This is a genomic window from Sphingomonas oligoaromativorans, assembly GCF_011762195.1.
In the GTDB taxonomy this organism is placed as follows: Bacteria; Pseudomonadota; Alphaproteobacteria; order Sphingomonadales; family Sphingomonadaceae; genus Solisphingomonas; species Solisphingomonas oligoaromativorans.
Genome location: NZ_JAASQK010000001.1, coordinates 788,214 through 845,210, shown reverse-complemented (window position 1 = coordinate 845,210; position 56,997 = coordinate 788,214). Strand labels below are relative to the sequence as shown.

52 protein-coding genes (2 of these 52 running past the window's edge) are annotated in these 56,997 nt (G+C 65.9%); 19 read left to right on the top strand and 33 right to left on the bottom strand.

Translation table 11 applies throughout. From position 1 onward, the window contains the following. The 4 genes from FHS98_RS04015 to FHS98_RS04000 form a co-directional block, all read left to right on the top strand. Positions 1-180 carry the 3' portion of a low affinity iron permease family protein gene (locus tag FHS98_RS04015; protein WP_167100117.1) on the top strand. The gene continues 12 nt to the left of window position 1, outside the view, so only the last 180 of its 192 coding nucleotides appear in the window; its start codon lies beyond the left edge, outside the window; the stop codon is at positions 178-180. 90 nt (positions 181-270) lie between these two features. Continuing rightward, positions 271-1,092 (top strand): alpha/beta fold hydrolase, encoded by an 822-nt coding sequence (locus tag FHS98_RS04010; protein WP_243847826.1) that lies wholly within the window; start codon positions 271-273, stop codon positions 1,090-1,092. Between the two features lie 40 nt (positions 1,093-1,132). Then, positions 1,133-2,215: a PAS domain-containing sensor histidine kinase gene (locus tag FHS98_RS04005; RefSeq protein WP_208401932.1), complete on the top strand. Its 1,083-nt coding sequence runs from the start codon at positions 1,133-1,135 to the stop codon at positions 2,213-2,215. Positions 2,216-2,239: 24 nt separating this feature from the next. Then, positions 2,240-2,677, top strand: a complete 438-nt coding sequence (locus FHS98_RS04000) for a response regulator (protein ID WP_243847824.1) — start codon at positions 2,240-2,242, stop codon at positions 2,675-2,677. A 363-nt stretch (positions 2,678-3,040) separates the two neighbouring features. Here FHS98_RS04000 and FHS98_RS03995 read toward each other — a convergent pair whose 3' ends face one another. Further along, the gene (locus tag FHS98_RS03995) at positions 3,041-3,571 is read right to left on the bottom strand and encodes a hypothetical protein (protein WP_167100111.1); all 531 of its coding nucleotides are present in this window, start codon (positions 3,569-3,571) and stop codon (positions 3,041-3,043) included. A 173-nt stretch (positions 3,572-3,744) separates the two neighbouring features. Here FHS98_RS03995 and FHS98_RS03990 point away from each other — a divergent pair, with 173 nt between their 5' ends. Further along, positions 3,745-5,703, top strand: coding sequence for a CocE/NonD family hydrolase (locus FHS98_RS03990; RefSeq protein ID WP_167100108.1), 1,959 nt, complete (start codon positions 3,745-3,747; stop codon positions 5,701-5,703). Between the two features lie 25 nt (positions 5,704-5,728). Here the strand turns inward: FHS98_RS03990 and FHS98_RS03985 are convergent, their stop codons facing one another. The 3 genes from FHS98_RS03985 to FHS98_RS03975 form a co-directional block, all read right to left on the bottom strand. After that, complete coding sequence (locus FHS98_RS03985; RefSeq protein WP_167100106.1) at positions 5,729-6,232, bottom strand: hypothetical protein; 504 nt, start codon at positions 6,230-6,232, stop codon at positions 5,729-5,731. Continuing rightward, entirely contained in the window at positions 6,213-7,007 is a 795-nt protein-coding gene (locus FHS98_RS03980) for an archaeosortase/exosortase family protein (RefSeq protein WP_167100103.1), read from the bottom strand. The genes FHS98_RS03985 and FHS98_RS03980 overlap by 20 nt, the downstream gene beginning before the upstream one ends. Before the next feature lie 61 nt (positions 7,008-7,068). Further along, positions 7,069-7,389, bottom strand: coding sequence for a hypothetical protein (locus tag FHS98_RS03975; protein ID WP_167100100.1), 321 nt, complete (start codon positions 7,387-7,389; stop codon positions 7,069-7,071). 329 nt (positions 7,390-7,718) lie between these two features. Between FHS98_RS03975 and FHS98_RS03970 the strand changes: the two genes are divergently transcribed. From FHS98_RS03970 to FHS98_RS03950, 5 genes are all read left to right on the top strand, one after another. After that, positions 7,719-9,434 carry a sensor histidine kinase gene (locus FHS98_RS03970; RefSeq protein ID WP_167100097.1) on the top strand — a complete coding sequence of 572 codons (1,716 nt, stop codon included), beginning with the start codon at positions 7,719-7,721 and terminating at the stop codon, positions 9,432-9,434. Further along, entirely contained in the window at positions 9,431-10,090 is a 660-nt protein-coding gene (locus FHS98_RS03965; RefSeq protein ID WP_167100095.1) for a response regulator, read from the top strand. The genes FHS98_RS03970 and FHS98_RS03965 overlap by 4 nt, the downstream gene beginning before the upstream one ends. A gap of 253 nt (positions 10,091-10,343) precedes the next feature. After that, a complete protein-coding gene (locus tag FHS98_RS03960) occupies positions 10,344-11,654 on the top strand; it encodes a methyltransferase domain-containing protein (protein ID WP_341786019.1) in 1,311 nt (436 codons plus the stop codon). 6 nt (positions 11,655-11,660) lie between these two features. After that, positions 11,661-12,587 (top strand): NAD-dependent epimerase/dehydratase family protein, encoded by a 927-nt coding sequence (locus FHS98_RS03955; protein ID WP_167100092.1) that lies wholly within the window; start codon positions 11,661-11,663, stop codon positions 12,585-12,587. Between the two features lie 61 nt (positions 12,588-12,648). Then, positions 12,649-13,671, top strand: coding sequence for a glycosyltransferase family 2 protein (locus FHS98_RS03950; protein WP_167100089.1), 1,023 nt, complete (start codon positions 12,649-12,651; stop codon positions 13,669-13,671). Positions 13,672-13,698: 27 nt separating this feature from the next. Here the strand turns inward: FHS98_RS03950 and FHS98_RS03945 are convergent, their stop codons facing one another. Then, complete coding sequence (locus tag FHS98_RS03945; protein ID WP_167100086.1) at positions 13,699-14,340, bottom strand: HD domain-containing protein; 642 nt, start codon at positions 14,338-14,340, stop codon at positions 13,699-13,701. A gap of 107 nt (positions 14,341-14,447) precedes the next feature. Here FHS98_RS03945 and FHS98_RS03940 point away from each other — a divergent pair, with 107 nt between their 5' ends. Beyond that, positions 14,448-15,425: a GlxA family transcriptional regulator gene (locus FHS98_RS03940; RefSeq protein ID WP_167100081.1), complete on the top strand. Its 978-nt coding sequence runs from the start codon at positions 14,448-14,450 to the stop codon at positions 15,423-15,425. Between the two features lie 14 nt (positions 15,426-15,439). Here FHS98_RS03940 and FHS98_RS03935 read toward each other — a convergent pair whose 3' ends face one another. From FHS98_RS03935 to FHS98_RS03925, 3 genes are read right to left on the bottom strand one after another with little or no spacing between them, the layout of a single operon-like run. Beyond that, entirely contained in the window at positions 15,440-16,294 is an 855-nt protein-coding gene (locus FHS98_RS03935) for an energy transducer TonB (RefSeq protein WP_167100078.1), read from the bottom strand. Continuing rightward, complete coding sequence (locus tag FHS98_RS03930) at positions 16,245-17,000, bottom strand: tetratricopeptide repeat protein (protein ID WP_167100075.1); 756 nt, start codon at positions 16,998-17,000, stop codon at positions 16,245-16,247. Before FHS98_RS03930 ends, FHS98_RS03935 begins: the two co-directional genes overlap by 50 nt. Positions 17,001-17,051: 51 nt before the next feature. Continuing rightward, entirely contained in the window at positions 17,052-19,421 is a 2,370-nt protein-coding gene (locus FHS98_RS03925; protein ID WP_208401931.1) for a TonB-dependent receptor, read from the bottom strand. 250 nt (positions 19,422-19,671) lie between these two features. On the opposite strand from FHS98_RS03925, the gene FHS98_RS03920 reads away from it, so the two are divergent. Beyond that, positions 19,672-20,862, top strand: a complete 1,191-nt coding sequence (locus FHS98_RS03920; protein ID WP_167100069.1) for an acyl-CoA dehydrogenase — start codon at positions 19,672-19,674, stop codon at positions 20,860-20,862. A 1-nt stretch (position 20,863) separates the two neighbouring features. Then, a complete protein-coding gene (locus FHS98_RS03915) occupies positions 20,864-22,048 on the top strand; it encodes a CaiB/BaiF CoA transferase family protein (RefSeq protein ID WP_341786017.1) in 1,185 nt (394 codons plus the stop codon). A gap of 14 nt (positions 22,049-22,062) precedes the next feature. On the opposite strand, the gene rpmE is transcribed toward FHS98_RS03915, so the two are convergent. Then, positions 22,063-22,293 carry a 50S ribosomal protein L31 gene (rpmE, locus tag FHS98_RS03910; RefSeq protein ID WP_167100066.1) on the bottom strand — a complete coding sequence of 77 codons (231 nt, stop codon included), beginning with the start codon at positions 22,291-22,293 and terminating at the stop codon, positions 22,063-22,065. Between the two features lie 98 nt (positions 22,294-22,391). On the opposite strand from rpmE, the gene mobA reads away from it, so the two are divergent. After that, on the top strand, positions 22,392-22,916 hold the full coding sequence (gene mobA, locus FHS98_RS03905; protein WP_167100063.1) for a molybdenum cofactor guanylyltransferase: 525 nt from the start codon (positions 22,392-22,394) through the stop codon (positions 22,914-22,916). 36 nt (positions 22,917-22,952) lie between these two features. On the opposite strand, the gene fabZ is transcribed toward mobA, so the two are convergent. The 11 genes from fabZ to rpsB all read right to left on the bottom strand — a co-directional run bounded on the left by fabZ (position 22,953) and on the right by rpsB (position 33,972). Then, positions 22,953-23,435, bottom strand: coding sequence for a 3-hydroxyacyl-ACP dehydratase FabZ (gene fabZ / locus FHS98_RS03900; protein ID WP_167100060.1), 483 nt, complete (start codon positions 23,433-23,435; stop codon positions 22,953-22,955). Beyond that, positions 23,432-24,052: an OmpH/Skp family outer membrane protein gene (locus FHS98_RS03895; protein WP_167100057.1), complete on the bottom strand. Its 621-nt coding sequence runs from the start codon at positions 24,050-24,052 to the stop codon at positions 23,432-23,434. The genes fabZ and FHS98_RS03895 overlap by 4 nt, the downstream gene beginning before the upstream one ends. Continuing rightward, positions 24,052-26,760, bottom strand: a complete 2,709-nt coding sequence (bamA, locus tag FHS98_RS03890) for an outer membrane protein assembly factor BamA (protein ID WP_167100054.1) — start codon at positions 26,758-26,760, stop codon at positions 24,052-24,054. The genes FHS98_RS03895 and bamA overlap by 1 nt, the downstream gene beginning before the upstream one ends. A gap of 141 nt (positions 26,761-26,901) precedes the next feature. After that, positions 26,902-28,035 carry a M50 family metallopeptidase gene (locus tag FHS98_RS03885; protein ID WP_167100051.1) on the bottom strand — a complete coding sequence of 378 codons (1,134 nt, stop codon included), beginning with the start codon at positions 28,033-28,035 and terminating at the stop codon, positions 26,902-26,904. Further along, positions 28,032-29,186: a 1-deoxy-D-xylulose-5-phosphate reductoisomerase gene (locus FHS98_RS03880; protein ID WP_167100048.1), complete on the bottom strand. Its 1,155-nt coding sequence runs from the start codon at positions 29,184-29,186 to the stop codon at positions 28,032-28,034. Before FHS98_RS03880 ends, FHS98_RS03885 begins: the two co-directional genes overlap by 4 nt. A gap of 4 nt (positions 29,187-29,190) precedes the next feature. Beyond that, positions 29,191-29,979 carry a phosphatidate cytidylyltransferase gene (locus FHS98_RS03875; RefSeq protein WP_167100045.1) on the bottom strand — a complete coding sequence of 263 codons (789 nt, stop codon included), beginning with the start codon at positions 29,977-29,979 and terminating at the stop codon, positions 29,191-29,193. After that, a complete protein-coding gene (locus FHS98_RS03870) occupies positions 29,976-30,728 on the bottom strand; it encodes an isoprenyl transferase (RefSeq protein WP_167100042.1) in 753 nt (250 codons plus the stop codon). The genes FHS98_RS03875 and FHS98_RS03870 overlap by 4 nt, the downstream gene beginning before the upstream one ends. Continuing rightward, a complete protein-coding gene (gene frr, locus FHS98_RS03865) occupies positions 30,725-31,288 on the bottom strand; it encodes a ribosome recycling factor (RefSeq protein ID WP_167100039.1) in 564 nt (187 codons plus the stop codon). Before frr ends, FHS98_RS03870 begins: the two co-directional genes overlap by 4 nt. A gap of 2 nt (positions 31,289-31,290) precedes the next feature. Further along, positions 31,291-32,013, bottom strand: a complete 723-nt coding sequence (pyrH, locus tag FHS98_RS03860; RefSeq protein WP_167100036.1) for a UMP kinase — start codon at positions 32,011-32,013, stop codon at positions 31,291-31,293. A 166-nt stretch (positions 32,014-32,179) separates the two neighbouring features. Next, entirely contained in the window at positions 32,180-33,109 is a 930-nt protein-coding gene (gene tsf / locus FHS98_RS03855) for a translation elongation factor Ts (RefSeq protein WP_167100033.1), read from the bottom strand. A 110-nt stretch (positions 33,110-33,219) separates the two neighbouring features. Continuing rightward, a complete protein-coding gene (gene rpsB, locus FHS98_RS03850; RefSeq protein WP_167100030.1) occupies positions 33,220-33,972 on the bottom strand; it encodes a 30S ribosomal protein S2 in 753 nt (250 codons plus the stop codon). 261 nt (positions 33,973-34,233) lie between these two features. Here rpsB and FHS98_RS03845 point away from each other — a divergent pair, with 261 nt between their 5' ends. Beyond that, positions 34,234-34,449 (top strand): hypothetical protein, encoded by a 216-nt coding sequence (locus tag FHS98_RS03845; protein ID WP_167100027.1) that lies wholly within the window; start codon positions 34,234-34,236, stop codon positions 34,447-34,449. Here the strand turns inward: FHS98_RS03845 and FHS98_RS03840 are convergent. Next, positions 34,391-35,200 (bottom strand): CDP-alcohol phosphatidyltransferase family protein, encoded by an 810-nt coding sequence (locus FHS98_RS03840; RefSeq protein ID WP_167100024.1) that lies wholly within the window; start codon positions 35,198-35,200, stop codon positions 34,391-34,393. The genes FHS98_RS03845 and FHS98_RS03840 overlap by 59 nt on opposite strands. Positions 35,201-35,235: 35 nt before the next feature. After that, complete coding sequence (locus tag FHS98_RS03835; protein ID WP_167100021.1) at positions 35,236-35,970, bottom strand: phosphatidylserine decarboxylase; 735 nt, start codon at positions 35,968-35,970, stop codon at positions 35,236-35,238. Between the two features lie 116 nt (positions 35,971-36,086). Here FHS98_RS03835 and FHS98_RS03830 point away from each other — a divergent pair, with 116 nt between their 5' ends. Both FHS98_RS03830 and FHS98_RS03825 read left to right on the top strand, forming a co-directional pair. Continuing rightward, the gene (locus tag FHS98_RS03830) at positions 36,087-37,307 is read left to right on the top strand and encodes an NADP-dependent isocitrate dehydrogenase (RefSeq protein WP_167100018.1); all 1,221 of its coding nucleotides are present in this window, start codon (positions 36,087-36,089) and stop codon (positions 37,305-37,307) included. Positions 37,308-37,379: 72 nt separating this feature from the next. Then, positions 37,380-39,149 carry a cation:proton antiporter domain-containing protein gene (locus tag FHS98_RS03825; protein WP_167100015.1) on the top strand — a complete coding sequence of 590 codons (1,770 nt, stop codon included), beginning with the start codon at positions 37,380-37,382 and terminating at the stop codon, positions 39,147-39,149. Between the two features lie 267 nt (positions 39,150-39,416). Here the strand turns inward: FHS98_RS03825 and alaS are convergent, their stop codons facing one another. From alaS to dapA, 9 genes are all read right to left on the bottom strand, one after another. Further along, entirely contained in the window at positions 39,417-42,077 is a 2,661-nt protein-coding gene (gene alaS, locus FHS98_RS03820; RefSeq protein ID WP_167100012.1) for an alanine--tRNA ligase, read from the bottom strand. A 52-nt stretch (positions 42,078-42,129) separates the two neighbouring features. Beyond that, positions 42,130-43,392 carry a M24 family metallopeptidase gene (locus FHS98_RS03815; protein ID WP_167100393.1) on the bottom strand — a complete coding sequence of 421 codons (1,263 nt, stop codon included), beginning with the start codon at positions 43,390-43,392 and terminating at the stop codon, positions 42,130-42,132. After that, positions 43,385-44,008 (bottom strand): glutathione S-transferase family protein, encoded by a 624-nt coding sequence (locus FHS98_RS03810; RefSeq protein WP_167100009.1) that lies wholly within the window; start codon positions 44,006-44,008, stop codon positions 43,385-43,387. The genes FHS98_RS03815 and FHS98_RS03810 overlap by 8 nt, the downstream gene beginning before the upstream one ends. A gap of 137 nt (positions 44,009-44,145) precedes the next feature. Further along, positions 44,146-45,231, bottom strand: a complete 1,086-nt coding sequence (recA, locus tag FHS98_RS03805) for a recombinase RecA (protein ID WP_019833330.1) — start codon at positions 45,229-45,231, stop codon at positions 44,146-44,148. Between the two features lie 105 nt (positions 45,232-45,336). Then, positions 45,337-45,696, bottom strand: a complete 360-nt coding sequence (locus FHS98_RS03800) for a response regulator (RefSeq protein ID WP_167100006.1) — start codon at positions 45,694-45,696, stop codon at positions 45,337-45,339. Between the two features lie 38 nt (positions 45,697-45,734). Continuing rightward, on the bottom strand, positions 45,735-48,215 hold the full coding sequence (locus FHS98_RS03795) for a hybrid sensor histidine kinase/response regulator (RefSeq protein ID WP_208401930.1): 2,481 nt from the start codon (positions 48,213-48,215) through the stop codon (positions 45,735-45,737). 42 nt (positions 48,216-48,257) lie between these two features. Next, positions 48,258-50,318 carry a M13 family metallopeptidase gene (locus FHS98_RS03790; protein ID WP_167100003.1) on the bottom strand — a complete coding sequence of 687 codons (2,061 nt, stop codon included), beginning with the start codon at positions 50,316-50,318 and terminating at the stop codon, positions 48,258-48,260. Positions 50,319-50,403: 85 nt separating this feature from the next. Continuing rightward, positions 50,404-50,886 (bottom strand): SsrA-binding protein SmpB, encoded by a 483-nt coding sequence (gene smpB / locus FHS98_RS03785; RefSeq protein WP_167100000.1) that lies wholly within the window; start codon positions 50,884-50,886, stop codon positions 50,404-50,406. Continuing rightward, positions 50,886-51,761 (bottom strand): 4-hydroxy-tetrahydrodipicolinate synthase, encoded by an 876-nt coding sequence (gene dapA / locus FHS98_RS03780; RefSeq protein ID WP_167099997.1) that lies wholly within the window; start codon positions 51,759-51,761, stop codon positions 50,886-50,888. The genes smpB and dapA overlap by 1 nt, the downstream gene beginning before the upstream one ends. 124 nt (positions 51,762-51,885) lie before the next feature. Here dapA and FHS98_RS03775 point away from each other — a divergent pair, with 124 nt between their 5' ends. Further along, positions 51,886-53,934, top strand: coding sequence for a lytic transglycosylase domain-containing protein (locus FHS98_RS03775; RefSeq protein WP_243847823.1), 2,049 nt, complete (start codon positions 51,886-51,888; stop codon positions 53,932-53,934). A gap of 5 nt (positions 53,935-53,939) precedes the next feature. Continuing rightward, entirely contained in the window at positions 53,940-54,422 is a 483-nt protein-coding gene (greB, locus tag FHS98_RS03770) for a transcription elongation factor GreB (protein WP_167100386.1), read from the top strand. Here greB and FHS98_RS03765 read toward each other — a convergent pair whose 3' ends face one another. Together FHS98_RS03765 and aspS are read right to left on the bottom strand one after the other, a co-directional pair. Next, entirely contained in the window at positions 54,423-55,310 is an 888-nt protein-coding gene (locus FHS98_RS03765; RefSeq protein ID WP_167099991.1) for a polyphosphate kinase 2 family protein, read from the bottom strand. It lies immediately after the preceding gene. Between the two features lie 82 nt (positions 55,311-55,392). Further along, positions 55,393-56,997, bottom strand: partial view of an aspartate--tRNA ligase gene (gene aspS, locus FHS98_RS03760; RefSeq protein WP_167099988.1) — the 3' portion only. It continues 177 nt past the right edge of the window; 1,605 of the gene's 1,782 nt are visible here — the last part of the coding sequence; the start codon falls outside the window, past its right edge; it ends in the stop codon at positions 55,393-55,395.

Here is a 56,997-nt window from a genome sequence, read left to right as displayed (position 1 = left end):
AGCTTCCTCCTCACCCAGATGGTGCTCAACCAGCAGCGCCGCCGCGAGCTCGCGCTGCAGATTAAGATCGACGAATTGATCCTCGCCAAGAGTGGCGCTCGCGACGAGTTGGCGGGGATCGAGCGCAAAACCGAGGACGAGATCGAGCAGCTTCGCGCAGGACGCGACATTGACGATTGATCGCCACGGCCTCGATGCGGATGGGCAGAGGCACAAGCCTGTGTTAACGCTGGCTTTGATGCGTGCTCACGACGCTCGGAATGCTCACCGATGATCGATTCGCCCGTCATCACCGAAGGCCGTCGGGACATATTGCCGCGGCTCAACGTCCGGGTCCACGGGACCGGGTCGCGCTCCATGATGTTCGCCCACGGCTTCGGCTGCGACCAGAACATGTGGCGACATGTTGCGCCGGCCTTCGAGGCGGACTTCCGCACGGTCCTGTTCGACTATGTAGGAGCCGGCGGTTCCGACCTCTCGGCCTATGATCCCCAAACCTATGACTCGCTTGACGGATATGCCGACGACATCGTCGCGCTCGCTCGCGCCCTCGACATCGTCGACGGCGTCTTCGTCGGTCATTCCGTCAGCGCGATGATCGGCATTATCGCCGCGCGGCGGGCACCCGGCCTGTTCTCCAAGCTCGTGCTGATCGGACCGTCGCCCTGCTACATCGACGACGGAGACTATGTGGGCGGGTTCAGCCGCGACCAGATCGACGAACTGTTGGACTTTCTCGACAGTAACCACCTTGGCTGGTCGCAGGCCATGGCGCCTGTCATCATGGGCAATGCCGACCGACCAGAACTCGGCGACGAGCTGGCCGGCAGCTTCTGCCGCACCGATCCCGAAATCGCCAAGCGCTTCGCCCGCACCACCTTCTTGTCCGACAACCGGGCTGATCTCGGTCCGCTCTCCGCGCAGGTGCTGATCCTGCAATGCCGAGAGGACGTTATCGCTCCCGTCAGCGTCGGAGAATATGTCCAGCGCGCGATCCCGGGGAGCGAGCTCGTCCTCCTCGATGCGACCGGCCACTGCCCCAATCTGAGCGCGCCCGTCGAGACGACTGCGGCGATCAAAGCCTTTGTCTGACGCGTCTCGACAGACGACGGCCACCGGACCCGAGGTGGCAGTGGACTTCGAAGATGTCTTCGAGACGGCGCCGTGCGGTTATGTCCTGGCCGACAAGGACGGCCGCATCACACACGCCAACCGGACTTTCGCCGCCTGGAGCGGCCGCTCCTCGGAGGAGCTCGTCGGAAGGCGCTTCTCGGATTTGCTCACGGTCTCCGGAAAGATTTTCTACGAGACCCATGTCGCCCCGACATTGCACATGCAGGGCAGCTTGAGCGAGGTCGCCTTCGAACTCGTTGGGGCGGACGGCACTCGAAAGCCCATGCTCGTCAACGTGGCCGAGACCCGACCTGATGGCGCGCCCGCCCAGATGCGGTTCGCTGCGTTCCTGGCGGTGGAGCGCAGGACATACGAGCGCGGGCTGCTCGACGCCCGCGATAAAGCGGAAGCGACGGTCGTCACCGAAAGGGCCGACTCTGAGCTGCGCGAGCAGTTCATAGCGGTGTTGGGCCATGATCTGCGCAACCCCCTCGCCTCGATCTCAAGCGGCATCCACATGCTCGAGAAGGAGAGCCTGAGCGACCGGGGGTCGAAGGTTGTCGGGCTGATGGGCGGTAGCATCGTTCGCGCCGCCGCCCTCATCGACAATGTGCTCGATTTCGCCCGCGGGCGGCTGGGCGGCGGGATGACGCTCCAGCGCGACGCCTCCGAGCCTCTCGAGCCCGTGCTGCGCCAGGTGGTCTCCGAGCTTCGATCAATCGCGCCAGGGCGGGCGATCAATGCGCACTATGATCTGGAGGAGCCCATCAACTGCGATCGCATGCGGATCGCGCAGCTGCTGTCCAACCTCCTCGGCAACGCGCTAACCCATGGCGCCAAGGACATGCCGGTATGGATCAAGGCGACGACGGCGGACGGCGAACTGGCGATCGCCGTCTCCAACGGTGGCCAGCCCATCCCTCCGGCCACGCTCCAACGTCTGTTCCAGCCCTTCTTCCGCGGCAATGACCGGCTCAAGCACGGGCTCGGTCTGGGACTGCACATTGCCTCCGAGATCGCGCGCGCGCATGGCGGCACGCTCGTTGCCCGTTCGGACCCTACGGCCACCACCTTCGTCTTCACGATGCCTCTTTCGCACTGAGGCGTCAGCTTCCTCCCTTTAATTATGAACCTCTGGCGCGCTGGGGCATTCACAGTGTCCGGGCACCTTCCCGGAAGAAAGCCCGAAATGCTTGAAAGAAAACCGCTTTCGACCGTCCTGATCGTGGAAGACGAGACACTCGTGCGCATGCACGGCTCCGACGTCCTCGGGGAGGCAGGCTTCGAGGTGATCGAGGCGGCCGACGCCGACGAGGCACTGGCGATCCTCGGCCAGCATGACGGCGTCCATCTGCTCTTCTCGGACATCGACATGCCCGGAAGCATGGACGGGCTGAAGCTTGCGCAATTGGTCCACGAGCGCTGGCCCCATATCCGACTGCTGCTGACATCGGGGCACTACCGCTTGGGCGATGGGGAGCTGCCAGCGGAAGGCCGGTTCCTGCGCAAACCTTGGAGACAGGACGCTTTGGTCGGGAGTATCCGGGATCTTCTGCAGGCCTGATCCCGACGATGAAACGGGCTGGCGTCCGAGCCACTCGGCCAACGTTTCCGCAGACGCTGGCAAACCGATGATGAAGATGTTCGCTAGCATCGCGGGATACTTCCAATCCGCCCATAGCACGTGCGCCGGCTAACATCCGCCTGCGTCTCGAGCATCATGAGCGCGAACTGGTCCGCTGAGCGCTCGAGGACGACACGGAAGGGCTATATCGCGGTGGGGCCTGCGCCCACCAAGCCGATGGACGGTTGCATGGCCGCAGAATGCATCGGCGCATGATCGTGCCGTCCTTCTCCAGCCAGTCGGGGAATATCGCCACGGAGCTAACCCATGCTATGATTTTTATTGAAAAAGCCACTTCGTAATCTAAGCCGAGAACGTCATCAAACAGGTGGGTAGTAGAAGACGCAAAGGTCCTACCGCATAATCATGCAGCATAACCTTCAAAAATGGCCGCCCGTTTCCATCCAGCTTTTCGCCGGATACTGGTCGATCCGCCGACATTTTCGAGAGATTAGCTCGTGCTATGGCTCGCCAATCGATGCCAGCTTCACCCCAGAACTGCGCTTCGCGCTCAGTCACATCGAAGAAGCTGTTCATTCCGCCGCGTGTTGCCCATGCGACACAGAAAGGCAGATTGCCTATTTGAGCGATATCAGCCATGCCGGTTCGGCAACAATCCTCAGGTTGCTCGCTAGAAGCAGACAGTCGCAACAGCTCCCAAAGCCTCATCGCGATATCAACATCGGTCGCAGAAACTTGATTGCCTGCCGCAGGCTCGTTATCCTGCGCGCAGTCGAGATGAGATGTTAACCGTCGGGTCTCGGCCGAAATGTCACTGAGGCTTATTTCGAGGTATTTCGGGAATATCGAAAGCGCAAAATCGTCGTAAATCAAACACTTGTCGACTGCATTCGAATCCCACCTCTTCCGCCACGCTGTCCGGCAGATTCTCGGGCTTATGCTTCCCGTGAAGCTCATCCGGCTGGCGGGAGACCAATGCAGCGTGCCACTTTGCCGCTGTGATCGATCCGATTGTCCCGGCCGGCAGTACCCGTTACGCATTCGGCATGACGAAGAGCCTCCATTCCACCGCCCTCGCCCTCTCGATTCTGCTCGCCGCATCCGCGACGGCGAAGGCACCGTCTTCCGCGGCCGTCACGCCGATGACGCCCGATGTGGTGGCGAGTTATGACGAGGTTCGCCCGGATGCGGACTATATCAAGCGTGTCGTGATGGTGCCGATGCGCGATGGGGTGAAGCTCTACACCGTCATCGTCATGAAGAAGGGGACGTCGAACGCCCCGATCCTGCTCTCGCGCACGCCTTACGACGCCAAGGGCTCCACGGCGCGGACGGCGAGCCAGAAGATCACCGAGATTCTGCCCGCGATGGATGCCGAGTTCGTCGAGGATAATTATATTCGCGTCTATCAGGACATTCGCGGCCTGCATCATTCCGAAGGCGAGTTCGTCATGACGCGGCCGATCATCGGCCCGCTCAATCACAGCAAGGTGGACGAATCCACCGACGCCTATGACACGATCGACTGGCTGGTGAAGCATGTGCCGGAAAGCAACGGCAAGGTGGGCGTGATCGGCAGCTCCTATCTCGGCTTCACCACCCTGATGGCGGAGATCAATCCGCATCCCGCGCTCAAGGCCGCCGTGCCGCAGAGCCCGATGGTCGACACCTGGATCGGCGACGACGATTTCCACAACGGCGCCTTCCGCGTCGGCAGCCTCGACTATTTCCTCGAGCAGAGCGTCGACAAGGGCGAGAGCGGTGCGAAGATTCCACGCGGCGCGGGCGACGACTACACCACCTATATCGAAGCCGGATCGATCGGCGACTTCGCGAGGAAATGGGGCATTCAGGACGTGCCCTCCGTCCGCAAGGTGATGGAGAACCCGGCCTATACCGATTTCTGGTCGCTCCAGGCGGTCGACAAGTGGATGGCCGCGCGTCCCCTCACCGTGCCGACCATGCTGGTCGTCGGCCAGTGGGATCAGGAGGACAGCTATGGCGCCCCGGCCGTCTATCGGGCGCTGGAGCCCAAGGACAGGAACAACGACATGGTGTCGCTGGTCATCGGGCCGTGGCGCCATTCGGGCGTCAACCATTACGGCTATGGCCTCGGCGCGTTGACCTTCACCGGCGACACGGCGCGGGAGTTCCGTGTCAAATATCTCAAACCCTTCTTCGATCATTATCTGAAGGGGGCGCCCGACCCGCATACGCCGCCGGTGCTCACCTATGCGACCGGCGAGAATCATTGGGACGTCTCACCCAAATGGCCGATGGGCACGTCGACGCCGCTCTATCTGGATGCGGATTTCCACGCCGGCTTTGCGACGCCCGGTGCGGAGGGGCATGACGATTACGTCTCCGATCCGTCCAGGCCGGTTCCCTTCCTGCCGCGCCCGGTGGACATGGCGGCGGGCGACCAGTGGAAGACATGGCTGGTGCATGACCAGCGCTTCGCCGATGGCCGGCCGGACGTGCTTTCCTACCAGACCGAGCCGCTCGCCAGGCCGGTTCACATCATGGGCGCACCGCAGGTCAATCTGTTCGCGGCGACCTCGGGCACGGACAGCGACTGGGTGGTGAAGCTGATCGACGTCGCGCCGAACACCACGCCCGAAGGCGAGGATCAGGGATCGAAGCCTGCCAATCCCGGCTATGAACTGCCGGTCGGCATCGAGATCTTCCGTGGACGCTATGTCCACAGCCTGTCGCAGCCCGCCGCGCTGACGCCGGGACAGGCGGAGAATTATCGTTTCAACCTGCCCAATGTGGATCATGTGTTCTTGTCGGGCCACCGCATCATGGTGCAGGTCCAGTCGAGCCTGTTCCCGCTCTATGATCGCAATCCGCAGACCTATGTGGACAATATCTTCAACGCCAAGCCGCAGGATTATCGGGCCGCCACGCAGAGCATCTACCATGGCGGCACACATGCCAGCTCCATCCTGCTGCCCATCGTGAGCGACGAGGAAGGCAAGACGGTGGCTGCCGCCGCGCGTTGATACGACCTCCCTTTCGGTGCCTCGATCAGTCAGCGGCGGAGGGCCTGCGATAGGCATGGGCACGCAGTTCCGCCAATGCCTCGCGCGTCCCCACGCATGGGCCGGTGGTGGCGAGCGCGATCACGGCGGGACGCGTCTCATCGATGCCGGCCCGCGCCAGCCCGTTCTGGCCGAAACGCTCCAGCACGGCGCGTATGCCGGCCGGATGCGGAGCCCATTTGCCGCGATAGCCGAAATAGACGGGGCCGTGGTCTCCTTGTTCGAGGTTGAAAAGGTCGTGCAGTTCACGCCCCCGATCTCCATTTCGCGCGATGAGGCGGCAATCGGCGCGCTCGGCCCGTACCGCGGGCACCGACAGGTCGCGATCCAGCGTGACGCGGAAACCTGTCGCCATCAATCGCCCGGCGATGTCGTCGTCCAGCCGCGCGTCGTCCACCTGCGCGGAATGGCGCTGCAACCAGATCTTGGGCGAGACGGACAGCCCCGTGAGCGCAGTCGCCAGCAACGCGCTACCGAGCCAGTTCGGCACGAATCCCTCCGAAGATGATAGCGCCTGCGGCGACGAAACTCAGCACGCCGAACAAGGCCCCTCCCCAGCCTGTATGAAGCAGGTCGAAATATTGAGGGAAGCGCGCCAGTGCCGCGAGACGCAGCACGTTCACCATCGCCATGGCCAGCGCGGCCAGCGCCCCGATCATCATCATGCGGCGCGTGTAATGGAGCCGCAGCATCTGCGTCAGCGTGACGAACAGCAGCACGGCCAGCGACATATTATGTACCGAAGAACAGCCGAGCGCGACATAGAGGCGGCCTCCGCCATGCAGCCCCACGACATTGCCCCGCACCGGCTCGCCGGCGATCAGCCCGGCCAGCCATGCGTCCAGTCCGAGCAGTTGCGGCCCCATCAGCGCGAGCAGAAAACGCCCCCAGATGAGAGGCCCGGTCAGCGCCAGCATCACGATCGCCATGCGGCGCGACGCGCTTTGGCCGGGTGACGTGACGGCGAGATAGGCACCGCCGAGCAGAAGCCCGATCGCGGCGGCGAAGTTGAAGGGAGCAAAGCTTAGCACCAGCACGAACGCGCAGATTGCCCGATCCATGCGCTTCGGCTCCGCCCGTTCGTCTTCCTGTGCGATGGCGAACAGGCTGTAGACGGCAAACCACACGATCGCGCTGACGCCGCCCAGATCGAGCAAGGCCGTGGCCACCGGCTTGGTGCTGAACGCGGTCGCGATCTTGCCCGCAAAGCCGTTGACCGAGGCCACGCCGCCGCTGATCGCGAAGAGGGCCGGCCTCGATAGCATCCCCATCCGTTGAGATGGAGCCCGCGCCAGGCCGATCGCGGACGGCGGGTTCATTTCCGCCTTACTTGCGGAGCTTGCGCAAGCCGTATCCGATCGCTCCGAACGCCAGCAGCCCGAGCCCGGCGATCGGCGCAGGCGTGCCGCGGGAGCCGCCTCCCCCGCCACTATGCCCCCCTCCCTCATGGCCTCCGCTACCGCCCTCGTCGTGACTTCCCCCGCCCTCATGACCACGATCGCCCCCGCGATCACCTGCGTGTTCGGCGCCGCGATCGCGCCCGCCGAAATAATCGCTGCCAGAACCCTTGTCGGCCAGCGCCGGAGTGGAGGCAAACGTCACCGTCAGGATCGACAGCGCGAATGCACGGCTCAAACCTCTGTTCATGGCCACCTCACCCATTGGCGGAGTGCGGACTGGGGAGGTGCCCCCGCCGAAGAGCCCTCTCATCCGGGACTGTAGGATGGAGGAGCGTCCGGGTGATCTATCGGGCGATATACGCCAGAGGGATAGCCGCCGTTCCCGGCTCCCGCCATGCTTGCGAATCCGCACTTTCCGGCCCCGGAACGATCGGAACCCGGCGATGCTGTGGCCGGGCAACGCGTTGGTATTAGCTCCGACGGAGCGATTACGCGTGGATGCGCCGCCCTTAAGATCGGCGCCCGACATAGCGAGGCGGGGTCATCACGGAACGCACGCTCCCATCTACGGGCGACATGCGCGCAGCGCCCTCCTTCCGTGCGCCGGGCGGCCCGATGGGGCAGGCTCCGCATATTGCGATCTGGCGCCCGCTCCAGCGGCTCAGGGCGGCACTCGCGGATATCTGTTATGACGCCCAGCCCGAAGACCTGATTAACGTCTCCCGTCTTCTCACCTCGTCCTTCGCGCTGATCGCGGTGTATCTCGATCCCACGACCCCGACGATGGATGTCGAGGAGAGCTACACGATCCTGATCGCCTATGTGCTTTTCTCGATCGGAGCCGCTCTCTTCCTGAACCGGCGGCCGAGACAGCACCTGCTCCATATCGCCACCACCTCGGTGGACGTTATCATGCTGGGGCTGCTGGCGCATTATTCCGAAGAGCTGGAAAGCCCCTATTTCGCCTTCTTCACCTTCACGCTGGTGACGACTGCGATCCGATGGGGATGGCGGGGCGTGCTGGCCACGGCGTGCGCGCTGCAATGCCTGCTGCTCATCGTCGGCATTCCCGATCTTCACGACGGCGGCCCGTCGGCGCTCAATGTCCTCATCATGCGCTCGGTGTTCTGCTGGGTCACGATGCTGATGCTCGGCTATTTCGGGAGCTATCGCGCCCGCAGCGAATATCGGCTGAGCAAGCTCGCCGCCTGGCCGCACGACATCATCACCGAGGACAACCGGCCCTGGCTGTCCGCTTCCCTGCAACATGCTTCCAATGTGCTCGGCACGCACCGGATCGTCGTCATCTGGCAGGATCATGACCAGCAGACAGCCGAACTGGCGTGGTGGACGGGAGAGGAATGCCGCTTCGCAGAGGGGATCACGCTTCCGGCAGGCATTCTCCGTCCGTCCGAGGACGAACTGCCGACCGCCATCAAGGATCGCGAATATCGCGATCGGCTGGAACTGCTCAATGCGGCGTTGCCCCGGATATCGGACAATCTGCGCGATCTGCTGCACGTCGACCGCGATCAGGCCATCCACTTCGCGACATTCAGAAGCATCCGATACAGCGGCAGCGTGATCGTCATCAACCCGGCGTTCCGGGACGAGAATATCGGCGCGCTCACCAAGATCATCGCCTCTCGTATCGCGCTGATGCTGGAGCAGTTTTCGCTGATCGGTGAACTCGCGTCCGCAGCCGGCCTGCGCGAGCGGATGCGTCTGGCGCGCGATCTGCATGACAGCGTGCTCCAGGATCTGACGGCAGCCGTCCTCCAGCTCGAAGCGGCGGTGAAGATTCCGCCGGCGGAAGCAAGCGACACGCTCACGAGGATACAGGGACTGCTCCAGGCCCAGCAGCGGCGCCTGCGGCACTTCGTGAACGACAGCCGCCGCCAGCGCCCACCGAGCCACGGCCTCGCCGAGCAACTCCAGGCCTTCGTCGAACCCCTTGGCAGCCAGTGGAACTGCAACATGAGGATCGACGTGAGCCCGCCCGATCTGAACGTCACCGACGACATCGCGACCGAGCTATGCCTCGCGCTATCGGAGGCGACAGCCAACGCCGCGAAGCATGGCGCCGCCGATACGGTGGTCATCGCGGTCATGCGGCAGGAGCAGGAACTGCTCGTCGAGATTTCCAACGACGGCGCGCCCTGCACCTCCTATCCGAAGTCGACCTCGCTCGGCCGCCGGGTCGAGGAGATGGGCGGCGTTATCGCGATCGCGGATCGGGCGAGCGGCTTCTCGCTACGGATGACGATCCCTATGGACAGGCCGCGGCGATGACGTCGCTGCTCCTCTGCGACGATCATCCGCTGATCGTCGGCGGCCTGCGCGCGCTGATCGGAGGCCATCCGAACTATGAGATCGTGGGCACCACCTGTTCGGGCGAGGAGGCGCAGCGTCTCCTCGCCCGGCAGCCGCCCGATATCGCTCTCCTCGACATATTGATGCCGGAGATCACGGGCATCGATCTGCTGAAATGGATCAACCGCGAGCGCTTGCCCGTGAAGGTCGTCCTGTTGACGGCGAGCATATCGGATGCGGAGATCATCGATGTCATCGCCGCCAACGTGGCCGGCATCCTGCTCAAGGAAAGCGCGTTCGAGACGCTGATCCATTGCCTCGACACGGTGGCCAGGGGGCGGCGCTGGCTTCCGCCGGATCTCGTCCAGCCCGCGATCGCGCGGAGCCGTTCGGTCAGCCGGGACATATCGCCCTATGACCAGCTCACCCGGCGGGAAGCCGATGTCGCCCGGCATATCGTGGAAGGCCGCTCCAATCGCGATATCGCCGCGGCTCTGGGCATTTCCGAAGGCACGGTGAAGATCCACCTCCACGCGATCTATTCGAAGCTCGGCGTCGATAATCGGACGGCCGTGGCCATCATGCTCATGCGGCGGGAGCCGAGAAGAGCGATGATCGAACGGATCGCGCTATGATCCGCCGCCCTCACCAGCCCGGATGCCCCCTTAGGGTTATATCGCGGGATAGATTTCCGGGGCGCTGTTCCGATCTAGGGTCCGCGCATGGTCACGCGATGGCGGAGCCCGTGTTGGGCGGGCGGGCAGACGGGGGGCCGGCAGGATCGGAGCGGCGCGATTGGCAAGGCGGGGGCATCCGCATGGGAAGCTGCACGCCGCTCCGACGAAAGATCAGCGACGTTCCGCGAAAGACCCGGATGAGGGGCACGCCGTGACGCACAACCTGTCGATCGAGGCTCCGGGAGCGCCCTCCATATGGCAGGAGGCGACATCTGGCGATTTGGCGGCTCATCCGCACCAGCCTGCCTGCCAATATTGCGGCGATGCGCTCCATGTCACCTGGGCGGACCTCGGCCTCCAACCGCTCGCCAACGACTATCGCGCGGACGCCGCCGCCGCCCGACGGGAACCGGTATTCCCGCTCCATGCCCGCTTCTGCACGTCCTGCTATCTCGTGCAGGTCGGGTCGGCGGTGCCGAGAGAGGCGATCTTCTCCGATTACGCCTATTTCTCCTCCTATTCCGCGAGCTGGCTGGAGCATTGCGCCCGTTATGCGGATGCGATGATCGCCCGCTTCGGACTGGGGCCATCCAGTCTCGTCGTCGAGATCGCCAGCAACGACGGATATCTCCTCCAATATTTCGCGCGGGCGGGCGTTCCCGTTCTGGGGATCGATCCGGCCGAGAATATCGCCCGCGTCGCCAACGCCGCCGGCATCCCCACCGAGGTCGCCTTCTTCGGCACGGAGACCGCCGCCGGCCTGATCCATCGTGGGATCGGGGCGGATCACATCTCGGCCAAGAATGTGCTGGCTCATGTACCCGACATCGCCGATTTCGTGCGCGGAGTCGCCATCCTGCTGAAAAATCAGGCGGTCTTCACCGTCGAGTTCCCCCATCTCCTGCGCACGATGCTGGGGCTCCAGTTCGACCAGATCTATCATGAGCATTTCAGCTATCTGTCCCTGATCGCGGTCCAGCGCATCTTCGAGGATCAGGGGCTGCGCATCTTCGACGTGGAGCAACTCCTCACGCATGGCGGCTCGCTGCGGGTCTATGCCTGCCACCGGGGTGCCGCACACGCCGAGACGGAACGGGTGGCACAACTCCTCCATGCCGAAAAGGAAGCTGGCCTCCATCGGGAAGAGGCATATCGAGGCTTCGAAAGGAAGCTGAAGCGCGTCCGCCGGGATTTTCTGGACTTCATCGCATCGCTGCGTGCATCGGGGAAGACGATCATCGGCTATGGCGCGGCGGCCAAGGCCAACACTTTCCTCAACTATTGCGGCGCGGGGCCGGAGACGCTCGCCTATATCGCCGACCGGAGCCCATCGAAGACCGGGCATTTCATGCCGGGAAGCGGCATCAGGATCGCTGAGATCAGCGAGATCGAACGGACACGCCCCGATTATGTCCTCATCCTGCCGTGGAATCTCCGGCAGGAGATCGTCGGCGAACTCGGCTTCATTCGCGGCTGGGGCGGTCGGTTCGTGACGGCCATCCCCGCCATCGAAATCTTCTAGGCCGATATGGACCGGGTGCTCGTCACCGGAGCAAACGGCTTCGTCGGATCGGCGACCCTCGCCTTTCTCCGCGCGCAGGGCTGCGAAATCCATTGCATCGGCCGCACTATGCCTGACGCGCCGGATGTCCTTTTCCATCGGTTCGACCTGCTCACCGAAAATCCGACGGACACTCTGCGGGCGATCGCTCCGACGCATCTGCTCCACGCCGCCTGGCATGGGGATCGAGCGTCGATCTGGAATGCCCCGGCGAATGCCCTCTGGATCGAAGCGACGTTGCGTCTGCTCCGGGCTTTCGGGCGAAGCGGCGGGATGCGTGCCGTCCTGTTGGGCAGCGCGGCGGAATATAGCTGGCAACAGCCCTGTCTCGATGAACGGCGTACCCCGCTGGAGCCTGCCACGGCCTATGGTCGGGCCAAGCGCGATCTGTTCCTTGCTGTCTCAGACGACGAATTTTCCGACCTGTCGATCGGCTGGGGCCGGCTCTTCTGGCTCTTCGGTCCCGGCGACAAGGGCGACAAGCTGCTCTGCCACGTCATCGACGCGCTGGCCGAGGGGCGACCGGTCCATTGCACGGCAGGCCATCAGATCCGGCCGTTCATCTATATCGAGGATGCGGCCCGAGCGATCGTCGCGCTGTTGTTCTCAGGCGTCGAAGGGGCCGTGAACATCGCTCTGGAAGAGGTGGCGTCGGTCCAGACAGTCGCGATGACGGCGGCCCGATATCTCGGCGCTCCCCATTCGATCCATTTCGGCGAGCAGGAGATGCGCCGTGGCGAGCCGGATGAACTGCGTGCCGCCGTCGATCGCCTGTGCCGGGAGGTCGGTTTCCGGCCGCGTTATTCCATCGCCGAAGGAGTCCGCAGGACGGTGAACGAGAGGATGTTGCATCACCACCATCGTCCGCTGCCCGCCGCCTGTTATACGCAATAGCCTGCCGTCGATCGCGTCCGCCTGCCGTAAACTGCCCGTGGCTGATCGAGGAAGAAGCACGATGCCCGTCATCACCATCGTCTCGCCCTGCTATCAGGAGGAGGACAATGTCGAACGGTGCTACGAGACGGTCAGGCGTCTCTTCGAGGAGGCCCTTCCCGGCTATCAGCGCGAGCATATCTTCGCCGACAATGCATCGACCGACGCGACCGTGGCGGTCCTGCGGGGCATCGCCGAGCGTGATCCCGCGGTCAAGGTGATCGTCAATGCCCGGAATTTCGGGCTTTTCCGATCAACCTTCAACGCCCTCAAATATGCCACCGGCGACGCGGTCCTGCTGATGCTGCCGGTCGACCTTCAGGATCCGCCGGAACTGATCCCCGAATTCGTGCGGCTGTGGGAGCAAGGGTATCAGGTGGTGGCAGGCTCTCGCGGCGACCGCGAGGAAGGGGCGATCATGCGCTCCGTCCGTAGATTGTTCTACGGCATCGTGAACCGGCTGGCGGATTTCGAGATCCCCGAGAATGTCGGCGAGTTCCAACTCGTCGACCGCCAGGTTCTGACCGCGATCCTCGATCACCACGATCAATATCCCTATATTCGCGGCATTGTCGCCGCCGTCGGTTTTCGCCGGATCATCGTCCCCTATCGCTGGGCGAGGCGGGAACGGGGGCGGTCGAAGCTGCGGCTGCTGTCGCTGATGGATCAGGCGCTCAACGGGATATTCGCCTTCTCCAGCGCTCCGATGCGCGCGGCGACGCTGGTGGGCTTCACGCTTTCCGGCCTGTGCATCCTCTATGCGCTGCTGATCTTCGCCGCTTATTTCATCGCGCCGGTGCATGTGCCGCGCGGAACGACCACGCTGCTTGTGGCGGTGCTCTTCCTGTCGGGGGTGCAGATCGCCTTCACCGGGATGCTCGGCGAATATGTCACCGCGATCCATGCGCAGGTTCGCCGCGGGCCGGCCGTCGTCGAACAGGAACGGATCAATATCGCGGAAGCGCCCGCCCCGTTCCGGCAGCCCGAAGCATCGGGCTTGCCGGAGGCGAGGAAGGCTTCCAACGCCCGCTGGCCGAGCCGGTAACGCGGCCAGCGTTTCCCCTGGCGGGCTTCAGCCGTGCCAGGCCGAACCGCGGATGACATGGCAGAAGTTGCCGCGATGGAAATGCGGCTCCTTGTCGGCGATGACATCCGCTTTCACGTTGCCGAACGTCGTATCCGGCTTGTGCTTGATGCCGTCGTAGAAGGCCTGGATGATGTCCTCCTTGAACGCCGGCGTGCGCGGGAAAGCGCGAACCACGGCCTCCCGCTCCGCATCCGAATATTCGCCATAGGCCAGGCCCAGCACATCCATCTCCACGCCGGCCGTCAGAAGGGATACGACGGGATGCATATGGACTGGAACGCCCGGCGTCGTGTGCAGGGCGATCGCCGTCCAGACGGTGTAGGCGTCGGCCTCCGAAATCCCATGGCTGCGCAGAAAATCGCGGGCCGCATGGGCGCCATCGACTTCGAACCGCTCATGCGCGCTGGAATGGCTCGGCATCAGCCCGACGTCATGAAACATGGCGCCCGCATAGAGCAGTTCCCGATCGAAGCTGAGATCGCGACGCAGCCCCGCCAGCGCGCCGAAATGATAGACGCGGCTGGAATGGTTGAAGAGCAGTTCAGTCTCGGTGTCCCGGACGAACTCCGTGATCGCCCGTGCGAGCTTGCTGTCGGGGATGGCGGCGGCGGGATCGATCTTCGACATGGCAGTCCTCCAACGATGTTGTGAGGCACTTCCTATCGTGGATCGGATGTGGCACTTTATGATGTAGAACTGCATTTTCTGCCAAATTGCTTCGGATACGGACTCGGATGATGAAACCTCGGCGGATCGGGATCGTGGCGATCGAAGGCGTGCAACTGCTCGATGTGGCCGGCCCCGCCGATGTGTTCGCGGAGGCCAATGTCCGGGCCGGGCGGACGGAATATGAGGTGCGGGTGCTCGCCGTGACGCCCGGCACGATCAGCGCCTCGTCGGGTATGCGCCTGACGCCGGACGATGTGCTCGGTCAGGGGCATCCTCCTTTCGACACCTTGTTGGTCGCCGGCGCACCGCACCTCGATCGACGGGCGCGGGACGAGCGTCTTCTCGAACGGCTGAGGACGGAGGCCGTCGCCGCAAGGCGCTTCGGTTCGGTCTGCACCGGGGCCTTCCTTCTGGCTGGAACCGGGCTGCTGGATGGGCGCCGGGTGACCACGCACTGGGAGATCGCCGATCGGTTCGCGCAGGCCTTTCCGGCCGTCATGCTGGAAGCGGACTCTATCCACGTCCGCGACGGCCCCGCCCGGACAGCCGCGGGTGTGACGGCGGGCCTCGATCTGGCGCTGGCACTCGTCGAGGAGGATCTGGGCTCGGATCTGGCGCGACAGGTGGCGAGCCAGCTCGTCATGTATTTCCGCCGTCCGGGCGGGCAGCTCCAATATAGCCGGGAACGCCATGCCGCGCCGGCCGGGCGATCGGCGCTGCAAGACGTTCAGCGCTGGGTGATCGCCCATCCCCAAGCCGACCACGGCGTCCCCGAGCTGGCGGAACGGGCAGGCATGAGCCCTCGCCATTTCGCGCGCCTGTTCCGCAGCGAAGTCGGCGCGACCCCATCTGTCTGGGTGGAAAGCGTGAGGGTGGAGGCAGCGCGCAGGCTGCTCGAAGCGGGGCATCCGCCGAAACTCGCCGGCTCCCAATCCGGCTTTCGCGACGTGGAGACGTTCCGCCGGGCATTCCAGCGCCGGCTGGGTGTGTCCCCTGCTGCTTATCGCAATGGACATGCCGCAGAACCGGCGGCGGTGAGCTAGGCCGGCACGAACCTTCAGTGCGTCAGTATGAAGGGGATGCGGACCTTGCCCTGCACCATGACCGGCGCGCCATTGCGGACGATCGGAGCCCAACGCCACTTGCGGACGGCGGCCAGCGCCGCCTGATCGAGCCGATCCGAACCGCTGCTTTCCGCCACCGAGATCGTCGACACCGAACCGTCGGTCGAAAGGATCAGGGAGAGCACCACAGTGCCTTGCTCATGCCGCCGCCGGGATTCCAAGGGATAGCTCGGCGGCTTGGCGGAGATCATCCTGGACGAGAGATCGCCGCCATCGGCCACGGTTGGCGCCGGGGCTGAGACCGGGGCCGGAGGGCCTGCCGACGCGACGGGCGGCGGCACGACCACCGCGGGAACGGCTATGGGTGTCGTCGCGATCGTGGCTGGCGGCGCGCGCATTGTCACGACCGGAGGCGGCACGACGATCTGCGGATGAACCGGCGTCGGCTCGACGCGCGGCTGAACCCTCTGCTGATGCGGAGGTGGCGGCGGCGTAGAGGCCAGCGAGATCATGAGGAGCTTTTCGGCTTTCCTCGGCGCCACCCCGACATTCATGTAGAGCAGGGCCGAGATCAGTCCGCCGACCATCAGCAGCGAACCGATCGCCGCCGGACCGGAAGCACGCGACGAAGGCTGATAGGTCGAACGGGGTTGCGGCGCCACGAGGCCGCGCGGCGATCGCGTGTCGGCCGGAGCTTGCCGGGTCTCTTCCGCCTCGAGCGGCAGCGATGCGGGCTTGATATCGAAAATAGCCGCTTCCCCTGAACTCAGGGCCAGCTCCCCAGCCTGCCCCATGGCGCTAATGCGATCCATTCGCATACTCCGCCGATGGCCCGCCGTCGAGTGCAAGTTCGCGAAGACGCGGGTCGGATTGTCGGGACAGCCATTCGTCCATCTGCGCCATGAAGCGCGGGGTGGCCGTTTCGGGCACACGCCGGAGCCAGCCGAGCGCCTCCTCGATCCGGCCATCGTCGATCAGCATCCGGGCATGGTTGAACTGGCCCCGGAAATCGCCGCCCTCGGCCGCCCGCGCATAATGGCGGGCCGCGCTCGCCCGATCAGACGGAACCGTCCAGCCGTCTTCATGGAAACTGCCGATCATGTTCATCGACTTGGCATGGCCCTTTGCCGCAGCCTCCCGGAAAATCGTCAGCGCACGCGACAAGTCCTGCGGCACGCCTTGCCCGAGCGACAGCAGGGTCGCGAGATTGTAGAGCCCCCAGTCGAGGCCTCGATCGGCGGCGGCCTCGTACCATTGGGCCGCCCTCCCCTTGTCGACCGGCGTGCCCCAGCCATGTTCCAGGCAACGGCCGACCATGTTCATGCCCATGGGATGCCCGGCCCTGGCCGCATCGCCGAACCAGCGCAGTGCCTCCTCCGGGCGACGGGGCGCCCCTCGCCCGTCGAGCAGCATCTGCCCGAGCAGGAGCTGCGCTTCGACCGCACCACCTTCGGCCGCCGTGCGCAGCAGAGGCGCAAGCGCCTCGGGCGGCCCCGAAAGCGTGGCCCGGAGCGCATCCGCATTCATGGTGTTGAGCGTTTCGAGATCGGCCATGGTCTGATCCTGCGGGGCGGCACGTTGGAACGCGCCGCCCCTCAACATGCCTCAGTAGCGGACGCTGAGCGTGCCGATCACGGTCCGTCCCGCCGCCTGATGGGCATAATGGGTCGGATAGGCCTGATCGAAATAGCGCTTGTTGGTGAGGTTGAGCGCATTCAGGCGCAGGCCGATCTGATCGGTCAACTGATAGGAGGCATTGGCGTCGAAACGCCAATAGTCCGGCACATAGGTAGCGCGCGTCTTGGTGACGACCACCGCACCGTTCTGGATCGTGCGCTGATCCGAGAAGCCGCCATAGACCTTGCCCATGTAGATCACGCCGCCACCGACGGTCAGCTTGTGCGTGACGTTGTAGTTGGTGAAGGTCGTGAAGCTGTACTTCGGCGTATTCGGGAACGGATGCCCGGTGGCCGCAGCCGGAGCCGTCAGCGTGACGCCGTTCACGGTCGTCGCGGTCAGGCCGGCGTCGAGCACCTTCGACGGCATGTAGACATAGCCGCCGAAGACGTTCCACTCGGGCGTGATGTTGCCGTTGTAGGAAAGCTCCACGCCCCGGACGCGCTTGGTGCCGAGATAGGAGAGCGTGCCGTCCGGGTTGGTCGTGCGAGCATTCGCCGTCCGCGTCTGGAACAGGTCGAGCGTCAGCGCGAGATTGTTGTCGAACAGATCCCATTTGGTGCCGACTTCATAGGAGGTCGTCTTCTGCACCTTGAAGGTGTTGGGATCGATATTGGCGGTGGTGAGGGTATTGTCCTCCGAACCCTGCGACAGGAACGACCCCGGCGGGATCGCCGAGCGCGACGTCGAGAAGTAGATGCTGCCATTGGCCATCGGCTTGACGACGACGCCCGCCTGATAGGTCCAGAGGTTGTTCTTCTTGTTGATCCAGTTCCGCGACGTGGTGGCGGTCGCTGCGAGCGCCGGGCTGGCGCTCGTCGAGAAGCGATCGTAACGGCCGCCGAGGTTGAACAGCAGCCAGTCGGTGACGGTGACCGTGTCGAACAGCGAGGCCGAATAATTGCCCGCGTGCGACAGCGTCTGCGTCTTGGGCAGGCTCTTCACGATCGGCGTCGGAATGGTCGACGTATCCGACGTGTAGCTGACCCACGGATCATAAGGGTTGGGGTTTGCGACAGACGTGCAATAATAGCGCGCGACGGTATCCGCGTTGCAGCGCGGGTTGATCGTCGAGCCAGTGGCGATCGCCGTGCCGGTGGCGGCATTGGACACGAACGATCCATAAGCCGACTGCTGCCAGTTATATTCGAGGCTGCCGGTGATGCTGTGCTTGAGCCCGCCCGTCTTGAACTTGCCGCTCAGTTCGGTCTGATTGGTCAGCCCCTCATAATAACCGTAGCGCTGGTTGACCCGCCGCCAGACCTGACCGGTATTGCCGACATTGCCCTGGGAATCATCGGGCATCGTCCAAAGATACGCCTGATAGGTGCGCGAATAACGCGAAACGTTTCGGATGGTGAAACCGTTATCGAACTCATGCTGGAAACGTATCGTGGCTTCATTGACATTGGTCTTACGGAAATCGCGATCGACCAGCCCGTAAAAGGCATTGCGGGGCACGTCGATCGTCTGCCCGTCAACCGTGGTGAAGTGTCTCGCCGGGCCGACCTGGGTCACACCGGCCGGCTCGTTCCCGATCGTATAAGTATAGGGAATGCCGCCATCCGGCAGCTCGGTCGTGTGGAGATGATAATAGTCGAACGTCAGGCTGGTCGGGCCGTTCAGCCCGAAGGTGATCGACGGCGCCACGCCCCAGCGCTTCTGATAGACCGGCCCGCGCCCGGCAACGCCCTGATCGTGATACATCGCGTTCAGCCGAACGCCGATGAAGTCGTTGAGCGGCTGATTGATATCGACGGTCGCGCGCTTGTAGTCGTCGCTGCCGTAGCTGCCCTCGGCCTGGATGAAGCGTTCGGTCGTGGGGCGCTTGCTGATGATGTTGATCGAGCCGCCAGCATTGCCGCTGCCGTTGGTGACGCCGTCCGAGCCCTTCACCACCTCGATCGAGGCGACGTCGAACGTCTCGCGGGTCGAGGCGCCGATGTCGCGCACGCCGTCGAGGTAGAGCGAGTTCTGGCTGTCGAAGCCACGGATGAAGGGGCGGTCGCCGAGCGGATTGCCGCCCTCGCCCGCCCCCATGGTGATGCCGGGAATGGTGCGGAGCGCCTCGGTCAGCGTGGTCGACGCCGTATCCTTCAGCACCTGCGCGGGAATGACGGTGATCGAACGCGGCGTATCGACCAGCGGCGCGGTGGCCTTCAGCGAGTCGAGCCGATCGGTCTTGTAGCTGCCCTCGTTGATCGCCGTGTCCGTGACCGTGACGCCGCCGAGGTTGGTCGATTTGTCTCCATCCGCCTGGGCAGACTGCGCGTGGGCCGGGAATGCCGACGAGATCATGCCGACGCAGCCGAGCGCAAGATAACTGGCCCCGGAGGTGCGGGATCGGAGAGCAGATGACGACATGAGAGCCCCTTGTTGCATTCAATTTTCAATAGCAGGGTCGCTCTTATTGAAAACGTCTCGCATTAGTCAACCTCCGTTCATCTTCGATCGCTTCGATTTTTGCGGCCCGCCCGGCACGAGCGCTCCGGGGGTTGCCAAGCGACCCGGAACGCGCTTTGGCCTGTGGCAATCAAAAGAGGATGCCATGGCTGAACCCGTCATCACCCCGCTCGACTGGGCGGACCCCTTTGACCTTTCCGACCAGCTCACCGACGAGGAGCGCCTCGTCCGCGACACCGCTTATGGCTATGCGCAGGACAAGCTGCTTCCACGCGTGACGTCGGCCTATCTGGACGAACGCTTCGATCGGGAGATCATGAGCGAGATGGGCGAACTCGGCCTGCTCGGCGCCACCATCCCGCATGAATATGGCGGCGCGGGGCTTGGCTACGTCGCCTATGGCCTGATCGCCCGTGAGGTGGAGCGCGTGGACAGCGGCTATCGCTCGGCGATGTCGGTGCAGTCCTCGCTCGTGATGCACCCGATCCATGCCTATGGCTCCGAAGAGCAGCGGAAGAAATATCTGCCCAAGCTCGCGACCGGCGAATGGATCGGCTGCTTCGGCCTGACCGAGCCCGACGCCGGCTCCGACCCGGCGGGAATGCGCACCCGCGCCACCAAGATCGACGGCGGCTATCGCCTCGACGGCACGAAGATGTGGATCACCAATTCGCCGATCGCCGATCTGGCGGTGGTGTGGGCCAAGTCGGACGCGCATGGCGGCAAGATCCGGGGCTTCATCGTCGAGCGCGGCGCCAAGGGTTTCTCCACTCCCAAGATCGAGGGCAAGCTATCGCTGCGTGCCTCTATCACCGGCGAGATCGTGCTCGACGGCGTCGAGGTGGGCGAAGACGCGCTGCTCCCGAACGTCGAGGGACTGAAAGGGCCGTTCGGTTGCCTCAACCGCGCGCGTTACGGCATCGGCTGGGGCGCGATGGGCGCCGCCGAGGCCTGCTATGCGGCCGCCCGCTCCTACACGCTGGACCGCAAGCAGTTCGGCACGCCGCTCGCCGGGCGGCAGCTCGTCCAGCTCAAGCTCGCCGACATGATGACCGAGATCGGCCTCGGCCTCCAGGCATCGCTCCGCATCGGCCGCCGGATGGAAGACGGCGTGCTACAGCCCGACCTGATCTCGCTCGCCAAGCGCAACAATTGCGGCAAGGCACTCGCCATTGCCCGCGTCGCGCGCGACATGCATGGCGGCAACGGCATCTCGGCCGAGTTCCATGTCATCCGCCATGCCGCCAACCTCGAGACGGTGAACACCTATGAGGGCACGCACGACATTCATGGCCTGATCCTCGGCCGTGCGATCACCGGGCTCGCGGCGTTCTGAGGTGAGCGACAAGCCGCACGCCCCCAGGCCATTGGAGGGCGTGCGCGTCCTCGAACTGGCGCGCATCCTCGCCGGACCATGGTCAGGGCAGTTGCTCGCCGATCTCGGCGCCGAGGTCATCAAGGTCGAGCGTCCGGCGGAGGGCGACGATACCCGCCACTGGGGGCCGCCCTTCCTCACCGATCCGGCCGGCGGCTCGCTCGATGCGGCTTATTTCCATGCCACCAACCGGGGCAAGCGCTCGATCGCCATCGACATCGCCTCGCTTGAGGGGCAGGCCGAAGTCCGCGCGCTGGCCGCGCGGTCCGACGTGGTGATCGAGAATTTCAAGGTTGGCGCGCTGGCGAAATACGGCCTCGATCACGCCGGCCTGTCGGCGGTCAATCCGCGCATCGTCACCTGCTCGATTACCGGTTTCGGCCAGACCGGCCCTTATGCGAGCCGCGCCGGCTATGACTTCATCGTGCAGGCGATGGGCGGCGCGATGTCGCTCACAGGCGAGCCCGATGGTGCCCCCCAGAAGGCCGGCGTCGCCTATGCGGACATCTTCACCGGCCTCTATGCGACGGTTGCGATCCTCGCGGCCCTGCGCCGGCGCGACCAGACCGGACAGGGCGCCCATATCGACATGGCGCTGCTGGATTCGCAGGTGGGTGTCCTCGCCAATCAGGCGCTCAATTTCATGGCGAGCGGCATCGCGCCCAACCGCATGGGCAACGCACATCCGAACCTCGTGCCCTATCAGAGCTTCCGCACGGCCGACGGAGACATCATCGTAGCGGTGGGCAACGATCGCCAGTTCGCGAAGTTCTGTGCGATCCTCGGGCTCGATGGCCTGGCCATGGACGAGCGCTTCCGCACCAATGCCGGCCGTGTGACGAACCGGGCCGTGCTCATCCCGATGCTGGCGGACGCAACGGCAATCTGGACCCGCGCGACGCTGGCCGCGCGATTGGAGGCGGAGGGCGTACCCGGCGGGCCGATCAACCCTCTCGACGCGGTGTTCGCGGACCCGCAGGTCGTGGCGCGCGGCATGGTGATCGCATCGCCGGGGCCGGATGGCCCGCTTCCCGGCCTCGCCAGCCCGATCGTGATCGATGGCGAGCGCCAGAACGCAAACCGCGCCGCTCCGCGACTGGACGCGGACGGCGCGGCGATACGGCGTGAACTGGAAGGGGGCCGGTGAGGCCCCCGCCCCGCTTACTTCTTGGTGAGGCTGAGGCCACCGAAACGCTTGTTGAAGCGCGCGACCTGACCACCGGCGTCGAGGAGCTGGCCACGGCCGCCCGTCCAGGCCGGGTGCGACAGCGGATCGATGTCGAGGAGCAGCGTGTCGCCCTCGGCGCCCCAGGTGGAGCGGGTCTCGAACACGGTGCCGTCGGTCATCTGCACCTTAATCATGTGGTAATCGGGGTGGGTGTTCTTCTTCACCGGACAATCTCCATTAAGGCGCTGGTTCCCGACCAGCACCGGCAGGCGGCCCCGATAATCGAAGCGGGCGCCCCGCGCAACCCGCCGGAATGCCGTTCATGAAGCTATTGGGCGCGATTTTGGCCGGTGGCGCCTCCCGCCGGTTCGGGCGAGACAAGGCGCTGGCACCGATCGATGGCCGCCCGATGCTGGCGCATGTCGCCGAACGGCTGGGCGCGCAGTGCGACGCGCTCGTGGTGATCGGACGTGACTGGCCGAAGCTGGAACGGGTGGACGATCTGCCTGCCCCCGGACTTGGCCCGTTGGGAGGCCTTGCCGGCGCGCTGGCTTATGCCGAACGCAACGGGTTCGATGCCGTCCTCACGAGTGGATGCGATCTGCCCCGTCTGCCGGCCGACCTCCGGGATCGGCTCGGAAAGCCCAATGCGCTGGTCCGCGGACAACCGACCATCGGCCTCTGGAAGGCCGGATTGGCGACGAAGCTCACCGACTATCTGGAAATCGCCACGGATCGGTCCGTCCGTGCATGGGCGCTCACGGTGGATGCCCGCTGGGTCGCGATCGAGGAAGCGATCCCTAATATCAACACGCCGGCTGATCTGGCCGCTTTCCGGCCATCCTGACCCACGAGACGGTCGGAATGGCCGGATGCCGTGGCGTCAGGCCGCGGGCGGGTCCGCGATCATGGCGGTGAAGCTCACCTCGGTGGCGAGCTTGCCTTCGATCGAAGCCTTGCCGGTGAACTTCGAGACCTTGCCGCGCATCTGCACGACTTCGACCTCAAGCGTCAGCAGCACGCCGGGCTCGACGGGGGCGCGGAACTTCGCGTTCTCGATCCCCATGAAATAGACGAGCTTGCCCGAATCCGCGAGGCCGAGGCTCTCGACGGCGAGCACGCCCGCCGCCTGAGCGAGAGCTTCCACGATCAGCACGCCCGGCATGATCGGACGGCCGGGGAAATGCCCTTGGAAGAAGCCCTCGTTGAACGTCACGGCCTTGACGGCGCGGATCGACTTGCCGGGGATGATCTCCTCGACCCGGTCGACCAGAAGCATCGGGTAACGATGCGGGAGCGCCGCCATCACCCGCCGGATATCCAGCGGGCCGATCACGGCGCCCTCGGAGGCGATGCCTTCGCTCACCGGCCCTGCGTCGCCTTCGGGTTCCCCGGAGTCGTCGTGGCGGCCGGGGCCGCGCCCTGCTGCGGCACGACGATGCTCGGCGTCGGGAAGGACGCGTCGAGGCGCTGCACGAGCGTGGTGGTCACGTCAGCGGCCGGGTCGGACGCGAGGGTCGCATCCTTGCTCATCACGATCGCGGCCTTGCGCTCCGCGCGGATCTGCTCGGCGACCGGGCCGGCATGTTCGATGATCTGCTGACGGACATAGGCCGCCGCCTGGTTCACTTCCTGCTGAACTTCCTGGAGCGCCTGCTCGGCGGCCTGAGCGCGCTCACCGGCCTGCTGGAGGGCGCTCTGCGTCGCAGCCGGGATCGGCGTGCCCGGCTTGGCGGTCTTCTTCGCGCTCTCGACCTGCGTGTTGTAGGCCTGAGCCGCCGACTGGAACGCCGTGCGGCGGGCGCTGAGCTGGCTGTCATACTTGGTGCGAAGCTGCTGCGTGCCGCTCTTGGCGGCCGCCGAGTTCTGGAACACCTGGTCGAAATCGACGACGAGCACAGACGAATCCGCCAGCGCCGGGATGGCGGCGAACGAAACAGCCGCGGTCGCGACGAGCAGAGCCGACTTGAAGATCTTGGTCATCAGAACTGAGTTCCCACGTTGAAGGAGAAGAGCTTGGTGTCGTCGCCCTTTTGCTTGACCAGCGCCTTGGCGATGTCAATCCGCAGCGGACCGAAAGGCGAATTCCACGAAACGCCGAAACCGACCGAAACGCGCGGTTTCCAGCTATTTCCGTAGTAAACTTCCTTGAACGGGCTGGCGACGGCGATCTGATAGATGCTGGTGCCGGAAGGGCATACCCCGGAGGAAGGAATCGTCGTCGGCGTGGCGCCGGTCGTGGTGGCGATGCACTGCTTGTTGCCGCTGGCATCGAGCACCGGCCGCTGAAGGCGCGCATCGTTGGCGTCGGGAATGTCTTCCGTGATCGGACGCTTCAAGCCGAAGACCGAGCCCGCGTCCACGAAGACGGAGGGCTTGAAACCGGCGTCCTTCGCGCCCGAGCCGAGCGGAATTTCCACTTCGAGATGGCCGAGATAGGAGGCGCGGCCGCCCAGCGCGTCGTCCTGGATGCGCCCATCCTTGGTCATGTTGAGCGTGCCGTCGCTATTGTAGAGATAGCGCACGACGCGCGGGCCGACGCCGCGGATGTCGAAACCGCGAATCTGCGGCTCGCCGAGATAGAAGCGGTCCGTCAGGCGAACGCGATCGACCTCGTTGCCTTCGTCGTCGAAGCGCTTCGAGCCGTAAGGCAGGATATACCCCGCCTCGCCGTGGATGTTCAGGATGAAGCCCGCGCCGAGGTTGTGATATTTGTCGTCCTGCACGTTGGTGCGGACATATTTCACGCTGCCGCCGAGGCCCGCGAAATCCTGGCTGAAGATGAAGCGGTTGCCCGCCGTCGGCCGGATGCGGTTGTTCAGATTGTCGTAAACGATCGAGTAGCCGACCGACGACGTCGTCCGATTGCCCACGGCATCGCAGAGATAGCGGCCGGCCAGAACGGGATCGCACTCGAGCTTACCGTCGCCGTTGATGTCGGAATAATAGGTGCCCTTGTCGAGCGACACCTTGTCCTGGCTAAGGCCGTAGCGCGTCGCCATCGACCAATATTCGGTGAGCGGGATGCCCATGCGAATCTGGAAGCCGGTGGTCGTCTGGTTGTAGGTCGTATTGCGGTCGTTGTCGGTGGTGTAGCTGAACGAGCGATAATCGCGCCGGAACACGTCGCCACCGATCGAGACGTTCTTGTCGAACAGATAGGGCTCGGTGAAGCCCAGGCTGACCGACTTGGAATAGGCCGACCAGTCCGCGCTGGCGCGGACCGTCTGGCCCTTGCCGCGGAAATTGGCCTGCTCGATCGACAGGTTGACGATGAACTTCTCAAGGCTCGAATAGCCAGCCGACACCTGAAGCTGGCCGGTCGACTTTTCCTGGACGTTCGCTTCGAGGACCACCTTGTCCGGCGCGGACCCCGGCTTCTGGTCGATCTCCAGCTTCTCCTGAAAATAACCGAGCGAACGAATGCGATCGCGCGAGCGCTTCACCTGGAAACCGTTGAACGCATCGCCTTCCGCCAGACGGAACTCGCGACGGACGACCTTGTCCTGCGTCAGAGTGTTGCCGTTGATATCGATGCGCTCGACGTAAACGCGCGGCGACTGATTCGCATGGAAGGTCACCCCCATGGTCAGCTTGTCGCCGTCGCGATCGAAATTCGGCTCGATGTTGGCGAAGGCGTAGCCGAGGAGCCCGGCCGTCTCGGTCATCGAATCGACCGTGTCTTCCACCGTCTTCGCGTTGTACCAGTCGCCCGGCTTCACGCGGATCAACGAGCGCAGCGTCGCCGGATTGAGATCGCGGATGTCGCTTTCGACGTCGAGCTTGCCGAACTTGTAGCGTTTACCCTCCTCGATCACATAGGTGAGGATGAAGTCCTTCTTGTCCGGCGTCAGCTCGGCGACGGCCGAGACGACGCGGAAATCGGCATAGCCCTGCGTCAGGTAGAACTGGCGGAGCTTCTGCTGGTCATAGGCCAGGCGATCCGGGTCATAGCTCGTGCCGGACGACAGGAAGTGCGTGAGCGTCGCTTCCTTCGTCGCCATCTGCCCCTTGATCTGGCTGTCCGAGAAATGCTCGTTGCCGATGATGTTGATCCGGCGGACCTTGGATTTGTCGCCCTCGTGGATCTCGAACACCACGTCGACGCGGTTCTGGTCGAGCAGCACCATCTGCGGCTCGACCGTCGCGGCATAACGGCCCTGGCGGCGATACAGCTCGATGATGCGGCCAACGTCCGCACGCACCTTGGAGCGCGTGAAGATCTCACGCGCGGAGAGCTTGATCTCCGGCATGATCTTATCGGACTTCAGCCGCTTGTTGCCCTCGAGCACGATGCGGTTGACGACCGGGTTCTCGCGCACGGCGATGACGAGATCACCCGCATTCTCGTCGCGAATGGTGACATCCGCGAACAGCTCGGTGCCGTACAGCGTCTTCAGCGCGGTATCGCCGTCTTCGCGGGTGTAGACGTCGCCGACGTGCAGCTTGATGTAGGAGAGGACCGTCTCGGACTCGAGGCGCTGGTTGCCCGTCACCTTGATCGAGCGGATCACCTCCTGCGCCGTCGCGGGCGCGGGCGCCGCGACCGTCGGGGCGCTCGTCGTCAGCGGCACCGGCACGCCATGCGGCTGGCGCGCCTCGTGCTTGGCCTGAGCCGGAACCACATAACCCGTGCTGAGGATCGTTCCGATCAGCAGCGCGGACCCGATCCGGCTGTGCTTGCCTTCCATTCTCACGCTTGTACCCGCCCTCGCGCTTGCAAGACGGACATGACACATGCGCCACGCCCGCCGCTGCTCCCAGTCTTACGCCCCTGCCCGATCAGGCGCGGCCGATCAACCCGGCTCGATCCAGCTTGCCGTCGATCGCCCTCAACCGATCAGGCTCGCCAACCTGTGCCACAGCCCCGCCGTCCCCAGATCGTTGAACGTTACGAACAGCATGAGCCCGAGCAGAAGCGCAAGCCCAGATCGAAACGCCCACTCCTGCACCTCCGGCGCCACAGGCCGCCTGCGCACCGCCTCGACCACATAGAAGAGGAGATGGCCGCCATCGAGCATCGGGATTGGCAGCAGGTTGATGAACCCCAGATTGATCGAAATACCCGCCATCAGCAGCACGATCGCAAACCAGCCGAGCGTCGCCTGCTCGCCCGCCGCCCGCGCCACGCCGACCGGGCCGGAAAGCTCGGATGCGGGCCGCGTGCCGAGGATGATCTGCTTGATCGCCGTCACCGTCGTATCGACGGCGCCCACGACATACCCCCCGGCCCTCTGCGGCACGTCGCGCAGCGGAACCGGCTGGATCGTCCCGGCGTGTGGCGCAATGCCGAGAATGCCCTTGCGCGCGCGATTGCCGAAGCGATCCACCTCGATCGTCGCATGGGTGCGCGCCCGCAGCGTCAGCGGCTTGCCGGCGCGGACGAGATCGATGCGCAACTCCGCATCGGGGTGGAGGAAGGTGTAGGATGCGATATCCTCGAAACGACGGATATGCTGGCCATCGACCCGCTCGATGCGGTCACCCGCGACGAGGCCCGCGGCAGCCGCGCCGGAGCCAGGCTGGACGAACGCCACCACCGGCTGGGTGACGGGCTCGCCATAGCTCATCAGGATCGCGGCGATCACGAGGAAGGCGAACAGGAAATTCACCGCCGGCCCGGCCAGCACGATCAGGAAGCGCTGCCATACCGGTTTCGACTGAAAGGTCTTCGCACGCTCCGATGGCGGCAAGGCGAGCCATTCCGGGCTTGGCTTGCTCGCCGGGTTCATGTCGCCCGCGAAGCGGACATAGCCGCCGAGCGGAAGCCACGCGACCTTCCAGCGTGTGCCGCGCTTATCGGTCCAGCCGGCGATCTCCTTGCCGAAACCGATCGAGAAGGCATCCGCCTTCACACCGAACCAGCGGCCGACGAAATAATGGCCGAGTTCGTGGATGAAGATCAGGGGTCCGATCACGAGCAGGAAACATGCCGCCGCCCAGACGAACCCTCCGATCTGTGTCATGCCGCCATCCTTCGCATCACGCCTGCCGCCTTTTGGCGGGCCTCGGCGTCGATGGCCACGACCTCGGCGAGGGTCGTGGGCGCAGGTGGCTCATATTGCGCCAGAACTTCGGCAACGGCGGAGGCAATGTCCAGAAAACCGATCGCTCCGCCCAGGAACGCCGCGACCGCAGCCTCATTGGCGGCGTTCAGGATGGCGGGACGGGCACCGCCGGCGGCCAGCGCCGCCTTGGCAAGCGCGAGCGCGGGGAAGCGCTCCTCGTCCGGCGTCTCGAACTCCAGCTTGCCGACAGTCGCGAGATTTAGGCGCGCGCAAGGCGTCGCCATCCGCTCCGGCCACGCCAGCGCATGGGCGATCGGCACACGCATGTCGGGCGCGCCAAGCTGGGCCAGCACCGAGCCATCGATATATTCGACCATCGAATGGATCACCGACTGCGGATGGATGATCGCATCCAGCTTATCAGCGCCGATCGGGAAAAGATGATGCGCCTCAATGAGTTCGAGGCCCTTGTTCATCAGCGTCGCCGAATCGATCGAGATCTTCGCGCCCATCGACCAGTTCGGATGCTTCACCGCCTGCGCCGGGGTGACCGTGCGCATCTGCTCGCGCGTCCAGGTGCGGAACGGGCCGCCGCTCGCGGTCAGGATGATACGGCTGACGCGGCCGGGCTCGGGCTCGTAGCACTGGAAGACCGCATTATGCTCGGAATCGACCGGCAGCAGGCGCGCGCCCGCCGATTCGGCCGCCCGAATCATGATCGAGCCCGCCGAGACCAGAGCCTCCTTGTTGGCCAGCGCCACGGACTTGCCGCACGAAAGCGCCGCCATGGTCGGCTCCAGACCCGCGAGGCCGACGATCGAGGCCATGGTCCAGTCCGCGCCGCGCCGCGCCGCGTCGATGATCGCCTCCGGCCCCGCCGCCGCCTCGACGCCGCTGCCGGCGAGTGCGTCCTTGAGCGCCTGATAACGGCTGGCGTCGCCGATCACCGCGATCTTCGCCCTGGTGCGCCTGGCGATGGCCGCCAGCCCGTCGACATCGCTGTTGGCGGTCAGCGCCTCGATCTGGAAGCGCTCCGGTTCACGCTCGACGAGATCGAGGGTCGACCCCCCGACCGAGCCCGTCGCCCCGAGGATGGTAACAGTCCGCATGGTTTCACAATATCCCTGATGCAACGATCAGCGCGACGATGCAGAGCACCGGCACCACGCCGTCGAGCCTGTCCATCACGCCGCCATGGCCGGGCAACAGCCGGCCCGAATCCTTCACGCCCGCGCGGCGCTTCATCACGCTCTCGTACAGGTCGCCCATCTGCGCGGCGATCGCCAGCAGGCCGCTGAAGGCCGCCAGCCGGACCTGCACATGCAGCACCGCCACCAATCCGAGCCCGACGACAGTCGCGGCCACCATGCCCCCGATGAGGCCGGCCCACGTCTTGTTCGGGCTCCACACGGGCGCCAGTTTCGGCCCTCCGATCGACCGGCCCGCGAAATAGGCTCCGATATCGGTCGCCCATACCACCGCAAGCGTCCAGAAGCTCAGGTCTATCCCATCATATTGGTCATGGATATAGAACAGGCAGAGAACGGGAAGCCCGGCATAGATCATGCCCGCCGCCAGCCGCAGGTTCCGCGTGAAAGCCGCGACCGCCACCGTCGCGGCGATCAGGCTGTAGAAGCTGGCGGGCGTGGGCACGTTGATATGCGGCTGTTCGAGCACCAGCGGCAGCATGAGGCCCAGGAAGGCCAGCCACATCTGCCAGCGCTCCGCCCGGATCAGGCCGGCCCATTCGGCCACCATGATAAGCCCGGCGGCCGACGCCAGTATCCAGAACGGATCGCTGCCATAGATCAGGCAGGCGACGGCAATCAGGATCAGGATGACGCCGGTGACGGAGCGAACGGCGAGATCGGAACGGCGGCTCGACGCGGCAGCGGCGCTCATAGGCCTCCGTATCGCCGTTCGCGCTGGCCGAACGTCTCGATCGCGGCGACGAGATGCTCCCGATCGAAATCGGGCCAGAGCGTGTCGGTGAAGATCAGTTCGGCATAGGCCGCCTGCCACAGCAGGAAGTTGGAAAGCCGCTGCTCGCCGGAGGTGCGGATCAACAGATCCAGCCTCGGCAGGCCGACCGTATCGAGACGCGCCTCGAAGGCGGCGTCGTCGAGCGTATCGGGATCGACCTCCCCTGCCCGCGCCTCGCGCATCAGCCGCCGCGCCGCCCGCAGAAGCTCGTCCTGCGCGCCATAGTTGAGTGCGATGGCCAGCGTCAGGCGCGTGTTGTTCGCCGTGCGCTCGACAGCATCGTCCAGCATTCGGACGAGATCGGGCTCCAGCTTGCGATAGTCGCCGATGATGCGCAGCCGCACGCCTTCGCGCGCCAGCTCGTTCAGCTCGGACTTGATGTAGTGGCGCAGCAGACCCATCAGGTCCGCGATCTCCGCCGCCGGCCGCCGCCAGTTCTCGGACGAGAAGGCGTAGAGCGTCAGCGCCTCGATGCCGAGATCGCCGGCGGCGCGGATCGTCCTGCGCACCGCCTCGATACCCTGACGGTGACCGGCCACGCGCGGCAGGCGCCGGGCCTTCGCCCAGCGTCCATTGCCATCCATGATGATCGCGACATGGCGCGGCACCGGCCCGATCGAGCCCCCCGCCGGCGCGGCGGAAGCGGCGCTGGGAAAGGCCGGCTTCACTTGCCGAGGATTTCCTTTTCCTTCGCCGCCGTCGCCGCATCGATGTCGGCGATCGTGCTGTCGGTCAGCTTCTGCACGTCGCCTTCGTGGCGCTTGCGCTCATCTTCCGACAGGCCGTTCTTCTTCTCGTCGGTCTTGAGATTGTCCATGCCGTCGCGGCGGACGTTGCGGACCGCGATGCGCGCCTTCTCCGCATACTGCCCGCAGAGCTTGGCCAGCTCCTTGCGGCGCTCCTCGGTCAGGTCCGGGATGGGCAGGCGCAGCGTCTGGCCGTCGACGATCGGGTTGAGGCCGAGACCCGCCGAACGGATCGCCTTGTCGGTGGGGCCGACATTGGACTTGTCCCACACCTGCACGGCGAGCATCCGGGGCTCGGGCGCGGTCACAGTCGCCACCTGATTGAGCGGCATGTGCGAGCCATAGACCTCGACCGTGACCGGATCGAGCAGCGCCGTCGAGGCGCGACCGGTGCGCAGGCCCTGAAGGTCGTGCTTCAGCGATTCCACCGCGCCGGCCATGCGGCGTTCGAGGTCAGCCTTGTCGTAAACGGGTCCGGCCATTTTTATTCTCCGTTGCGGACGATCGTCGCCGTCCCCTCGCCGGCGAGGACACGGGCGAGATTGCCCTGCTCGCGGATGTTGAAGACGACGATCGGGATATTGTTGTCGCGGCACAGCGCGATCGCGCTGGCGTCCATGATCTTGAGGTCGCGGGCCAGCACGGTGCCGAAGTCGATTTCATCGTAGCGCTTGGCGCCCGGCACTTTCTTGGGATCGGCGTCATACACGCCATCGACCGAGGTGCCCTTGAAGATCGCATCGCACTTCATCTCGGCGGCACGCAGCGCGGCGCCGGAATCGGTGGTGAAGAAGGGGCTGCCGACGCCCGCCGCGAAGATCACCACGCGGCCCTTCTCGAGGTGACGTTCGGCACGGCGGCGGATGAAGGGTTCGCAGACGGAGGCCATCGGGATCGCCGACTGCACGCGCGTGTCGACGCCGAGACGCTCCAGCGCGTTCTGCACGGCGAGCGCGTTCATCACGGTCGCCAGCATCCCCATATAGTCGCCGGTCGCGCGGTCGAAGCCCTGGGCGGCACCCGCCACGCCGCGGAAGATGTTGCCGCCGCCGACGACGATGCAAAGCTCATGACCGGCTTCGCGGACGGCGAGGATCTCTTCGGCCACGCGGGTCACGGTGTCCGGGTCGATGCCGAACTGGCCGGAGCCCATCAGCACCTCGCCCGAGAGCTTGAGGAGGATTCGTTGGAAACGCGGACGGGTCATGCAGGAAATATATCCGATCGGATGGCAGAAAGTCGCGGCACCTTAGTGATGCCCCCCGTCCCTGCCAAGCAGCGTGAAGCACCATCCACCACGAAAAGAAAACGCCCGCCGGCCCGCGCGCCCGTTTCCGGTAACGCGCGCGCCGACGGGCGCAATCCGATGTGGCTTAGGCCTTGACGCCGGCCGCAGCAGCGACCTCGGCCGCGAAGTCGCTCTCTTCCTTCTCGATGCCTTCGCCGAGCTGGAAGCGGACATAGTCCTTCAGCACGATCTTGGTGCCGGCATCCTTGCCCGCCTTGGCCACGACCTCTTCGATCGGGGTCTTGTTGTCCATGACGAAGAGCTGCGACAGGAGCGCGGCTTCCTTCTTGAACTTCTGGACGGCGCCCTCGACCATCTTTTCGATGATCGCTTCCGGCTTGCCGCTCTCGGCCGCCTTCTCACGGGCGATCGCGCGCTCGCGCTCGATCATGTCCTGATCGAGCTGGTCGGCGTGCAGCGCCTGCGGGAAAGCCGCGGCGATGTGCATCGCGAGCTGCTTGCCGAGCGGCTCCAGCACGTCCACGCCGGCATCGGATTCGAGCGCGACGAGCACGCCGATCTTGCCCATGCCCGGAACGGCCTGGTTGTGGACGTAGGGAACGACCGCGCCCTGCCCGACGGTCAGCACCTTGGCGCGGCGCAGCGTCTGGTTCTCGCCGATGGTGGCGACGTTCGCGGTCAGCGCGTCGGCAACGGTGCCGCCGCCCGGATAGGAAGCGGCCTTGAGCGCCTCGATGTCCTCGCCCGTCTCCAGCGCGATGCCGGCGACGTTGCGGACGAACGCCTGGAACTGGTCGTTCTTGGCGACGAAGTCCGTCTCGGAGTTCACCTCGACAGCGGCGCCCTTGGTGCCGGCGACGGTGACGCCCACGAGGCCCTCGGCCGCGGTGCGGCTGGACTTCTTGGCAGCGGCGGCGAGGCCCTTGGAGCGCAGCCAGTCAACGGCGGCTTCCATGTCGCCAGCGGTCTCGGACAGCGCCTTCTTGCAGTCCATCATGCCGGCGCCCGAGCGATCGCGCAGTTCCTTGACGGTGGCAGCGGTGATTTCCGCCATGTCTGTAATCCTTTCAGATATGCATCGTCACCCCGGTCGAAACCGGGGTGACGGGGAGCGGGAGTGAACCCGCCGCTAGGGACGCGATCTTACGATCGCGTGACATCCGCTCAGGCGAGCGCGGCTTCGGCCGGCGGCTCGTCCATCGCGCCGAAGTCGGCGCCGCGAGCGGCCTGCGCACCGTGGTTGCCACGGGTCGCGGCCTCGGCGATCAGCTCGCAGTAGAGACGGATCGCGCGGCTCGCATCGTCGTTCGCCGGGATCGGGAAAGCGATGCCGTCGGGCGAGACGTTCGAGTCGAGGATCGCGACGACCGGAATGCCGAGCGTGTTGGCTTCCTTGATCGCCAGCTCTTCCTTGTTGGCGTCGATCACGAACATCACGTCCGGGATGCCGCCCATGTCGCGGATGCCGCCGAGCGACAACTCGAACTTGTCGCGCTCACGGGTGAGCTGGAGGACTTCCTTCTTGGTGAGGCCCGCGGTGTCGCCCGAGAGCTGCTCCTCGAGCGCCTTGAAGCGCTTGATCGAGCCCGAGATGGTCTTCCAGTTGGTGAGCATACCGCCCAGCCAGCGGTGGTTGACGAAGTGCTGGCCCGACGCGCGAGCGGCCTCGGCGATCGGCTCCTGCGCCTGACGCTTGGTGCCGACGAACAGAACCTTGCCGCCATGCGCGACGGTCTGGTTGATGAAGTCCAGGGCGCGCGCGAAGAGCGGTACGGTCTGCGACAGGTCGATGATGTGGACGCCGTTGCGATCGCCGAAAATGTAAGGCTTCATCTTCGGGTTCCAGCGGTGGGTCTGGTGGCCGAAGTGCGCGCCGACGTCGAGCAACTGATGCATGGAAACGGACGGTGCCGCCATGGGGATATCTCCTTCCGGTTGAACCTCTGCGGGGCAGGAACCCTAGGATCGCCTCAAAGGCGGCCGCAGGCACCGGTATGGGCGCCCCGCATGTGGAATGGGCGGCCCCTTAACGCCCTCGGGGCTGGAAATCAACCCGAAGGAGCACGTTCCAGCGTGCTTGACATTGGAACAAATTGCGAACATAAGGGGTCAAGTCAGGAACAAGCCGCTGTTGGGCGTGTCACGGACGCCCGGCGGGATCGAGGATGAGGTCAGGCCATGATCCACATTATCGCTTCGTTCGTTTCTCTGCTGATCGCGCTGGGCGCGACGGCGGTCATTCTGCGCACGCTGTCGGACGGCGCGGAAAAGATCCGGCTGGCGCTGGGCCTGACGGCGGCCGCACCCCCGAAGATCGAGGCGCGGCCTGCCCGGGTCAGGGCAACGGTGCGCCCGCTGCCGGCGATGCCCGCTCGGCGACTGTGCGTCGCTTGACGCGGGCATAGGCGCGAATGCCGAGCGGGATGGACGCCAGATAAAGCAGCGCGATGATCGACAGGGTTGGCCAGGGCGCGCTGACGAGCGCGCCGCCCAGCAACCCGATCACCACCAGCGCGCCGAAGCGGATGCCGCGCCGCAGACGCATCGAACTCCAGCCATAGGTCGGCACGCTCGACACCATCAGAAGAGCGACCATCGCCGTCCATGGCGCCACGACATAGGCGGTGCGGAACAGGTCGACATGCCCCGTCGCCAGCCAGAGATAGATAGGAACGAAGGCGAGGCCCGCACCCGCGGGTGCCGGAATGCCGGTCAGGAAGCCGGCCGCCTTGCGGGGTTGTTCGGTCGCGTCGATCTGGGCGTTGAAGCGGGCGAGGCGGAGCGCGCAACACACCGCATGGGCTAACGCGATCGTCCAGCCGAATTGCGGCATATATTGCAGCGACCAGAGATAGAGCACCACCGCCGGCGAGACACCGAAGGCGATCACGTCGGAGAGCGAATCGAGTTCGGCGCCGAAACGGCTCTCGCCCTTGAGCAGGCGCGCGATGCGCCCGTCGAGCCCGTCGAGAACACCGGCCACGATCACCGCGCCCATCGCCAGTTCCCACTGATCGCCGATCGCGAAGCGAACAGCCGACAGCCCGAAGCACAGCGCCAGCGCCGTCACCGCATTGGGGGCGACCGCGCGCAACGGGATGCCCCGGCGCGGACGATCGCGGAAACGCGCGTTCAGCGACGCCATGCGAGGCCCTTCACCCCGGTCGCGATCGGGGTCGCTCACTGGGCGATACCGTCGATCCGCTCGTCGCGGCCGGCGACGCCGAGCACGGTCTCGCCCGCGATGGTGCGCTGGCCGAGCAGCACCTGCGAGCCGGTGCCGGCGGGCAGGTACACGTCGACACGGCTGCCGAAGCGGATCAGGCCGACACGCTGGCCGGCGGCGATGATATCACCTGGCTTCACGAACGGCACGATGCGCCGCGCGACGAGGCCCGCGATCTGCGTGAAGCCGATCTTCATGCCGTCGCGATCCTCGACGAGGATATGCTGGCGCTCATTCTCCTCGCTCGCCTTGTCGAGATCGGCGTTGAGGAACTTGCCCGAGATATAGACGACGCGGCTGATCGTGCCGCCGATCGGCGAGCGATTGATGTGCACGTCGAACACGGACATGAAGATCGACACGCGCACCACCGGCTCCGGCGAGAGGGCGCCCTCGCCCACCAGTTCGCGCGGCGGCGGCATGGTGGTGATGAGGGTGACGAGCCCGTCCGCCGGCGCCACGATCATGCCCGGCGCCTTGGGCGTCGTGCGGACCGGATCGCGGAAGAAGGCCAGCACCCAGATCGTGATGCCCACGCCCAGCCAGCCGAAGGCCTGCGGCAACAGCAGGAACAGGGCCGCGGTGATCGCGCCGGCGATGGCCGCGAACTTGTAGCCCTCGGGGTGGACGGCGGGAAAGCGCCAGCGGACGGTGCTGGTGCCAGTGTCGGGTTTTTCAAGGGATGTCATCGCGTCTTCCTAAGGCGTCTCCCATCCTCTGTCACGGTTGATCCGTGCCTCACACAGGCCTAAGCGGCTCGACAAACCTCAGCCGGCGCGTTCGCCGGTGCATCAGCGGAGCCCCCATGGCCAAGATCAAGGTGCAGACCCCGGTCGTCGAACTCGACGGCGACGAGATGACGCGGATCATCTGGGAAGGGATTCGCGAGCGGCTCATCAAGCCGTATCTCGACATCGACCTCGAATATTACGACCTCTCGGTCGAGAACCGCGACGCGACCAACGATCAGGTCACGATCGACAGCGCCAAGGCGATCCAGAAGCATGGCGTCGGCGTGAAGTGCGCCACGATCACCCCCGACGAGGCGCGCGTCGAGGAATTCAAGCTCAAGAAGATGTGGAAGTCGCCCAACGGCACGATCCGCAACATCCTGGGCGGCACGATCTTCCGCGAGCCGATCGTGATGCGCAACGTCCCCCGCCTCGTTCCGGGCTGGACGGACCCGATCGTCGTCGGCCGTCATGCCTTCGGCGACCAGTATCGCGCGACCGATTTCAAGGTGCCCGGCCCCGGCACGCTCAAGATGACCTTCACCGGCGAAGACGGCCAGGTCATCGAGCATGAGGTGTTCCAGTTCCCGTCCGCCGGCGTGGCGATGGGCATGTACAACCTCGACGATTCGATCCGCGATTTCGCGCGCGCCAGCATGAACTACGCGCTCGATCGCGGCTGGCCGCTGTATCTCTCCACCAAGAACACGATCCTCAAGGCCTATGACGGCCGCTTCAAGGATCTGTTCCAGGAAGTGTTCGACGCCGAGTTCAAGGATCAGTTCGCCGCCAAGGGCATCGTCTACGAGCATCGCCTGATCGACGACATGGTCGCCTCCGCGCTCAAGTGGAGCGGCAAGTTCGTCTGGGCCTGCAAGAATTATGACGGCGACGTGCAGTCGGACACCGTCGCGCAGGGCTTCGGCTCGCTCGGCCTGATGACCTCGGTGCTGATGACGCCGGACGGCAAGACGATCGAAGCGGAAGCCGCGCACGGCACCGTCACGCGCCATTACCGTATGCACCAGCAGGGCAAGGCGACCTCGACCAACCCGATCGCCTCGATCTTCGCCTGGACGCAGGGCCTCCAGTTCCGCGGCAAGTTCGACAACACGCCGGATGTGGTGCGCTTCGCCGAGACGCTGGAGAAGGTCTGCGTCGACACCGTCGAGGGCGGCCAGATGACCAAAGATCTCGCGATCCTCGTCGGCCCGGACCAGAACTGGATGACGACCGAGCAGTTCTTCGACGCGATCGTCGCCAATCTCGAGAAGGCGATGGCCAACTGGGCCTGATCCTTCCCGAATAATGCATCGGGAGCGCGGGTGGGCTAGCCAGCCTGCCCGCGCTCTTGTCATAGATGGGGTATGGCCTTCCCAACCCAATCGACCGGATTCTCCGACGCGCTCGTCATCCTGGGCGCCGCCGGCATCGTGATCCCCGCCTTCGCGCGCTTCCGCGTGAACCCGGTGATCGGCTTCATCCTCGTGGGCCTCGCCCTCGGGCCGCATGGGCTGGGCGCGCTCCAGCCGCGCTGGCCGTGGCTCTATCATCTCACCATCACCGATCCGCACGCGATCGAGCCCTTCGCGGAGTTCGGCATCGTGCTGCTGCTGTTCGCGATCGGGCTGGAGCTGTCCTTCCGGCGCCTCTGGTCGATGCGGACCAAAGTGTTCGGCGTCGGCTCGGCCGAACTGATCCTCTCCGCCGCGGTGATCGGGGGGACGCTGATGCTGTTCGGTCAGGCGCCGGCCGGGGCGCTGGGGCTGGGCCTGGCCTTGGCCCTCTCCTCGACCGCGCTGGTGCTGCCGATGACGGGCACGTCGGGCGAGGTCGGCAGCGGGGCGTTCGCGATGCTCCTGTTCGAGGATCTGGCGCTGGTGCCGATCCTCTTCGCGCTCGCCGCACTGGGGCCGAATGCGGGCGGCGGCTGGAGCGAACTGATGTCGACGCTGATGTCCGGCGGCCTCACCGTCCTGCTGCTGCTCGTGGCCGGGCGTTTCGCCCTGCCTCCGCTTTTCGCGCAGGCCGCACGCACCAAGAGCCCCGAGCTGTTCCTCGCGATCAGCCTGCTCGTCGTCATCCTCGCCTCGATCGCGACGACGGCCGCCGGGCTTTCGCCCATCGTCGGCGCGCTGCTCGCAGGGCTTCTGATCGCCGAGACCGAATATCACACCGAGGTTGAAGTCATCACCGCGCCCTTCCGGGGGCTCGCGCTCGGCGTATTCCTCATCACCGTTGGCATGAGCATCGATGTCGCGGCGCTCGCCTCGCAATGGGGGGCGCTGGTGCTCGCGGTGGCCGGCGTGGTGCTCGCCAAGTCGGTGGTGACGGCGCTGCTGCTGCGGCTGTCGGGCACGCGGCCGGGCGCTGCGGTCGAGACCGGGCTGCTGATGGCCTCGCCCTCCGAGACGACGCTGATCGTGCTCGGCGCCGCGCAGGCCGGCGGACTCGTCCAGCCCGATGCCGCCGCCTTCTGGCAGACGGTGACCGCGATCGGCCTCACCATCACGCCGCTGCTCGCCCATCTCGGCCGCGACGTCGCCCGCCGCGTCGAGCGCCGCCAGACCCGCGAGACGGCGACCATTCCCGAACCCGGCCCCGCCGCGCGCGTGCTGATCGTCGGCTTCGGTCGCGTCGGGCGGCTGGTCGCCTCCATGCTCGCCACGCATGAGCGCCCCTATCTCGCGGTGGACGCCGATATCGATGCCGTTTCGGCCGCCCGGAAGGAGGGGTTTGCGGTGCTGTTCGGAGACGCCAGCCGTGCAGAAATGATCGACAGGCTCGGGCTGGATCACGCCGCCGCCGTGGTGCTCACCATGGACGATCCGGTGCAACAGCTCCGCCTGACCCGGCGCATCCGCGACGCGCACCACGATCTGCCGATCATCGCGCGCGCCCGCGATGCGCGCAACGCGGCGCAACTCTACCGCGCCGGCGCGACCGACGCCGTGCCCGAACAGCTCGAAAGCTCCTTCCAGCTTTCCGAGGCGGTGCTGACCGAGATCGGCGTGGCAGTCGGCCCGGTGATCGCTTCGATCCACGAGAAACGCGCCGAGCAGCGCGCATCGATCATGGAGATGGGCGGCCTGAGCGAAGCCCCGAAGGAGCGCGGCCGCCGGTTGCGGGATGCCTGAACGGGCGCTACCGGCACCCGTCGTTCAAATGCAGCGCGGACGGTGGCCTTGGCGACGGTCCGCCCTGCACCGTGGCCGGCCGGCTCCATGCCCCAAACGCCGTGCGAACATCCGCATGATGACGGATGTTTGCCGCAATCCAGCATAAACGCGAAACCGCTCTTGTCCCGGACGGCGAGCGCCCCATCGTCGCACCGATGGGGCACCCATTCCGACTGCCGCCATCCGGGCTGTCCGGCGTTGCCGGCCCGTGCGACCGCACGCCACTCAGGCGGCAACCGTCTCCAGCGCCGCCCGCACCGCGGCGACCGCATCGGACGCCTTGTCTCCATCCGGGCCGCCGCCCTGCGCCATGTCGGGACGACCGCCGCCGCCCTGCCCGCCCAGCGCGGTGACCGCCGCCTTGACGAGATCGACCGCGTTACGGCTGCCCTTCAGATCGTCGGTGATACCGACCGCGACCGAGCCGCGCCCTTCGTTCACCGCGACCAGCACGGCCACGCCCGAACCGAGCTTCTGCTTGGCCTCGTCGACCAGTCCGCGCAGGCTCTTGGGGTCGAGCCCTTCGATCACCTGGCCGAGGAAGCCATGGCCGCCGACCTGCTCGACCGCCTGCTCGGCCTTGGCCGCACCGCCGCCGCCCAGCGCCAGCGCCTTCTTGGCGTCAGCCAGTTCGCGCTCCAGACGGCGACGCTCCTCGACCAGCGCGGCGATGCGCGCCGGCACTTCCTCGGGCGAGGCCTTGAGCGTCGCGGCGGCTTCCTTCAGCCGGTCCTCGCGACCGGTCAGCCACTGGCGCGCGGCCTCGCCGGTCAACGCCTCGATACGGCGGACGCCGGACGAGACGGCGCTCTCCGACACGATCTTGAACAGCGCGATGTCGCCCAGCGCGGAGACGTGCGTGCCGCCGCACAACTCGACCGAATAGGTGCCATGCTCGCCGACATGGCCCATCGAGAGAACACGCACCTCGTCGCCATATTTCTCGCCGAACAGGGCCATGGCGCCGGCCGCGATCGCGTCGTCAGGCGTCATCAGGCGCGTGCCGACCTGCGCATTCTCGCGAATCTGCCGGTTCACCTCGGCCTCGACCGCGGCGATCTCCTGCGCGGTCATCGCCTTCTGGTGCGCGAAGTCGAAGCGCAGGCGATCGGCCGCGACCATGCTGCCCTTCTGCGACACATGCTTGCCGAGATGGTTGCGCAGCGCCGCGTGCAGCAGGTGCGTCGCCGAGTGATTGGCGCGGACCTCGTTGCGATGCTCGACATCGACCTTGAGATGAACCGCATCGCCCACCTTCACCTCGCCGCCCTCGATCACGGCGCGATGCGCATGGAGGCGGCCGAGCGGCTTGGGCGTATCGGTCACTTCGGCCTCGAAGCCGGCGTCGCCGGTGATGACGCCGACGTCGCCGACCTGACCGCCGCTCTCGCCATAGAAGGGCGTCTGGTTGGTGAGGATGAACACCTCGTCGCCGGTCTGCGCGGCCTTCACGCGCTCGCCATCGCGCACGATCGCGACGACGCTGCCCTCGCCCTCGGTGGTCGAATAGCCGACGAATTCGGTGCCGCCGAACTCCTCGGCGATGTCGAACCACACTTCGTCCGACGCCTTCTCGCCCGAGCCCTTCCAGGCCGCGCGGGCCGCCGCCTTCTGCTCCGCCATCGCGGCGTCGAAGCCGGCGCGATCGACCTGAAGGCCCTGCGTGCGCAGCGCGTCTTCGGTCAGATCATAAGGGAATCCGTAGGTGTCGTAGAGCTTGAACGCGACATTGCCCGGCAGCGTCGCGCCCTCGCCCATGCCGGCGGTCGCCTCGTCGAGCAGGCGCAGGCCGTTGGCGAGTGTCTGGCGGAAACGGGTCTCCTCCAGCTTCAGCGTCTCTTCGATCAGCGGCTGCGCGCGGACAAGCTCGGGATAGGCAGCCCCCATCTCCGCCACCAGCGACGGCACGAGGCGGTGCATCAACGGCTCCGGCGCGCCCAGCAGGTGCGCGTGACGCATCGCGCGGCGCATGATCCGGCGCAGCACATAGCCGCGTCCTTCGTTCGCCGGCAGCACGCCATCGGCCACGAGAAAGCCCGACGCGCGCAGATGGTCCGCGATCACGCGATGCGACGCCTTCTGATCGCCGTCGGTCCGCGTCCTGGTCAGTTCGCCCGACGCCGCGATCAGCGCGCGGAACGTGTCCGTGTCATAATTGTCGTGAACCCCCTGGAGCACGGCGGCGGCACGCTCGAGGCCCATGCCGGTGTCGATCGACGGGCGCGGCAAGGCGAGGCGCGTCTCGGCATCGACCTGCTCATACTGCATGAACACCAGGTTCCAGATCTCGACGAATCGGTCGCCATCCTCGTCCGGGCTGCCGGGAGGGCCGCCAGGGATGTGATCGCCATGATCCCAGAAGATTTCCGAGCAGGGGCCGCACGGGCCTGTATCGCCCATCGACCAGAAATTGTCGCTGGTCGGGATGCGGATGATGCGGCTGTCGGGCAGGCCGGCGATCTTCTTCCACAGATCGAAGGCTTCATCGTCCGTGTGATAGACGGTGACGGTCAGCCGGTCCCTGTCGAGGCCCCACTCCTTGTTGACGAGCGTCCAGGCATTGAGGATCGCCTGTTCCTTGAAATAATCGCCGAACGAGAAATTGCCGAGCATCTCGAAGAAGGTGTGATGCCGCGCCGTATAGCCGACATTGTCGAGATCGTTATGCTTGCCGCCCGCCCGCACGCACTTCTGCGATGAGGTCGCGGTCGAATAAGGCCGCGTCTCCAGACCGGTGAACACGTTCTTGAACGGCACCATGCCTGCGTTCACGAACATCAGCGTCGGATCGTTATGCGGCACCAGCGGCGCCGAAGGCACGATCTGATGCCCCTCGCGGCCGAAGAAGTCGAGGAAGGAGCGGCGGATGTCGTTCGTCGATGTCATGCGCGCGATTTAAGCGAGGGCGTGCGGCGGCACAAGCGAGCAGGTGCGTCCATTATACCGGCCGATCGATCGAGGCCGGCGGCGTCGAAAACCAGCGTGGCCCCGCCTCCGTCATGTGAAAACAATCCTCCAGCCGGATGCCGAACTCGCCGGGGATATAGAGGCCCGGCTCATCGGAGAAGCACATGCCCGCCGCCAGCCTCGTCTGCTCGCCATGGACCAGATTCACCGGTTCATGCCCATCGAGCCCGATGCCGTGGCCGGTGCGGTGCGCCAGCCCCGGCAGCGCATAGCGCGGGCCATAGCCGAGGCTCTCATAATAGCGTCGGACCGCGTCATCGACTTCGCCCGCCGGCGTGCCGATCCTCGCCGCCTCGAAAGCGACCTGTTGCCCGCGATGGACCTGATCCCATACCTGTCGCTGCCGCGCACTCGGCTGGCCGAGCACGAAGGTGCGCGACACATCGGACTGATAGCCCTGCACCGTGCAGCCGCAGTCCATCAGGACGATGCCGCCCTCGCGCGCCACCTGCCGCTCGTGCGATCCGTGCGGGAGGGCCGCTGCGGCGTCCATCAGCACCAGCGAGAATTCGGGCGATCCGCCCAGCGCGACCGTCGCCTCGTCCATCATCCGGGAAACGTCGGCTGGCGCCATGCCCGGTTTCACGCGCGGGATCACATGGCGATAAGCGGCGATGGTGACGTCCGTGGCGCGCTGCATCAACGCGATCTCGGCGGGCGATTTCATCATGCGGCACCCGCGCACCACCGGAGCGCCGGAGACGATCCGCGCGTGGGGTAAGGCCTTCATCAGCCCATCCACCGCGAAATAACGGACGGTCTCCTCGATCGCGATGACGCCGCTGGCCAGCTTGCGATCGGTCAATATCGCCGCGACCAGAGCGAGCGGATCTTCATCCTCTTCCCACACGCGGACTTCGGCGGGCACCGCGAGCGTCTGGCGGACCGAGGGCTCTTCGAAGAACGGGGTTACGATCGCGACCTCCCCGTCGACGGGGATGACCGCCGCCGTCAGCCGTTCGCTTCGATGCCATTCGATGCCCGTGAAATAGATCAGCGAAGCCCCCGGCTCGACGAGCAGCGCCGAAATCCCCTGCGCGCGCATGAGGCGACGCGCCTTCTCGATCCGCGCCTCGCGCTCCTCCTTCGAGATCGGGACGGGAGCGCCGGCCAGCGGCGACAACCCGGCCAGGCCGCTCGGCTTTCCGGCCCACCCTGCGCCGGGCAGCGTCAATGCCGCGCCGGCCAGAGCGATGCCGCCGAGGATGTTTCTCCGCCCGACCGGTTCACGCATAAACATAAGGGCCTCCTCGGTTCAGGGCGGTGCGATAGGCCGGGCGCGCATGGATCCGCTCCAGCCACGCCAGCAGGCGCGGATATTGCCGGTCCAGGCCGGCCCGCTGGGTGGCCGCCTCGAGCGGGAAACTCATCATCACGTCCGCGGCCGTGAAAACATCCCCGGCGAACCAGTCGCGCCCGGCCAATTCGGCTTCGAGCCAGCGCAGATGCGCCGCGAACATCCTGAGCAGCGGCCCCAGCGCTGGCCGGCCGAGCAACCCCAGACGACGCACCACCAACAGCCCGAACAGCGGCGGCATCATCGAACCTTCCGCATAATGGAGATATTGCCGCCAGCGCTGCGCCGCGACCGGATCGGCCGGAGGGCCGAGACGGCCATCCGCCCGCGTCACCAGATATTCGACGATCGCACCGGTCTCGACCAGCGTCAGCCCGTCCACCTCGACGATCGGCGCCTTGCCAAGCGGATGGATGCGGCGAAGCTCGGGCGGGGCCAGCAGCGTCTTCGGATCGCGCTCGTAACGCCGGACCTCGAACGGGAAACCCAATTCCTCCAGCAGCCACAGCACCCTCTGCGACCGGCTGTTCTGGAGATGGTGGACGAGGATCATTGGCGCGACTCCCGACCCCGGCTGGGGAGGCCGGAAGACATCCGGCCGAAGGATTTCATGGACGAGCGCGAGAGGATTGAGAACGGAAAATCGTCAACGGCCGCGCATCCCGTCGGGAGGTGCGCGGCCGCTCGTCGTCAAAGATCGTCGTCGGGCTCCGGGCCGGTCATCATGGTTTCGGCGACGTCGTCGGTCTTCGATCGGATCGCCTTTTCGAGCTTCGCCGCCAGCTCGGGATTTTCCTTGAGATAGGTCTTGGCATTCTCGCGGCCCTGGCCGATGCGGATCGAGTCATAGGAGAACCACGCGCCCGACTTCTCGACCAGCCCGGCCTTCACGCCGATGTCGAGCAGTTCGCCGATCTTCGAGATGCCCTCGCCATACATGATGTCGAATTCGACCTGCTTGAACGGCGGGGCGACCTTGTTCTTCACCACCTTCACGCGGGTGGAGCTGCCGATGATGTCGTCCTTGTCCTTGATCTGGCCGGTGCGACGGATGTCGAGACGGACGGAGGCGTAGAACTTCAGCGCGTTGCCGCCCGTCGTCGTCTCCGGGTTGCCGTACATCACGCCGATCTTCATGCGGAGCTGGTTGATGAAGATCACCATGCAGCGCGAACGGCTGATCGAGCCGGTCAGCTTGCGCAGCGACTGCGACATCAGACGCGCCTGAAGGCCGACATGGCTGTCGCCCATCTCGCCCTCGATTTCCGCCCTCGGCACCAGCGCGGCGACCGAATCGACCACCAGCACGTCGATCGCGTTGGAGCGGACCAGCGTGTCGGTGATCTCCAGCGCCTGCTCGCCGGTATCCGGCTGCGAGACGATCAGCTCGTCGATGTTCACGCCCAGCTTCTTCGCATAGACCGGGTCGAGCGCGTGTTCGGCGTCGACGAAGGCCGCCGTGCCGCCATTCTTCTGCGCTTCGGCGATCACATGGAGCGCGAGCGTCGTCTTGCCCGAGCTTTCCGGGCCATAGACCTCGATCACGCGCCCGCGCGGCAGGCCGCCGACGCCGAGCGCGATATCCAGCCCGAGCGAGCCGGTCGAGATCGCCTCGACCTGCATGGTTTCCTTGGAGCCCAGCCGCATGGCCGAGCCCTTGCCGAAGGCGCGATCGATCTGCGCCAGGGCGGCGTCGAGCGCCTTCTGCCTGTCCGAGATCGCCAGCTTGTCGATCATATCCGCGTTTGTCCCGATGACTTTGAGTGATGCGGCCATCTGCCTGTCCCCTCGTTAGAGCCAGCCTGCGCGAGCATCAATGCGCGGCGTCGACGAAGATGGCCGTACCACCTTCGTTCCAACAGAACAAGAGAAGAACAATGGTCAGGCTGGGGCAATCGCCCCGATCGCCTGCTCCACGCCGGAGAGCGTGAACGGCTTGGCGAGGACGGGCGCCGCCGCATGGCGCGCGGGCGGCGGCTCGGTGTGCCCGCCCGTCGCCAGCATGAAGGGAATGCCACGATCGGCCAGCGCGTCGGCGACCGGCCAGCAGACCTCATTGCAAAGATGCACGTCGATGATCGCCATGTCGAAACCGCCCTGCTCGATCCGCACCAGCGCACCGGAGACGCTATCCTCCGTTCCGGCGACCGCATGGCCGAGGATGTCGAGAAAATCCTCGAGCATCATCGCGATCAGCGATTCATCCTCCACGATCAGGATCGAGCGGCTGCGGCTTGTCATACCCCCGAGTAACCGTCGAAACCGTTGCAGGACAAGATTTATTTCCGCTCCGCCGCGACCCGCGCATGGCGGGTCAGCGCGTCGCGCGCCGCCTCGGCGAGCTGCTGGACCGAGAAGGGCTTGGCGAGGAAGGAGACGTTCTCGATGTCGATCGAGCGGCGGAGCTGTTCCTCGGCATAGCCCGACATGAACAGGATCGGCAGCTCGGGAAAACGCCGGCGGGCATGGCCCACCATCGTCGGGCCGTCCATCGTCGGCATCATCACATCGGAGATGAGCAGATCGAAGCCGCCCCCTTCCTCCTCGGCGGCGACGTGCTCCAGGATCTCCAGCGCTTCCTCGCCGTTCGATGCGGTGCGGACCTGATAGCCCTGACGGGTCAGCGCGCGCTCCGCCACCGATCGCACCATATCCTCATCCTCGACGACGAGGATCGAGCCCGTGCCCCACAATTCCTGCGGCGCCTGTTTCGGCGCGACCGGCTGAGCCTCCGCCGCCTCGCCGTGGAAGACAGGGAAATAGATCACGAAGCTCGTGCCCTGCCCGATCTCCGAATCGGCGAAGATGAACCCGCCCGACTGCTTGACGATGCCGTAGACGGTCGAGAGACCGAGCCCCGTGCCCTTGCCGACATCCTTGGTGGTGAAGAAGGGCTCGAATATCTTGGGCAGCACGTCCGGCGGGATGCCGGTGCCGGTGTCGGTGACGCTGATCGCGCTGTAATCGCCGATCGGCAGGATGTCGGCGCCGAGCCGGCGGACCTCCGCCGCGGTGACGGCATAGGTGCGGATGGTGAGCGTGCCGCCATGCGGCATCGCGTCGCGCGCGTTGACCGCGAGGTTGACGATCACCTGTTCGAGCTGGCCCGGATCGGCGCGCACCGGCCCTAGCGCACGGCCATGATTGATGACGAGTTGCATACTCTCGCCCGTCAGGCGGCGCAGAAGATTCGACACTTCGGAGATCACGTCGGGAAGCTGGAGCACCTGCGGCCGCAGCGTCTGCTGGCGTGAGAAGGCTAGAAGCTGACGCGTCAAACCTGCCGCGCGGTTGGCGTTGTGGCGGATCTGCTGGATGTCGTCATAGTCGCTGTCGCCGGGCGTGTGGCGCATCAGGATCAGGTCGCAATGGCCCAGCACGGCGGTGAGGATATTGTTGAAATCATGCGCGACGCCGCCGGCGAGCTGGCCCACCGCCTGCATCTTGGTGGCCTGCGCGACCTGCCGCTGAAGCCGCCCTTCCTCCGCGCTGTCCTTGAGGCTGAGCAGCACAGAAGCCTCCCCCAGCCCGCGCGCCGAAGCGACGGTGAGCGAGATCGGCTCGTCCGGCCGCGCGCGCAGGCGGACCGCGATGTCGCCCGACAGGATCGGGCCATGGCCGAACGGCCCCGGCGCCGGCTTCGACGCCGCGAAGCGCCGGACCGCATCGGAGACGGCGGTCTTGTCTTCCTTGACCACGAGATCGCCCGGATAGACCGCGCGCTCCGCCTCGCCATGGCCGGCTGCCTGAAGGAAGGGCTCGTTCTGATAGAGAAAGCGCCCGTCCCGATCGATCAGCGCGAGGCCGAGCGGAAGCATCCCGAGAAGGCCATAGATGTCGGCCGGATTGGTCGAATTCGATTCGGCCTGCTGCGAGGCAGGCTCGTCGAACAGAAGCATCGCCGCGGCGCCCGCCGCCAACTCGCCGTCATCGAGCGGAATGTGGAGCAGGCGCAACGGATCGCCCCCATCCTCCTCGCGGGCGAAGCGGAGCGTTCCCTGCGCATCCTGCACGAGGCAGGCGGCGAAATCCCGGCCGGTGCAATTGCCCGACTGGCTGCCCGTCGCGCGGACGGTGAACACCTTGTTGGCGACGAGGATGCGGCCGCGCTCGTCGATCAGCGCCGCCATCAGCCCGGCCCGGCCCAGCCGCTCGCCGAAGCCGCCGCCGACGAGGCGCAGCGCATCCGCCCGCCCTTCGCCCCGGCCGTCGCCGATCCGCCACATGAGATGATCCTCGCCGACGCCTGTGCGGACGACGCGGAGATGGATGCGGGTGGCGCCGAGCTGCGTCTCGGCCTCGCCGTCGCGCCAGGCGGTGCGGCCCGCGCCGGCGATCGTCTCGGCATAGAGATCAAGCCCCGGCAGCATCGGCGGCGTGGATCCCGGCCCGAAGCGATCCATATAAGCGAGATTGGCCGCGACGAGCTTTCCCGTGCGATCGGTGATCGCAGCCGGGTCTTCCGTGGCATCGAGCGCGGCGCGCAGCAAAGCGCGATCCGGCCGGGGCGCCGCACGCTCGATGGAGAAGCCGAGGCGGCTGCGCGCGACGATGATGGCCGCCGTCGCGATCGCTGAGAAGCCGACGAGGAAGCCGATGGCGAAACGCCAGTCCCCCGCCGCGCGCGCCAGCATCACCGACGAGGCGATGCCGAGGCCCATCACCCCGATCGCGATCAGCCGATCTGCGGAGCGCCCCGGCCGGGCCGGCGCCGCGGCGCGTAACGGGAGGGCATCGATGCGGGGGACGAAGGAACGCATGTCCCTTCTTCCGCCGCCGGACGTCCTCCCGTCAATCCGCGCTTACCAGACCTGCACGCGCTCGGCGGGCGTGAGGTACAGCTTCTCGCCCTGCGTCACGTCGAACGCCTTGTACCAGGGGTTCATGTTGCGCACCTCGTCGACGCGCTCCGGCCCCGGCGAGTGCGGATCGGTGAGGAGCTGCTGGCGCAGCGCCGGCTCGCGATACTTGGTGCGCCACACCTGCGCCCAGCCCAGATAGAAGCGCTGGTCGCCGGTGAAGCCGTCAAGCACCGGTGCCGGCTTGCCGCCGAGCGACAGGACATAGGCGTCATGGCTGACGGTGAGGCCGGCCAAATCCGCCATGTTCTCGCCCAGCGTCAGCTCGCCCTGCACATGCTGGCCGGGGATCGGCTCATAGGCGTCATACTGCTTCACCAGCTTGTCGGTGAGCGCGGTGAAGCGCGTCACGTCCTGCTGCGTCCACCAGTCGGTGAGCTTGCCGGTGAGATCGTACTTGCGGCCCTGATCGTCGAAATGATGGCTGAGCTCATGGCCGATCACGGCGCCGATGCCGCCATAGTTCACCGCCGGGTCCGCCTTCGGATCGAAGAAGGGCGGCTGGAGGATCGCCGCCGGGAAGACGATCTCGTTCATCACCGGGTTGGCGTAGGCGTTGATCTCCATGGGCGTCATGCCCCACTCGGTCCGGTCGATCGGCTTGCCGAGCTTGTTGAGATTGCGCTGATATTCGAAGCCCTCGGCACGGGCGACGTTGCCGACCAGATCGCCGGCCCTGATCTCCAGCGTCGAATAATCGCGCCACTTGGTCGGGTAGCCGATCTTCGGCGTGAAGGCGGCGAGCTTCTCCAGCGCCTTCTGCTTGGTCGCCGGATCCATCCAGGCGAGTTTCTGGAGGCGCTGGCCGAAGGCGGCGATGATGTTATGGACCAGCGCATCCGCCGCCGCCTTGGCTTCCGGCGGGAAATATTTCGCGACATAGTCCTGGCCGACCGCCTCGCCCATCTCGTTGGAGACGAGGTTCACGCCCCGCTTCCAGCGCGGCTGATTCTGCGGCGTGCCGGAGAGCACCGTGCCGTTGAACGCGAAGCTCGCATCCACGAACGGCGCCGAGAGATAGCGCGCATAGCTGCTGATCGTACGGACCAGCAGATAGTCCTTCAGCACGGGCAGCGGCGTGTCGGCATAGAGCTTAGCCTCGCCGGTGAAGGCGCTCGGCTGGGCGACGAGGAAATCGGGCTGGGCGCCGTAACCCAGCGTGTTCAGATAGGCGCCCCACGGGAATCCCGGCGCCTTGGCGTCGAAATCGGCACGCGACCATTTGTTGTAGACCTTGTCCGCATCGCGCGAATCGATCCGCGACCAGTGGACCTGCGCCATCTTCGTCTCGAACGCCATGATCGCCGCGGCGCGGGCTTCTGCATCCGGCTCGCCGGCCAGCGTCAGCAGCTTGGCGAGATAGGCGACGTAGAGCGGACGCACCTTCGCCAGCGCGGCATCGTCCTTGAGGTAATAGTCGCGGTCCGGGAGCCCGAGGCCGGACTGGCCGAACTGCGCGATATAGGCGGTGGGGTTCTTGTCGTCCGGCCCGACATAGGTCTCGAAGGGCGTCCGCACGCCCGCGCGGGTCAGCGTCGCGATCTCGGTGGCGAGCGCATCCTTGTCGTGGACCGCCTTGATCTGGTCGAGCCAGGGCTTGATCGGCGCCGCACCCTTCGCGTTCACCGCCGCCTCGTCCATGAAGCTCGCGTAGAACAGGCCGATCTTGCTGTTCGGCTGCTTCTCGGCGGCTTCGAGGATCGACCGCGTGCGCGCCAGCGACAGATCCTGGAGCTTGTGGAACATGCCGTAGCTGGAACGATCCTGCGGGATCTGCGTCGCCGCATCCCAGCCGCCATTGGCGTAGCCGTAGAAGTCGTTACCGGCCTTGACCGCCTTGTTCATGCCGGTTTCGTCGAAACCGAAGCTGCCATAGGTCGGCTTGCCCGCAACGGCCGCCTTCGAACCCGACGCCACGGGGGTCAGGAACGAGGCGGGCTGAGCGGCGACGGCCGCCCCCGCGAGCATGGTGGAAGCCAACAACGCGACGATGGTGACACGCATTCGAGCACCCCTCTTTTAGTGTATGAGAGAGGCATAGCACCTCGGCCCATCGGCGCAAGGGCACGGCTCGTGGCGGAGCGTGCCCCTAACCGCGATCGCGCAGCAGGCGCCCCTGCTCGCGTTTCCAGTCGCGCTCCTTGGCGGTTTCGCGCTTGTCGTGGAGCTTCTTGCCCTTGGCCAGCGCCAGCTCGACCTTCGCCCGCCCACGCTCGTTGAAGTAGATCGACAGCGGAATGAGCGTCATGCCCTCGCGCGACACGCCATTGCGCATCTTGTCGATTTCCTTGGCATGAAGCAGCAATTTGCGCGGGCGCTTGGGCTCATGGTTGAAGCGGTTGCCGTGGCTGAATTCGGGGATATTGGCGTTGATGAGATTGACCTGATCGCCCTTGATCTCCGCATAGCTCTCCGCGATCGATCCCTCGCCGAAGCGCAGCGATTTCACCTCGGTGCCGGTGAGCGCGATCCCCGCCTCGAAAAATTGTTCGAGGAAATATTCGTACCGCGCCCGCCGGTTCTCGGCGACGACCTTCTTCTTGTTGAACTCCTGCGGACGGGGACGCGCCATCAGATCAGCCCCGCGACCTTCAGGGCTTCATCCACCGCATGGCGGCTCGCCTCGCCGGCCGGGGTCATCGGCAGGCGCAGCTCGGCCGGGAAGGACGGACGCACCTTCGACAGCGCATATTTGATCGGGCCGGGCGAGGCATCCGTGAACAGCGCGGTGTGCAGCGGGAAGAGCCGATCCTGAAGCGCCAGCGCCGCCGCCCAGTCGCCGTTGAGGCACGCGTTCTGGAAGTCGGCGCAGAGGCGCGGCGCGACATTGGCCGTCACCGAGATGGCGCCCCGGCCGCCCATCGCCATGAAGCCCAGCGTCATGTCGTCATTGCCGGAGAGCTGGCAGAAATCCTCGCCGCACGCGAGTCGCTGGGCGGAGACGCGGGCGAGATTGCCCGATGCATCCTTGATGCCCACGACGGTCGGAATCTCGGCGATGCGGGCGAGCGTCTGCGTGGTGATGTCGGTCACCGTGCGGGTCGGCACGTTGTAGACGACGATCGGCAGGTCGCAATGCTCGGCCAGATAGGAGAAATGGGCGTAGAGCCCTTCCTGATTGGGCCGGTTGTAATAGGGCAGCACCACCAGCGCCGCATCCGCCCCCGCGCTCCTGGCCGAGCGCATATGATCGAGCGCGACCAGCGTGTCGTTGGAGCCGCAACCCGCGATCACCGGCACCCGGCCCGCCGCCTGCTCGATACAGATCGCGACGACACGGTCATGCTCGGCGATCGACATGGTCGCCGATTCGCCGGTCGTGCCGCACGGCACGAGCGCGGACGAACCCTGCTCGATCTGCCACTCGACGAAAGAACGAAACGCCTGCTCGTCGAAACGGCCATCGCGAAAAGGCGTCACCAAAGCGGGGATCGAGCCCGAAAACATCCTGTTCTCCTTCACGCCGGCGCTGCGACGCGGCATACTCCGCCCCATGTCGGGGGGCCTGAAACATTCAGCGCCTGATAAGGAGCGGGTTGGCATCCTGTCCAGCATGCTCCATCGCAGGGCCATGCTCAGCGTCCCAGCGCTCCTCCTGGCCGCCACCGCAGCGGCCTCCGCCCTCACCCCCCAGCAGGTCGCCTGGTATCGGGCGCAGCTCGGCCTTTCCAGCGCGTCGGCGGTCACGCCGCCGAGCCCGTCTGCCGGCGCTTACGCCTACGCGCCGCCGCAGGCCGCCACAACCGGCCTGCAAAGCGATCCCGTTGCCGAAGGGCTGGTGAACTGGAAGCGCCTGCGGCAGAGCAACAGCCTGCTGTTCCAGGATTATAGCAGCTTCCTGCTCGCGCATCCCGGCTGGCCGGGCGAGGCGCAGATGCGCAGGCTGGCGGAAAACGCGATCCAGCCGGATGTGACGCCGCCCGAATCGGTGATCGCCTTCCTCACCCGCTTCCCGCCGCAGACCGGCGCGGGCCAGCTCCGCCTCGCGGAAGCCCTCTATGCGCGCGGCCGGGCCGCCGAGGCGCAGGCGGCGGCGCGCGCGGCCTGGACGTCGGGCGCGATCAACACCAGCGACGAAGCGCGCATCATGGCCACCTTCTCCGGCGCGCTGACGCAGGCCGATCAGGATCAGCGGATGGAAGCTCTGCTCTGGAACCGCGCCTTCGTTGCCGCCCAGCGCCAGCTTCCGCTGACAAGCCCCGCCCGGCGCGCGATTTTCTCGGCCCGGCTCGCATATCAGCTCAAGTCGGCGGACGCCGCTTCCCAGGCCGCGGCGCTCGGCACGGCCGCGAATGGCGATGCCGGCTATCTGGTCGATCGCGTCAACTGGCTGCGCCAGACGGGGCAGGAACCCGTCGCCCGTTTCGAACTCGCCCAGCCGCACCGGCTGACCGCGCCGGCCTTCAACGCGACGCGCTATATGGAGACCCTGCTCTCCGTTGCCCGCTCGGCCGCCGCGGACCAGCAGTGGGCGCAGGCCTACGGGATCGCAAGCCAGCTCACCGACATCTATCCGGCCGGCACCAGCGTCCGTGCCCTGCCCTTCGCCCCGCGCGACGTGTTCACCAGCCTCTCCTGGCTGGCGGGCACGACCGCCCTCCAGCATCTCGGCCGGGCATTGGATGCGGTGGCGATGTTCCGCGCCTATGCCGACGCCTCGCAGAGCCCCGGTTCGCGCTCCAAGGGCTATTACTGGGCCGGCAGGGCGGCGCTCGCCGCGGGCGACCAGACGGGCGCGCAGGGCTATTTCGCGAACGCGGCCGCCTTCCCCGATCAGTTCTACGGGCAGCTTGCGCTTGAGCGGCTCGGCAAGGCCGTCCCGGCACCACTCGACGCCAGCGGCATCCAGGTGCCCGAAGCCGACGCCAAGGCGTTTGAAGCGCGCGAGGTGGTCCGTGCCGCGCGCATCCTCGGCCAGCTCGGCGACTGGCAGGATCAGAGCCTCTTCCTGCGCACCATCGCCGCCGAGAGCCAGCTCAGCGACAACGAGCATATCCTGATCGCGAGGCTCGCCCGCGATCTCGGCCGGCCGGACCTTGGCGTGATGGCGGAGCGCGCCGCCAAGCCCGAGAGCGCCAGCGATTATGTGCGCTCGGGCTTCCCGGTGCTGCCTGTGCCGCCGGAGATCGCGAACAGCTTCTCCTTCATCCACGGCATCATGCGGCAGGAGAGCCAGTTCGACCGGGAGGCCGTCTCGCGGACCGGCGCGCGCGGCATGATGCAGCTCATGCCCGTCACCGCGCGCGAACAGTCCGAAAAGCTCGGCCTGCCCTATGACTATATGCGGCTGACCAGCGATCCGGGCTATAACATGCAGCTCGGCACCGCCTATTTCGGGCGGATCATGGACATGTTCAGCGGTAATTATGTGCTGGCGCTGGCGGCCTATAACGCCGGCCCCGGCAATGTCCGCCGCTGGCTCGCCACCTATGGCGATCCGCGCTCGGGCGGGGTCGATCCAGTCGACTGGATCGAGGCGATCCCCTTCTCCGAGACGCGCGGCTATGTGCAGAACGTGCTGGAGAATGTCGTGGTCTACGACACGATCAATCCGCTGCGGGCCGGCCAGCCCAACACCAACCGCCTCTCCTATTATCTCAACAAGCGGACGCCGGGTTGAGCATCGTGGATCGCCCCAACTACATCACGCCCGAGGGCTATTCCCGGCTTCGCACCGAATATCAGCAGCTTTTCGAGATCGAGCGCCCCGCGCTGGTCGAGACGATCAGTTGGGCCGCCGGCAATGGCGATCGTTCCGAGAACGGCGATTACATCTACGGCCGCAAGCGCCTGCGCGAGATCGACCGGACGCTCGATCGCCTCTCCAAGAAGATGTCCAAAGCGCAGGTCGTCGATCCCGCCAAGCAGCCCGATCGCGGCCGCGTCTTCTTCGGCGCGACCGTCACCGTCGCGGACGAGGATGACGAGGAACGCACCGTAACCCTGGTCGGTGTGGACGAGGCAGATGCTTCTTCGGGGCGGATCAGTTGGCACTCCCCATTGGCGCGCGCGCTGCGCGGTGCCGCGCTGGGCGATCTGCGGCGGGTGATGCTGCCGGCGGGCGAGAAGGAATATGAGGTGGTCGCGATCCGCTACCCCGACGCCTAATCAGGCGGAGAGCGGCTCATAAGGCGGCGAGTCGGGTTCGTCGCCGCCGTCGCGCGCATGGCGCTCGCGAGCCGCATCGAGCGATGCCGGCTGGGAGCGGCCTTCATTCCGCCAGTCCGGCCCGAAATGCACCTTCGCCAGCGCCTCGATCTCGGGCGCGATTTCGGGAGGCGTCATCGAGACGGCCTTCTCCAGCGCCTCGGCCACATGCGTCAGCGCGGTGATATGGGCGAATTCGATATTCACGCCGTCGATCAGCTTCCACGGCGCCCAGCGCGTGTCCGTGTGGGCGAACATATCCTCCATCGCCGCGACATAAGCGGGGCGCCGCTCACGCGCGCGGAAATCGTCGCCGCTGACCTTCCAGGCCGTCCACGGATCGGCCAGCCGTGCCCGCATCCGCCGATCCTGCTCATCCTCGGAGACGTGGAGGAAAAGCTTGACGAGCGTGGTGCCGCTGTCGCGCTGCTGCGCCTCGAACTCGTTGATCTCGTCGTAAGCCCGGCGCCATTCCTTGTCGCTGGCGAAGCCCTCGACCCGCTCGGTCAGCACGCGGCCGTACCAGCTCCGGTCGAACACGCCGATCTCGCCGTCCGCCGGCAACCGCGACCAGAAGCGCCACAGGAAATGCCGCGCGCGTTCCTCGACGGTCGGCGCGCCGATCGGCCAGACCGCGTAATGGCGCGCGTCCCATCCTGAGACAAGTTCGCGGATCGTCTCGGCCTTGCCGCCACAGTCCCAGCCTTCGAACATCACGATCGCACGGCGGCGCTGGGCGACATGCGCCACCTGCGCGTGCGCGAGGCGGCGCTGCACGGCGGCCATGGCTTCGCCATAGTCGCCGGTCAGCGCCGGGCCGCTCTCGAAGTTGGACAAGGCGATCGCCATAGCCAAAGGGCTAGGCGACCGCGCATGTTTAGGCGAGACAGGGCATTACGGTTAACGTCCCGCCACGGTACAGCCCGATTCGTCAGGCTTTGACGGGCTCCACCACACGGATGTGCAGTTCGCGGAGCTGCTTCATCATCGCCGGCGACGGCGCGCCCATCAGCAGATCCTCAGCGCGCTGGTTCATCGGGAACAGCGTGATCTCGCGCAGGTTCTGGGCGCCGCACAACAGCATCACGATGCGATCGACGCCGGCCGCCATGCCGCCGTGCGGCGGTGCGCCATACTGGAACGCGCGATAGAGGCCGCCGAAGCGCTCCTCCACGTCTGCCTGGCTGAGGCCCACCAGCTCGAACGCCTTGACCATGGTTTCCGGCGACTGGTTGCGGATCGAGCCCGAGGCGATCTCATAGCCGTTGCAGACCATGTCGTACTGGAACGCCTTGAGCGACAGCGGATCCTGCGAGTTGAGCGCCTCGAGCCCGCCCTGCGGCATCGAGAAGGGGTTGTGCGCGAACTCGACCTTCTTCTCGTCCTCGTCCCACTCGTAGAAGGGGAAGTCGACGATCCAGCACAGCTCGAAGCGATCCTTGTCGATCAGGTTGAGCTGCTCGCCCGCGCGGGTGCGGGCGAGGCCGGCGAGCTTGGCCGCCACATTCTCCGCGCCCGCCGCGAAGAACACGCCGTCGTTCGGGCCGAGGCCGAGCGCCTCGATCAGCTTGGCGGTCGCTTCCGCGCCGTGGTTCTTGGCGATCGGGCCGCCCGGCTCGCCATCCTTGATGTTGATGTAGCCGAGGCCCGAATAGCCCTCGTCGCGCGCCCAGACGTTCATGTCGTCGAAGAACTTGCGGCTGCCGGCGCCCGCGCCCGGAGCCGGGATCGCGCGGATGCGCCCGCCGCCCGCCACGATGCCCGCGAAGATGCCGAAGCCCGATTCATGGAAATGGTCGGTGACGTCGGTGATGGTGATCGGATTGCGCAGGTCCGGCTTGTCCGAGCCGTATTTCAGCATCGCCTCGCTGTAGGGGATGCGCGGGAAGCTGCCGGCGGGCGTCACCGGCTTGCCATCCGCGAACTTCTCGAACACGCCAGCGATGACCGGCTCCATCGTGTTCCACACGTCTTCCTGCGTGACGAAGCTCATCTCCAGATCGAGCTGGTAGAACTCGCCCGGCAGACGGTCGGCACGCGGGTCTTCGTCGCGGAAGCAGGGCGCGATCTGGAAATAGCGATCGAAGCCCGCGACCATCAGGAGCTGCTTGTACTGCTGCGGCGCCTGCGGGAGCGCGTAGAACTTGCCGGCATGGATGCGGCTCGGCACGAGGAAGTCGCGCGCGCCCTCGGGCGACGAGGCCGTCAGGATCGGCGTCGAATATTCGGTGAAGCCCTCGCCTTCCATGCGGTGGCGCATGTCCGAGATGATCTGGGTGCGCTTCACGATGTTGGCGTGGAGCGTCTCGCGGCGCAGATCGAGGAAGCGGTAACGCAGGCGGACATCCTCGGGATATTCCGCCTCGCCGGCGACCGGCATCGGCAGCTCGGCGGCGGCCGACTGGACGATCACGCTCTTGGCGCGCACCTCGATCTCGCCGGTGGCGAGGTTGGGGTTCACGGCTTCCCTGGCGCGGGCCTCCACCACGCCGTCGATGGTGACGACGCTCTCGGCACGCAGCGACTCCAGCAGCTT

Excerpts from the sequence above, each read along its gene's own strand:
- FHS98_RS04010 (WP_243847826.1), top strand. The coding sequence starts at position 271 with ATGATCGATTCGCCCGTCATCACCGAAGGCCGTCGGGACATATTGCCG.
- FHS98_RS04000 (WP_243847824.1), top strand. The coding sequence starts at position 2,240 with ATGAACCTCTGGCGCGCTGGGGCATTCACAGTGTCCGGGCACCTTCCC.
- FHS98_RS03990 (WP_167100108.1), top strand. The coding sequence starts at position 3,745 with ATGACGAAGAGCCTCCATTCCACCGCCCTCGCCCTCTCGATTCTGCTC.
- FHS98_RS03980 (WP_167100103.1), bottom strand. The coding sequence starts at position 7,007 with ATGCTATCGAGGCCGGCCCTCTTCGCGATCAGCGGCGGCGTGGCCTCG.
- FHS98_RS03975 (WP_167100100.1), bottom strand. The coding sequence starts at position 7,389 with ATGAACAGAGGTTTGAGCCGTGCATTCGCGCTGTCGATCCTGACGGTG.
- FHS98_RS03970 (WP_167100097.1), top strand. The coding sequence starts at position 7,719 with ATGCGCGCAGCGCCCTCCTTCCGTGCGCCGGGCGGCCCGATGGGGCAG.
- FHS98_RS03965 (WP_167100095.1), top strand. The coding sequence starts at position 9,431 with ATGACGTCGCTGCTCCTCTGCGACGATCATCCGCTGATCGTCGGCGGC.
- FHS98_RS03955 (WP_167100092.1), top strand. The coding sequence starts at position 11,661 with ATGGACCGGGTGCTCGTCACCGGAGCAAACGGCTTCGTCGGATCGGCG.
- FHS98_RS03950 (WP_167100089.1), top strand. The coding sequence starts at position 12,649 with ATGCCCGTCATCACCATCGTCTCGCCCTGCTATCAGGAGGAGGACAAT.
- FHS98_RS03945 (WP_167100086.1), bottom strand. The coding sequence starts at position 14,340 with ATGTCGAAGATCGATCCCGCCGCCGCCATCCCCGACAGCAAGCTCGCA.
- FHS98_RS03940 (WP_167100081.1), top strand. The coding sequence starts at position 14,448 with ATGATGAAACCTCGGCGGATCGGGATCGTGGCGATCGAAGGCGTGCAA.
- FHS98_RS03930 (WP_167100075.1), bottom strand. The coding sequence starts at position 17,000 with ATGGCCGATCTCGAAACGCTCAACACCATGAATGCGGATGCGCTCCGG.
- FHS98_RS03925 (WP_208401931.1), bottom strand. The coding sequence starts at position 19,421 with ATGATCTCGTCGGCATTCCCGGCCCACGCGCAGTCTGCCCAGGCGGAT.
- FHS98_RS03920 (WP_167100069.1), top strand. The coding sequence starts at position 19,672 with ATGGCTGAACCCGTCATCACCCCGCTCGACTGGGCGGACCCCTTTGAC.
- mobA (WP_167100063.1), top strand. The coding sequence starts at position 22,392 with ATGAAGCTATTGGGCGCGATTTTGGCCGGTGGCGCCTCCCGCCGGTTC.
- FHS98_RS03895 (WP_167100057.1), bottom strand. The coding sequence starts at position 24,052 with ATGACCAAGATCTTCAAGTCGGCTCTGCTCGTCGCGACCGCGGCTGTT.
- bamA (WP_167100054.1), bottom strand. The coding sequence starts at position 26,760 with ATGGAAGGCAAGCACAGCCGGATCGGGTCCGCGCTGCTGATCGGAACG.
- FHS98_RS03885 (WP_167100051.1), bottom strand. The coding sequence starts at position 28,035 with ATGACACAGATCGGAGGGTTCGTCTGGGCGGCGGCATGTTTCCTGCTC.
- FHS98_RS03880 (WP_167100048.1), bottom strand. The coding sequence starts at position 29,186 with ATGCGGACTGTTACCATCCTCGGGGCGACGGGCTCGGTCGGGGGGTCG.
- FHS98_RS03875 (WP_167100045.1), bottom strand. The coding sequence starts at position 29,979 with ATGAGCGCCGCTGCCGCGTCGAGCCGCCGTTCCGATCTCGCCGTTCGC.
- frr (WP_167100039.1), bottom strand. The coding sequence starts at position 31,288 with ATGGCCGGACCCGTTTACGACAAGGCTGACCTCGAACGCCGCATGGCC.
- pyrH (WP_167100036.1), bottom strand. The coding sequence starts at position 32,013 with ATGACCCGTCCGCGTTTCCAACGAATCCTCCTCAAGCTCTCGGGCGAG.
- tsf (WP_167100033.1), bottom strand. The coding sequence starts at position 33,109 with ATGGCGGAAATCACCGCTGCCACCGTCAAGGAACTGCGCGATCGCTCG.
- rpsB (WP_167100030.1), bottom strand. The coding sequence starts at position 33,972 with ATGGCGGCACCGTCCGTTTCCATGCATCAGTTGCTCGACGTCGGCGCG.
- FHS98_RS03845 (WP_167100027.1), top strand. The coding sequence starts at position 34,234 with ATGATCCACATTATCGCTTCGTTCGTTTCTCTGCTGATCGCGCTGGGC.
- FHS98_RS03840 (WP_167100024.1), bottom strand. The coding sequence starts at position 35,200 with ATGGCGTCGCTGAACGCGCGTTTCCGCGATCGTCCGCGCCGGGGCATC.
- FHS98_RS03835 (WP_167100021.1), bottom strand. The coding sequence starts at position 35,970 with ATGACATCCCTTGAAAAACCCGACACTGGCACCAGCACCGTCCGCTGG.
- FHS98_RS03830 (WP_167100018.1), top strand. The coding sequence starts at position 36,087 with ATGGCCAAGATCAAGGTGCAGACCCCGGTCGTCGAACTCGACGGCGAC.
- FHS98_RS03825 (WP_167100015.1), top strand. The coding sequence starts at position 37,380 with ATGGCCTTCCCAACCCAATCGACCGGATTCTCCGACGCGCTCGTCATC.
- alaS (WP_167100012.1), bottom strand. The coding sequence starts at position 42,077 with ATGACATCGACGAACGACATCCGCCGCTCCTTCCTCGACTTCTTCGGC.
- FHS98_RS03815 (WP_167100393.1), bottom strand. The coding sequence starts at position 43,392 with ATGCGTGAACCGGTCGGGCGGAGAAACATCCTCGGCGGCATCGCTCTG.
- FHS98_RS03810 (WP_167100009.1), bottom strand. The coding sequence starts at position 44,008 with ATGATCCTCGTCCACCATCTCCAGAACAGCCGGTCGCAGAGGGTGCTG.
- recA (WP_019833330.1), bottom strand. The coding sequence starts at position 45,231 with ATGGCCGCATCACTCAAAGTCATCGGGACAAACGCGGATATGATCGAC.
- FHS98_RS03800 (WP_167100006.1), bottom strand. The coding sequence starts at position 45,696 with ATGACAAGCCGCAGCCGCTCGATCCTGATCGTGGAGGATGAATCGCTG.
- FHS98_RS03795 (WP_208401930.1), bottom strand. The coding sequence starts at position 48,215 with ATGCGTTCCTTCGTCCCCCGCATCGATGCCCTCCCGTTACGCGCCGCG.
- FHS98_RS03790 (WP_167100003.1), bottom strand. The coding sequence starts at position 50,318 with ATGCGTGTCACCATCGTCGCGTTGTTGGCTTCCACCATGCTCGCGGGG.
- smpB (WP_167100000.1), bottom strand. The coding sequence starts at position 50,886 with ATGGCGCGTCCCCGTCCGCAGGAGTTCAACAAGAAGAAGGTCGTCGCC.
- dapA (WP_167099997.1), bottom strand. The coding sequence starts at position 51,761 with ATGTTTTCGGGCTCGATCCCCGCTTTGGTGACGCCTTTTCGCGATGGC.
- FHS98_RS03775 (WP_243847823.1), top strand. The coding sequence starts at position 51,886 with ATGCTCAGCGTCCCAGCGCTCCTCCTGGCCGCCACCGCAGCGGCCTCC.
- FHS98_RS03765 (WP_167099991.1), bottom strand. The coding sequence starts at position 55,310 with ATGGCGATCGCCTTGTCCAACTTCGAGAGCGGCCCGGCGCTGACCGGC.